This window comes from Arthrobacter sp. fls2-241-R2A-200 (assembly GCF_030209745.1).
Classification (GTDB): domain Bacteria; phylum Actinomycetota; class Actinomycetes; order Actinomycetales; family Micrococcaceae; genus Arthrobacter.
This window is the reverse complement of sequence record NZ_JARVRJ010000004.1, coordinates 229,439-281,166: the sequence shown is the minus strand read 5'-3', so window position 1 is coordinate 281,166 and position 51,728 is coordinate 229,439. Positions and strand designations below refer to the sequence as shown.

The following is a 51,728-nucleotide window of genomic DNA, read 5'->3' as shown; positions in this document are numbered from 1 at the left end:
CCGGAACCCATTGATTAAGAGTCAATTGCTCTGCCAGTTGAGCTAGAGGTGCAGCAATTGCTGGGGAATTCAAAGAATCAACATTCTTTATTGTCCCTCGCAACGACAAATAACTCTACACCACATCGCGGGAACTCCAGACCACGCTCCAGCGGGGCGGGTGAGAAATTCGAGAAGCACCTTTAGGGAAAAAGCAGCCAAAAGAAAAGGCCGTGAAGCGAATTACGCTTCACGGCCTTTTTTGGTGCACCCCCCGGGACTCGAACCCGGAACCCATTGATTAAGAGTCAATTGCTCTGCCAGTTGAGCTAGAGGTGCAGCTGTTGTTTGCAATCATTCCGGGGCTGTTATTTCTCCGGCGATCTCCGCAACGACAAGTAACTCTACACGAGTTCCAGCGAACTGTGAAATCGAGAGATGACGCTGTTCTTTGGCTGCTTCGTCAGCGCTAGCGCTTGGTCCGCCGAGGCGGCCGGAAACCCGCTGCTTCGGCGTGTGCGGCCGACTCGAACCAGACGTCGGCGGCAACGTCCGGGTAATCCGGAGCGTCGTCGTCGTGGTAGGTCATGGTGGTTGCGTTGGCTTTCACGGGATACCCGGGATCCTCGGTGCTGGAGGAGCCACCGCCATAGGGATGGGCCGCCGCCAGGTGGCCCGAACCGCCGGAATCCTCTGCTGCAGCGGTCTCAGCTCCGGGTAGCGTGGGGGAGTGGGTGCTGGTGTACTCCGAGTGATGGACAGGGGTGGCCGCATGTGCCGGATGGGTCCGTTCGATGGGCTCTCCGCTGCCGCTGGTCCATGACGATTCCCACTCTGCCTTGTCGGCTGATTCGTCCGGACGGGTAACGTCGTCGGCTGTCACGCCATCCCCGGGCTCCGTGCTGCCTGCTGTGGGCTCCCTGTTACCTGCCGTGGGCTCGCTGGTTTCCGGTGCGCTGTCTTCGCGGCCCGGCTCGCCATGGTTGTCCACGCCAGCCAGCCCCGCAACACCCATGGCGGCTGCGCCGGTATCGGGCATCGAGCCCGCATTGCTGGGTTGGGTTGCCCCGGGAGGGGTTCCGGTGGCGCGACCCGACATTGTCCCGGGACCCGAATCGCGGGCTGCTGATCCTGGAGAAACCTGCCCCTTGTTCCGCGTGGTAAACCACCAGATAACCGCAACGATCAACACGATGACAATGACCCAAATTAGCCAGTCCATGGAGATGCCCTTCTGCTCACTGGAGTGCAGTTTGTGGTGTTTCAGACGTTACGTGCCTGCTCAAAGACTGTCTAGCGATTTTGCTGCAAGGCGCGGCTAATTCTTCAGTGTCCTTAGTAACTTATTCAGCCTGCTTAGTAATACATGGTGAAAAGGGTCTGCGGGCTTGTGGTGCACATAGACTTTGGTCATGAGTGAGGCGACCCGAATTAACACTGAGAACACGCCGGACATCAAACCACGCAGCCGGGTGGTAACGGACGGTATTCATGCGGCCCCTGCGCGCGGCATGTTCCGCGCCGTCGGCATGGGAGATGATGACTTCGCGAAACCGCAAATTGGCGTCGCAAGTTCCTGGAACGAGATCACGCCCTGCAACCTTTCGCTGAACCGCCTGGCCCAAGGGGCCAAGGAAGGCGTTCATGCGGGCGGTGGCTTCCCGATGCAGTTCGGCACTATTTCCGTCTCCGACGGTATCTCCATGGGCCATGAGGGCATGCACTTCTCCCTTGTCTCCCGTGAAGTCATCGCCGACTCTGTTGAGACGGTGATGCAGGCGGAACGGATCGATGGCTCGGTATTGCTGGCCGGTTGCGACAAGTCACTCCCGGGCATGCTGATGGCCGCTGCCCGCCTGGACCTGGCATCCGTGTTCCTTTATGCCGGCTCCATCATGCCGGGCTGGGTCAAGCTTGAAGACGGCTCCGAGAAGGAAGTTACCCTCATCGACGCCTTCGAGGCCGTAGGTGCCTGTGCGGCCGGCAAGATGAGCATGGAAGACCTCACCCGGATCGAAAAGGCCATTTGTCCCGGCGAGGGCGCGTGTGGCGGCATGTACACGGCAAACACCATGGCTTGCATCGGCGAGGCCCTCGGCATGTCCCTCCCCGGTTCGGCAGCGCCGCCGTCGGCCGACCGTCGTCGTGATGACTTTGCCCGGAAGTCCGGCGAGGCAGTGGTCAACTTGCTGCGCTTGGGCATTACTGCCCGCGACATCATGACCAAGAAGGCATTTGAGAATGCGATCGCCGTGACCATGGCTTTCGGAGGATCCACGAACGCAGTCCTGCATCTGCTGGCCATAGCGCGCGAGGCCGAAGTCGAATTGACGCTCGATGACTTCAACCGCATCGGCGATAAGATCCCGCACCTGGGCGACCTCAAACCTTTTGGGCGCTATGTCATGACGGACGTGGACAAGATCGGCGGTGTGCCGGTCATCATGAAGGCATTGCTCGACGCCGGGCTGCTGCATGGCGATTGCCTCACCGTCACCGGCAAGACCCTTGCCGAGAACCTTTCCGCAATCAACCCGCCGGACCTTGACGGCAAGATCCTCCGGGCGCTGGACAACCCCATCCATAAGACCGGCGGCATCACCATCCTTCATGGATCGATGGCCCCCGAAGGGGCCGTGGTCAAGAGCGCAGGCTTCGATGCTGATGTGTTCGAGGGCACGGCACGAGTCTTCGAGCGGGAGCAGGGTGCCCTGGATGCGCTGGACAAGGGCGAGATCCATAAAGGCGACGTGGTGGTCATCAGGTATGAAGGTCCCAAGGGCGGTCCGGGCATGCGTGAAATGCTCGCCATTACCGGAGCCATCAAGGGCGCCGGCTTGGGCAAGGATGTCTTGCTGCTCACGGACGGCCGCTTCTCCGGTGGTACCACCGGATTGTGCATCGGGCACGTGGCGCCGGAAGCGGTCGACGGCGGCCCCATCGCCTTTGTGAGGAACGGTGACCGCATTCGTGTTGACATCGCAGCGCGCTCCTTCGACCTTCTCGTGGACGAGGCTGAGCTCGAAGCACGCAAGCAGGGCTGGGAGCCGTTGCCGGCCAAGTTCACCAAGGGCGTCCTTGCCAAGTACGCCAAGCTCGTCCACAGCGCCTCCACCGGCGCCTATTGCGGCTAGTTCCCACGCCGGACTTCGCCTTCGTGAGACGGCGGAGTCCGGTGGGCGGACACTGCTGTCCAAATAGTGAGATACGCGGGTGCTCAATTGACACCTATCTCACTTTGAGGGAACACTGAACGCATGATCACATTCGTTACCGTCGGCGTCGTCGTCCTTACCAAGCGCGTGGCTTAGCCCGACTGGTAACGAACCGTCACGCGCAAACCCCTCGAAGAGCCGGAAGGCTGAGGGGTTTTTTTATTTTCCTTGCACCACCACACGAAGTTCCACTGAAGATCCACTAAGGAAGAGTCCGATGAGCAAAGGATCGCCGATCAGCCCCTCGCTGATGGCTGCAAAGTCCGCTGGAGCCCAGAAAGCTCCGGAAAAGGTCGACCGTACGGCTGAGTCCGTCGCTGTCGACGCTGCTGCTGCACCTCTCTCTCCTGTCCTTGGGCCGAACAACGTTGTACCCCCAACGGTGATGACCGGCTCGCAAGCAATTGTCCGTTCGCTCGAAGAACTCGGCGTGGACGATATTTTCGGTTTGCCCGGTGGCGCGATCCTGCCCACCTACGACCCCTTGATGGCCTCCAGCATGAATCACATCCTGGTCCGTCACGAACAGGGAGCCGGCCACGCCGCGCAAGGCTACGCCATGGTTACCGGACGGGTTGGCGTTTGCATCGCCACCTCGGGCCCCGGAGCCACCAACCTCGTTACCAGCATCATGGACGCCCACATGGACTCCGTGCCGATGGTGGCCATCACCGGCCAGGTCGCCAGCGGCGTCATCGGTACCGATGCTTTCCAAGAGGCGGACATCGTGGGTATCACGATGCCCATCACCAAGCATTCGTTCCTGGTCACTGACCCCAACGACATTCCGCATGTCATGGCGGAGGCCTTCCACCTGGCTTCAACTGGCCGTCCGGGCCCTGTCCTCGTGGACATTGCCAAGGACGCCCAAGTTGGCCAGATGACCTTCTCCTGGCCTCCCAAGATAGACCTTCCCGGGTACCGTCCTGTGGTGCGGGGCCACAACAAGCAGGTGCGCGAAGCCGCGAAATTGATTGCAGCCTCCCGCAAGCCGGTTCTTTACGTGGGCGGCGGCGTCGTCAAGGCCCACGCCTCGGCCGAGCTGATGGAGCTTGCTTTGGCAACGGGCGCGCCAGTGGTCACTACGCTGATGGCACGCGGTGCTTTCCCGGATTCACACCCCCAGCATGTTGGCATGCCCGGTATGCATGGCTCGGTTTCTGCCGTCACGGCCCTTCAGCAGGCCGATCTGCTCATTACCTTGGGCGCCCGGTTTGATGACCGCGTGACAGGTGTGCTGAAGACCTTTGCTCCGTACGCCAAGGTCATCCACGCGGACATCGACCCTGCGGAAATCTCCAAGAACCGAACCGCGGACGTTCCGATCGTGGGCTCGGTCAAGGAGATCATTCCTGAACTCACCGAGGCCGTGAAGACGCAGTTCGAACAGAGCGGCACCCCGGACCTCGGATCCTGGTGGGCGTTCTTGGGAAACCTGCGCGATACCTACCCGCTGGGGTGGACCGAGCCCGAGGACGGGCTTACGGCTCCGCAGCGCGTGATCAGCCGGATCGGTGAGCTGACCGGACCTGAAGGTATCTACGTGGCAGGGGTGGGCCAGCACCAGATGTGGGCTGCCCAGTTCGTCAAGTACGAACGTCCCCACGCCTGGCTGAACTCCGGTGGTGCAGGCACCATGGGGTATGCGGTCCCGGCAGCAATGGGCGCCAAAGTCGGTGCTCCGGACCGCGTGGTGTGGGCGATCGATGGCGACGGTTGTTTCCAGATGACCAACCAGGAGTTGGCCACCTGCGCCATCAACAACATCCCTATCAAGGTTGCCATCATCAACAACTCCTCGCTGGGGATGGTCCGCCAATGGCAGACCCTCTTCTATGAAGGCCGCTACTCCAACACGGACCTGAACACCGGCCACGACACAGTCCGGATTCCGGATTTCGTCAAACTGGCGGACGCCTACGGCTGCGCCGCGCTACGGTGTGAGCGGGACGAGGACATCGACGCAACCATCCAGAAGGCACTCGAGATCAATGACCGTCCCGTGGTGATCGACTTTGTCGTCAGCCCGAACTCGATGGTGTGGCCTATGGTGCCGTCGGGGGTCAGTAATGACCAGATCCAGGTTGCACGCAACATGACGCCCGTCTGGGAAGAAGAGGACTAATCATGACCCGTCACACACTTTCCGTCCTGGTAGAAGACAAGCCCGGTGTGCTGACCCGCGTGGCGAGCCTCTTCGCGCGGCGGGCCTTCAACATCAACTCGCTCGCGGTGGGTCCCACCGAGATCCCGGGCATGTCCCGCATGACCGTCGTCGTCGACGCCGATGGCGACCTCATCGAGCAAGTTACCAAGCAGCTCAACAAACTGGTCAACGTGATCAAGATTGTGGAGCTGACTTCCGAATTTTCCGTACAACGCGACCACATCCTGGTCAAGGTACGTGCGGATGCCGCAACACGCCTGCAGGTTACCCAAGCTGCAGACCTGTTCCGTGCCGCCGTCGTCGACGTGTCTACAGACTCGTTGGTGCTGGAGGCAACCGGTACCCCCGAAAAGCTTGCCGCGCTGCTGTCAGTGCTTGAGCCATTCGGCATCCGTGAAATCGTGCAGTCCGGCACCCTGGCCGTTGGGCGGGGATCCCGCTCCATGAGTGACAGGGCGCTACGCTCCGCGTGAATGAGGCAAGCGCAGCCGCCGTTCGGTGGCTCAGTGAGCCGAGCGTTGCGTCCAGTACCGCAGCACCAATCAATAACTAAGAAATCCACTCAAGAGGAGTTACGCAAGTGACTGAAATGTTCTACGACGACGACGCAGACCTGTCGATCATCCAGGGTCGCAAGGTAGCCATCGTCGGCTACGGTTCCCAGGGCCACGCCCACGCGCTCAACCTGCGCGATTCCGGCGTCGAGGTGGTCATTGCGCTCAAGGACGGTTCCAAGTCCACCGCCAAGGCCCAGGACGCAGGCTTCACGGTCAAGAACGTTGCAGACGCCGCCGAATGGGCAGACGTCATCATGATCCTGGCTCCGGACCAGCACCAGCGCGCCATTTACAACGACTCCATCAAGGACAAGCTGACCGAGGGCAAGGCCCTTGCCTTCGCGCACGGCTTCAACATCCGCTTTGGCTACATCGAAGCTCCTGCCGGCGTCGACGTCATCCTGATCGCACCGAAGGCCCCGGGCCACACCGTGCGCCGCGAATTCGAAGCCGGCCGCGGTATCCCGGACATCATTGCCGTTGAGCAGGACGCGTCCGGCTCCGCCTGGGACCTTGCGAAGTCCTACGCCAAGGCAATCGGCGGCACCCGCGCCGGTGTCATCAAGACCACGTTTACCGAAGAGACCGAGACCGACCTCTTCGGCGAGCAGTCCGTACTCTGCGGCGGTGTTTCCCAGCTCGTCCAGTACGGCTTTGAAACCCTGACCGAAGCCGGCTACCAGCCGCAGATCGCCTACTTCGAGGTACTCCACGAGCTCAAGCTCATCGTTGACCTGATGTGGGAAGGTGGCATCGCCAAGCAGCGCTGGAGCGTTTCCGACACCGCCGAGTACGGCGACTACGTTTCGGGCCCCCGTGTTATCACCCCTGAGGTGAAGGACAACATGAAGGCTGTCCTCGCGGACATCCAGAGCGGCGCTTTCGCCAAGCGCTTCATCGACGACCAGGACAAGGGCGGCGTGGAGTTCAAGGAACTCCGTGCCAAAGCTGAGCAGCACCCGATCGAAGAGGTCGGCCGCGAACTGCGCTCCTTGTTCTCCTGGCAGCAGCAGGACGCCGACTACGTCGAAGGTTCAGCTGCACGCTGATTCCGTTCAACACAGGCACTAACCACACGCCCGCCCGGCCACCACGCCGGGCGGGCTTTGCCATTTTCCGCGCCGACCGCGGTCTGTGAAGTTGTTCACAACCGCCCGGACGGCGACGTAACATCCCGACCGGGCACCTGAATCGCAGCCCGGGTTCGATATTCTGGGCTGGTCCCGGTGCTGTGCCCGGGCCGCGCATCCGCTCCTTGTCCAGTTCCGTTTCCGTTGTCCAAAGTAAGGTGCCACCCCGTGTCAGCAACAAAACCCGTCGTCCTCCTCGCCGAGGAACTTTCGCCAGCAACCGTGGAGGCATTGGGCCCGGATTTCGAGATCCGGCAGACCGACGGGGCGGACCGCTCCAAGTTGCTGTCCGCCATCGGCGACGCTGATGCCATCCTGGTACGCTCGGCCACCCAAGTGGATGCAGAGGCCATAGCCGCGGCGAAGAACCTCAAGGTGATCGCCCGCGCCGGAGTCGGGCTGGACAACGTGGACATCAAGGCCGCCACCCAGGCAGGCATCATGGTGGTCAACGCGCCGACGTCGAACATTGTCTCTGCTGCCGAGCTGACCGTTGGCCACATCCTGAGCCTCGCCCGCCACATCCCGCAGGCAAGCTCCGCGCTGAAGAACGGCGAATGGAAGCGCTCCAAGTACACGGGCATCGAACTCTTTGAGAAGAAGATCGGCATCATTGGCTTGGGTCGCATCGGAGCCTTGGTCGCGGCCAGGCTACAGGGTTTCGACACTGAGATCCTGGCGTACGACCCCTACATCACTTCCGCCCGCGCTGCCCAGCTGGGCGTGAAGCTCGTAACTTTGGATGAATTGTTGGAGAACTCCGACTTTGTCACCATTCACATGCCGAAGACACCGGAGACCGTAGGCATGCTGGGCGCGGACGCGTTCCGGAAAATGAAGGAGACCGCCTACGTCGTCAACGTAGCCCGCGGTGGACTCGTTGACGAAGAAGCGCTCTACGTTGCCCTGAAAGAGGGGCAGATCGCCGGCGCCGGCGTTGACGTCTTCGTCAAGGAGCCGAGCACTGACCTGCCGTTCTTCGAGCTCGACAACGTTGTGGTGACCCCCCACCTGGGTGCTTCCACCGATGAAGCCCAGGAAAAGGCAGGCGTATCCGTGGCTAAGTCGGTTCGACTCGCCCTCGCCGGTGAGCTCGTCCCTGACGCTGTGAACGTCGCCGGGGGAGTCATTGCTTCCGACGTCCGCCCCGGCATTCCTTTGATTGAAAAGCTGGGCCGTATCTTCACGGCGCTGACCCACGCTTCCCTGACCCAGATCGACGTCGAAGTCGCTGGTGAAATCGCTGCCCTTGACGTCAAAGTGCTCGAGTTGGCGGCCCTGAAGGGCGTCTTCGCCGACGTCGTCACCGAGCAGGTTTCCTACGTCAACGCCCCGGTCATCGCCGAACAGCGGGGCATCAACACCCGCTTGATCACCACACCGGATGCCGAAGACTACCGCAACGTGCTGACCATCCGCGGGGCCTTGAGCGACGGGTCGCAGATTTCCGTTGCCGGCACCCTGACCGGGCCCAAGCAGGTAGAGAAGCTCGTGGGCGTCAACGGCTACGACGTCGAGATCCCCATCAGCGAACACCTTGTGGTCGTGGCATACGCGGACCGCCCCGGCGTGATCGGCACCATCGGCCACATCCTGGGCATGAACAACATCAACATCGGCGGGATGCAGGTGGCGCGCCAGACTGAGGGCGGCCAGGTCCTCGCGCTCCTGACCATCGACAGTTCCGTCCCGCAGCAGGTTTTGGAAGCGATCAAGGCAGGCATCGGCGCCGATATGGTTCGGGAAGTGGACCTGGAGGACTAGGGCTGATCCCCACCAGTCCGGATCGCGTGCCTGCGACACACCCATAGGCACATAGGAGTGGCCGGTCTGCGTACAATGGCTGGGTCCGTGATTCGGACCCGGCAGCAGGCCGGCCAAAACTTTTTTCGCACATGAGGCCCACGATTCCCACGATCTTTGACGGGAAATCGCGGACCATGTGTGCGTGCCCGCAATCAAGGTCTCAGGGAGCCCAATGAACGCCGTCCAAAGGTTCATCAGAAGCCGTGTGCTGCTGCTGACCGCGGCCATTTTGATCGTCGCAATGTGCCTGTCCGTGCTGGTTCAGAGCCAGTCGCAGGCTGCCCTGAACAGGACAGTCGATCAGAACTCCCGTGGACTCTACGACATCCTCGTCCAAGCGAAGCCGCAGGCAGCCCAAGCGAACGGCGGCCAGTCGCAGGGCGGCGACGGCGGTGCGCTGATCCAGCCGGATATCGCCAACGGCCAGGGTGGAATCAGCTTTGACCAGCTGGACAAGATTCGTGGGATGGGACAGACGGCGGTCGCAGCTCCCATCAGCATGGTGTCCCGCGTGACACAAAACCTGGAAGCGCCCAAGCTCAACGCCATGGATTACCTCGGGTACAACGCAGGCCTTGCCGGAACGGCAACAGCGGGGGACCCTTCAGCTTTGGACGCCAGCAAGTGGCCGGCCGCTGAATCGGTGTTGTCCGACACTCCGAAAAAGTATCGGCTCACGGCCTCAGCCACCAGTTCGGACGGGGTAAACACGCAGACGCTCTTTACGACCAGTGCGGAGGGGACCCTCGGCAAGGGCAAGCTGGTGCAGGAGAAGACTCCCGGTGGCACAAGCGTGCGGATCGCTGGCCCTAACGGCGAAACGGGCATCAAGTTTCCGGATCCTGCCCTGGGGTCCGAACACAACCTCTTCAACCTTTCGGTGGCCCTTCCCATGGCACCAGAGGTGACCGAGTCCGTCGTCGCGGTTGACCCCGCCTCGGAACGGGCCCTTCTTGGCTCTGCCGGTGATTTCCTCGCCCCCCTTGAGAAGGCCCCGCCTGCCGATGCCCGGAATGCCGGAGCCATTGGACGGAGCTTCGAGAACCTTTTCACCACAGGCCTCACCATGGACCAGCTCAACCAGGGCCCCGATTTCCTGGGGGTCAAGCTTAAATATTGGGCACCCCTGATGACGCAGTACCAGCAAGCAAAGCGTGACGGGCTGCTGACGGCTGACTCCCAAGCCATCCCCCTGATCGTTCGGACTGGTACGTCGTTGGACCTGCAGTACTCGGTGAAAATCGAGGAAATCGATGCCAGCGGCAAGGTGACCAAGGACGTTGGTACGGTGACCCGCTCCCTGGATAAGGACTACCTGCCCTTCGTATCCAAGGCACCGTTCGCCCTGAACTGGCCTGGGTCAACCGACCACAGCTCGCTGCTGGGCAATACGGCGTCGTTTGGGCAAGGGCTCTACGATCCCGCTACCTGGAGCACGGCTTTCGCGGCTGCGCCACAGTACAAGGACGGTAACACCGAGGCCAACGGCGCCACCGACAAGAGCGCGACGCCGGGGGACTGGGTAACAGTGAACCGCTTGCCTGAGAAGTCGGCACTGGGTACGCCTGTGGACCAAACGCAACGCAAACCCGTGGACGAACGTTCCTACCGCCAGAACCTCGCCACTGGCAAGAAGCCCGCTACTCCACTTCCGATGGTTTACGGCACCTTCGATCCAAAAGCTGTCCAGGCGGCTGCGGGCGACATCAACAAGCTGCCCCTCGGCGGCTACGATCCCACGCCCATGACGCTGAGCAAGGACGCAGCCGGGAACGCTGCCGGTAACGCGCAGCTGAAGCCATCCCTCAGCGCTACCGGACTGGTGAGCCAGTCCGCGGGTGCGATCACCGACTACTACGGACTGGCCGCGGCCCGTGGATACGACAAGAACGCCAACGTCATCGATGCCGTCCGCGTTCGAGCCAAAGCCGCCGGTAACTGGAAAACGGCGCAGCCGGATGTTGAAAACCTCGCGACGCAAATCCGTGCACTCGGCCTGGAAGCTACGGTTGTTGCCGGCTCCGCACGCGAGGACGCCAATATTTTCGTGCCCGGTTACGGCAAGGACGACGCCGGCAAGGAATCTCCGCTGGGCACGGTCCAGCAGTCCTGGGTCCGGCAGAACGCCGCGGATGCTGTTTCCGGTTCCCTGACGGGAACCAACGTCACGCTTTTGTTCCTGACGCTTTTGGGCGCAACCCTGCTCACGGGTGCTTCGACGGTCAGTTACATCCGTCAGAGACGGAGTGAAGCCGGTATCCTGCGGGCCATGGGCTGGACCCAGAAACGTATCCGGTCCTGGGTTCTTGAAGAGTTCGCCGTGGGTGCCGCCGCTTTGGCTGTTGCCGGGCTGGTGCTTAGCTTGCTGAGTTGGAACCTGGCCACGGTGATCGTGTCCGCGACCATGTTGGTCATTTACGTTGGCGCAGCCCTCTTGGCGGCCCAGCAGCTGCGTCATCGCGTGGTGGTGGACCAAGAGCCGCAGCACGATGAACGCCTGGTACTGGTGGACTCCCCGCTGACGTTTGCCAACCGGCAGCTCACCACCAACCGATTCAACTCGATCTCCTTGGCTGTGGCTGTGGGCGTGTTCGGGGCAGCAGTGGGAGCATTGATTGCCTTGCTCATCGACATTCCACGGACGGCCGGTGCCAGTGCGCTCAGCGGGCTCGCCGCTGCTACGATCTCGCTGCCAAGCCTGATCCTCGCGATCTTCGGCGTGATAGTGGGCCTGCTGCTGACACTCGTGACGGGCCGGTTCGAACTCCATGCCAAGCGTGAGTACCTCGGAACCCTCCGTGCCATGGGGTGGAACCCTGACATGTTGGGGCAGGTGCGGTTCTTTGAGAACGCGCTGGTCGGCACCGTCGCCCTTCCCCTGGGTGTCCTCGGCGCCCTTGGACTAGGCCTGCTCTTGGCCCCCTACGCGACTCTGTGGGCCGGATTAGCCGGCCTGCTGGCCGTAATTTGCTGGATTCCGATTGCAACGAAAGTAGTCAAATGACTGACACTCCCAACCCTGAGCTGACGCCCACTCCGGAATCCACGGAAGAGTCGTTGCAGACACGCGCCAACACGATCGTCAGGGCGACAGACCACGCCACCCCCTTGGAACTGAGCCGGGTCACCATCCATTATGGTGGCGACAAAGGCGGAGCCGAGGAAGTCGACGTCGTCGACGATTTCAATCTCACCCTCCACGCCGGTGAGATGCACTGCGTTGCCGGCCGAAGCGGTTCGGGCAAGACCAGCATCCTCACGGTGAGCGCAGGACTGACGCTGCCGACGTCGGGCACGGTGCTGTGGGAGGGCCAGCCGCTGGACTCCATGGGCGAGGACGAGATCGCCGATCGCCGGCGTGCACTGATCGGCTATGTGGACCAAGGCGGCGCCTTGATCGACGGCATGAGCGCTTTGGAGAACGTTTTGCTTCCGGCCGTGCCGGACGGCGAGGTGGAGCAGCGCACCGAGATGGCCAAGGACCTTTTGGACCTGGTGGGCCTGGGGCGCCGCATGCGCCACCGGCCGGCCCAGCTCTCCGGCGGTGAGCGTCAACGGGTAGCTATCGCGCGCGCCTTGATCCTTGGGACGCGGGTTCTTGTGGTTGACGAGCCGACGGCCAGCCTCGACCGCGCGGCCGCCAACCGCATTATCGGGATCCTCAAGGACACCACCAGCGATGGCATTGCTGTCCTGGTCGCTTCCCACGACCACGAGCTGGTCCGGCTCAGCGATACGCTGACCGAACTTAACTAAGCTATTTCATCCGAAAAAAAGGTAACTTTTTAGAGTGACGTCTGCAGAGAAATCCCCGTTCTACATCACCACCGCAATCAGCTACCCCAACGGCGTGCCGCACATCGGCCACGCCTACGAGGTCATTGCGACCGATGCCATGGCGCGTTTCAAGCGTCTGGATGGCCACGAAGTTTTCTTCATGACCGGAACGGACGAGCACGGACTCAAAATGCAGCAGTCTGCCGAGAAGGAGGGCATTACTGCCAAGCAGCTCGCTGATCGGAACTCCGCTGCGTTCAAGCAGATGAGCCTGGACCTGGGCATCTCCCACGATCGCTTCATCCGGACCACGGACCAGGACCACTACACTGCCTCTCAAGCCCTCTGGAAGAAGATGGAAGCTAACGGGGACATCTACCTCTCCAAGTACGAGGGTTGGTACTCGGTCCGCGACGAAGCGTATTACGTCGAGGATGACACCGTGGTCAAGGACGACGGCGCGCGGTACTCCAAGGAAACGGACACCCTCGTTACCTGGACGGCGGAGGAGAGCTACTTCTTCCGGCTCTCCAATTACCAGGACAAGCTCCTGGCCCTCTACGAGGCGCAGCCCGAATTCGGTGCGCCCCAGTCCCGCTTCAATGAAGTCATCAGCTTCGTCAAGCGCGGCCTGGAGGACCTTTCCATCAGCCGTACCACGTTCGACTGGGGTGTCCCGGTTCCGGGCGACGAGAAGCATGTGATGTATGTCTGGGTCGACGCCTTGACCAACTACCTGACAGGTGTCGGTTACCCGGACGTTGAGTCGGAAGCATTCAAGAAGTTCTGGCCGGCTGACGTTCATGTCATCGGTAAGGACATCTCGCGCTTCCACGCTATTTACTGGCCTGCTTTCCTGATGAGCGCCGGACTTGAACTGCCGCAGCGCGTGATGATCCACGGCTTCCTCACCAACAACGGGATCAAGATGTCCAAGTCCCTGGGCAACGTGGTAGCTCCCCAGGACTTCGTGGCGCAGTACGGGCTGGACCAGTGCCGGTACTTCTTCCTCCGGGAAGTTCCTTTCGGCGCGGACGGCAACTACAACCACGAGGCCATCGTGGGCCGGATGAACTCGGACCTGGCCAATAACTTCGGAAACCTGGCCCAGCGTTCACTGTCCATGGTCGCCAAGAACTGTGAGGGCAAGGTCCCTACGCCCGGGGTGTTCACCGTGGAGGACGAGGCACTCTTGGCCCAGGCCGGTGCGCTGCTGGAAACGGCACGCTCCGCCTTCGACAAGCAGGAATTCAGCCGGGCACTTGAAGCCATCTGGACGGTGCTGGGGGACACCAACGCCTACTTCGCCGAGCAGGCGCCATGGGTACTCCGGAAGACCGACGTTGAACGCATGAACACGGTTCTGTACGTCACTTTGGAGGTTGTCCGGATCGTGGCGATCCTCGCGCAGCCGGTCATGCCGTCGTCGTCCGCGAAGCTCTTGGAGGTCCTCGGCCAACCGGAAGGTGAGCCGCGGCAATTCGCCGCCATCGCCACGCCGATCGTCGCCGGCACGGAACTGCCGGCACCGATACCGGTCTTCCCGCGTTACGAAGAGCCCGCCGAGGTTTAGCCTCCTCTCGGCTGACAGCAAGATCGAGCGTTAGTTTTGTTCGACTGGTGAGACGTTTTTGACCAGCATGTGGATTTCTTGGCTAGATGGATCCATGAGTGCAACGTCGATCAATCTTGCTGTCATCCCGGGCGATGGCATCGGCCCTGAAGTTATCACCGAAGCTATCAAGGTCCTGGAAAAGGCCGTGGCCGCCGAAGGCGTCACCCTTGAGCAGACCCATTACAAGCTCGGCGCCCAGCACTGGCTTGAGACAGGTGAGACGCTGCCGGATGAAGTTCTTGCCGACCTCCGTACCCGGGATGCCATCCTCTTCGGCGCTGTTGGGGCCGCTCCCGGCGATACCCGGATTCCCTCGGGCATCATCGAACGTGAGATGTTGCTCAAACTCCGTTTCAGCCTCGACCACTACGTAAACCTGCGTCCGTCGCGCCTGTACGGTACGGTGGGCAGCCCTTTGGCCAATCCGGGCGCCATCGATTTCGTGGTGGTCCGCGAAGGCACCGAAGGTCCTTACGTCGGCAATGGTGGCACGCTGCGCGGCGGTACTCCGCATGAGGTGGCTACCGAGGTCTCGCTCAATACCGCCCACGGCGTGGAGCGGGTTGTGCGCGACGCATTCCGACGCGCCAGCGAGCGTCCCCGCAAGCACGTGACCCTTGTCCACAAACACAACGTCCTTGTTTTCGCAGGACACCTGTGGAAGCGCACCGTGGAAGCAGTGGCCACCGAATTCCCCGATGTCACGCACGACTACCTCCACATTGATGCGGCAACCATCTTCATGGTGACGAACCCGTCCCGGTTCGACGTCATCGTCACCGACAACCTCTTCGGTGACATCCTCACCGACCTCGCCGCTGCCGTCACCGGCGGCATCGGGTTGGCGGCATCGGGCAATATCAACATGGACCGCACCGCACCGTCCATGTTTGAACCCGTCCACGGTTCGGCGCCGGACATCGCCGGCCAGCAGAAGGCAGATCCCACGGCCGCTATCCTCTCGGCAGTCCTTCTCCTGGACCACCTTGGCTACACCACGGCGGCCCGCAAGATCGAAGCGGCAGTAGTGGCCGACGTCGAAAACCGCACCGGCGAACCGCGCAGCACCGCTGCGATTGGCGACGCCATTGCGGCAGCGCTTTAGGCCTGCCAGCCGGGCGTAAGCTTGTGTTGAATTATTTACCTGCTTCCCTGGTCCATCGTTGAATCAGATCCTTCGGGACAGTTCGGCGCCAGGTAGCTGACAGTGGAGGAATCATGACTCAGACTGCCCATGGCGTCGAATTCAGCCAGCAGCTTTCGGAAACCCCGAAATCTGCTGAGGAGCGTGCAGCCGTCCTGGCGAACCCGGGTTTCGGCGACTACTTCACCGACCACACCGCCGTCGTCGACTATAAGGTAGACGTCGCTGGCGAAGGCGGTTGGCAGAACGCCCGAATCGAACCCTACGGTCCCATTTCGCTGGATCCCTCGGCCGCAGTGCTGCACTACGGTCAGGAGATTTTCGAGGGCCTTAAGGCCTACCGTCACGCCGATGGTTCTGTGTGGACATTCCGGCCCGAGGCCAATGCCGCCCGCCTGAACAAGTCCGCCCGGCGCTTGGCCCTCCCGGAACTTCCCGAGGAGTACTTCATCGGAGCCATTCGCGAGCTGGTGCAGGCGGATCAGGAATGGGTTCCCTCCGGCGATGGCGAAGCCTTGTACCTTCGTCCGTTCATGATTGCCACCGAGGCGTTCCTGGGCGTCCGGGCCGCACGCGAAGTGTCTTTCAGGGTCATTGCATCCCCGGCAGGTAACTACTTCGGCGGCGAACTCAAGCCCGTTTCCATCTGGATCTCCCGTGAATTCGCGCGCGCCGGCCGTGGCGGGACCGGGGCAGCCAAGTGCGGCGGGAACTACGCCGCATCATTGATCGCACAGCAGGAAGCCGAAGCCAACGGTTGCAAGCAGGTGCTCTTCCTGGACCACTTCAATGATGACGCCGTGGAAGAGCTCGGCGGCATGAACGTCTTCTTCGTCATGAAGGACGGCTCGCTGGTGACGCCTGCCCTCAGCGGCACCATCTTGGAGGGCGTCACCCGGATGTCCGTCATCCAGGTAGCCAAGGACATGGGTCGGGAAGTTTCCGAACGCAAGATCACCTTGGATGAATGGCGCGACGGCGTCGCTTCCGGTGAGATCACTGAAGTGTTCGCTTGCGGGACCGCCGCTGTCATCACACCCATCGGCGTGCTCAAAGACGCCACCGAGTTCATCGGGTCCGAGGACGCTACGGCGGGGGAGACCACCATGGCCATCCGCGAACAGCTGTTGGGCATCCAGACCGGCAAGGTCGAAGACACCCACGGTTGGCTGACGCGCCTGGTCTAAGCACCCGCCTGGTCTAGCAAACTTCCCAGCCCAACACGCCCGTTGACGGCCCCTCTGCTCGTGTTTCGAGCGGAGGGGCCGTGCCATTATTGGGTAGTGACTTCTGAATCAACGGCGAGTTCCGGTAATACGCCGGCCGGTGACTCCTCCGGCCTGCAGCGCAGCAGTGAGCTGACCCGCTTCCGGCTTGCGCCCAACCCCGGTCCCATGAGCCTGGACGGCACGAATTCCTATGTCATCAGCGCTCCGGGCTCCAGCCGTGTGGTGATCGTGGACCCGGGACCCGCTGACGAGCACCACTTGGAGGCCTTGGCAGCATCAGGGGTGGTGGAATTGGTCCTCATCACGCACCGCCATGCGGACCACACCGAGGCGTCCGCGCGTTTCCACGAGCTGACCGGCGCCCCCGTTCGTGCCGCATCCGCCGAACATTGCCACGGCGGTGAACCTCTCACAGATGGCGAAGTCCTGGACGCTGCCGGCGTCGAGATCCGCGTTGTGGCCACACCGGGCCATACGTCGGACTCGCTCTGTTTCCACTTGCCGGGGGACGGTCACACCGGCTCCGTCCTCACGGGCGACACCATCCTGGGGCGAGGGACCACCGTTTTGGATTACCCGGATGGACAGCTGAGGGACTACCTCGCTAGTTTGCAGCGCCTCGAGGAGCTGGGCCCTGCGATCCTCCTGCCAGCCCATGGGCCCGTGCTGCCGGCGCTGGATGAGAAGTGCCGTGAGTACCGCGAGCACCGCGAGCAAAGGCTCGATCAAATCCGGGCAGCACTGCAACGGCTTGGCCAGGGCGCGTCCGTAGCTGCGGTCACCGATGCCGTGTACCCCGACGTCGACCCTTCCGTCAGGTGGGCGGCCGAGACGTCCGTAGCTGCGCAGCTGGACTACTTGCGCAACTGAGCTATCCGGCGTCACAGGACATCCGGTGGCTGGCGGTAGGCTTGAGCGCATGCGTATCGCCCGGTTTGTAGTTGATTCTGATCCCCTTTACGGCGTTGTGGAAGGCGAGCCCGGCAGTGAGGAAATCACTGTCATCAACGGCGATCCTTTCTTCAACGGCGTCGTTCCCACCCACGTGAAGCACAAGCTTGAGGATGTCCGGCTCTTGGCCCCCATCATCCCGCGCAGCAAGGTGATCGGCGTCGGGCGGAACTTCGCCGAGCACGCGGCCGAACTGGGCAACGAGGTCCCACAGCAGCCGTTGCTGTTCCTCAAGCCCAACACCTCGGTGATCGGCCCGAACGATCCCATCATCCTTCCTGAGTTCTCCGAGGAAGTTTCCTTCGAAGCTGAGCTGTGCGTGGTCATTGGCCGCATCTGCAAGGACGTTCCCGAAGACCGCGTGGACGACGTCATTTTCGGCTACACCTGCGGCAACGACCTCACGGCCCGCGACGTCCAGAAAACCGACCTGCAGTGGGCGCGTGCCAAGGGCTTCGACACCTCGGCGCCGCTGGGACCGTGGATTGAAACCGAACTGGACCACGAAGACCTGTCCATCCAAGGGCGGCTCAACGGTGAACTTCGCCAGGACGGCAGCACGAACCAGATGATCCGGGGTGTACGCGAACTCGTTTCGATCGTCTCCCACGCCTTCACCCTGCTCCCCGGCGACGTCATCATGACCGGGACCCCGGCAGGTGTCGGTTTGGTCAGTGAGGGGGACCGCTTCGAGGTGGAGATCGAGGGCATCGGCCGGCTCTCCAACCCGGTGGTCCGCCGCTAGGCTCCCAGCCCGAGGCACTAACAGCCACGCCCGACGGCGGTCCGCGCCTTTCCCCGGAAAGGCGCAGGCCGCCGTCGGGCGTTTCAAGCGGGAAACCACCGCAGTGCCAAGCGGTAAAGTTGGAACCACTATGACTACTGCTTCTGCGTCGAATACTGCCTCCAGCGCCATCCCCGCCGTCAACGCCGAGACCCCGGTCCGCGTCCGCTTCTGCCCCTCGCCCACGGGAACCCCGCACGTCGGCTTGATCCGTACTGCCCTGTTCAACTGGGCATACGCACGGCACACGGGCGGAAAGCTGATTTTCCGCATCGAGGACACTGACTCTGCCCGCGACAGCGAAGAGAGCTACCACCAGTTGCTCGACGCACTCAAGTGGCTTGGGATCAACTGGGACGAAGGTGTGGAGGTAGGCGGCCCGCACGAGCCGTACCGCCAGTCCCAGCGAGGTGACATTTACCAGGATGTCATTGCAAAGCTCAAGGCCGGTGGCCACGTCTATGAGTCCTATTCGACGCCCGAGGAGATCGAAGCACGTCACAAGGCCGCTGGCCGTGACCCGAAACTGGGTTATGACGGCTTTGACCGCCACCTGACAGAGGAGCAGCTCGCCCAGTTCAAGGCCGAGGGCCGCGAGGCCGTCCTGCGGCTGCGGATGCCGGACGAGGACCTGACATTCAACGACCTTGTTCGCGGCGAGATCACGTTCAAGGCCGGCTCCGTGCCCGACTTCGCAGTGGTCAGGGCCAACGGCGCCCCTTTGTACACGCTGGTGAACCCGGTGGACGACGCACTCATGGGCATCACCCACGTCCTCCGCGGCGAGGACCTGCTCAGCTCCACCCCCCGGCAGATCGCACTGTACCGAGCGCTTTATGCCATTGGGGTGGCAGAGTACATGCCGGAGTTCGGGCACCTTCCGTACGTCATGGGTCAGGGCAACAAGAAACTGTCCAAGCGCGACCCCGAGTCGAGCCTGTTCCTGCACCGGGAAAGGGGTTTCATTCCCGAGGGCTTGCTCAACTACTTGTCGTTGTTGGGCTGGTCCCTGAGCGCCGACGAGGACATTTTCACGGTGGAGCAGCTCGTGGCCAACTTTGATATCCACGACGTCCTGGGTAACCCGGCTCGTTTCGATATCAAGAAAGCCGAGGCGATCAACGGAACCCATGTCCGGATGCTTGCACCGGAAGACTTCAAGGAACGGCTGGTTCCCTACCTCCGGGCAGCCGGTTTTGTGGGGGAGATCCTGACGCCACGCCAAGAGGAGATCCTGGCCGAAGCAGCCCCGTTGGTTCAGGAGCGAATCACCCTCTTGGGCGAGGCCCCGGAAATGCTGGCATTCCTCTTCAAGGAAGATAGTGCCATCGATGTTGCCGACGACGCCCGCAAGGGCCTCCCGGAGAACTTGGCAGAAGTGCTTGATGCAGCGCTAGCAGCCCTGGAGCCCGTGGAGGACTGGACGGCAGAGAACATCCAGGCAGCACTCAAGCAAGCCCTGGTCGAAGATCTCGGCATCAAGCCCCGAATGGCATTCGGGCCGGTACGTACCGCCATCTCCGGCCGCCGCATCTCCCCGCCGCTCTTCGAGTCCATGGTGATCCTGGGCAAGGATTCCTCACTCGCCCGCGTGCGCGCCTTCCGGGCTTAGTAACGGCAGTCATGGCGATCGCACGTTCCTTCGGAATCATCCGCGGTGTCCTGTTCGACATCGATGACACTTTGGTGGACCTTGAGTACGCCATGACGACCGCCTTGCGCGACGTCAGCGAACATCTCCTGCCCGGCCTTGACCAAGCCGGGTGGGCGAAGTTCGGCCGAATCTTCACCCACGAAACCACCCACTTCTATGACCGCTACCTGGCTGGCGAGTTGACCTTCAACGAACAACGCCTGCTCCGCGGACGTGCGGCGCTGGGCCACTTCGGGGTGGACCTTGGCGACGACGACGAGTCCCAAGCGTGGGTGGCGGCCTACCACCAGCGCCAAACGGCCTACGTCCGGGCCTTTGACGACGTCGGCCCGGTGCTCGATGCCCTTGACGCTGCCGGAATCCCGTATGGAGCCGTCAGTAACAACGTGCACGACTACCAGCGGGCAAAGCTGGATGGGGCGGGTCTGTCAAGGATCAAGGTCTTGGTGGGGACAGACACGGTGGGCGTGCCCAAACCAGACCCCGCCATCTACCGTGAAGGGGTCCGGTTGTTGGGCACCGATGCCGCCCAGACGATGTACGTGGGAGACAACCTGCTCCTCGATGCAGAGGGCGCCACGGCGGCAGGCTTGGTGGGGGTGTGGCTGAACAGGACCTCGCAATCGGCGGAGGGTTTCAGTGGCCGGCAGGTGGAGTCCCTGCTGGGCTTGTTGACCCCCGAATCGGTAGGTTCGTCGCTGGACGTGTGACACAGGCATCTGTGACGCGGCTAACCTCGGTGCGATTTGTGCCGGTAAGAAGACTCGGGTAGAGTCATTACTCGTGCTGAGGGGCACGGAGGAAAAAGCCGCGGTAATCCGGGGCGTTGACCTCCGGTCCGGAAGTCGCCTTTGGGATATGGTGTAATTGGCAACACAACGGTTTCTGGTACCGTCATTCTAGGTTCGAGTCCTGGTATCCCAGCTCTGAAAATCCGCGCCACGGCGCCGGAAGATCAGGAAGTCCGAGTCGCCTGAGCGATTTGGACAAGGGTTGAAAGTGTGAAATACTCATTCAGCTTCTTCGCCGGAAACGGCAAGGTTAGTACAAAAACAGTGCAAGGCCCCATCGTATAGCGGCCTAGTACGCTGCCCTCTCACGGCGGTAACGCGGGTTCGAATCCCGCTGGGGTCACAAATAACCCCCGGAAACCAGCAGGTTTCCGGGGGTTTTTTCTTTGGGTAAAAATGCGGAGCCGGCTTCGTGCCTTAGCGGTTTGAGTCTGTTTCCGTTCGAGTCTGTTTGCGCGCGAGCGTCAGGACGCGGCCGCGGCGTCCCGGACCTTGATCAGGGTCCGCAGGTTCCTCGTGGTGGTGGTCGCCTTGTAACGGGCTTTCGCCGAGACCTTGCTGACAGGGCTTTCGAGGGTGCCACCGGCTGGCGCCAACCAGGCCAGGGCTTCCGGCCCGAGCCGCACTTTCTCGACGCTGCCCACAGCTTGGGCCGCATCCACCAGTTCGTCGAGCATTGCGCTGTCCGAGGCGAGGGTGATGTACGCGTGGGTCGATGGGTCGTCGGCAGGATACGGGCAGGCCTCCACGAGTTCGGCGATCCTGGACGCCGTCAACACCACCACCCAGGCATCGTAGCCAAAGGCTTCCCGCAGGCACTTCTCGAACTGGCCTTTGACGTCGGCAGCACCCAGCCCGGATTGCAACACCACATTGCCGCTGGCCAATAACGTCTTGACCTTGCTGAACGGATAACCGGCCAGTGCGTCTTTGAGGTCCGCCATCTTGATATTGATGCCGCCAACGTTGATACCCCGCAGGAAAACGGCATAGCTGGTCAAGGCCGCTCTCCGCGCGTCAGGCTTGTCAGTCATTGTTCTTCCGGAGTGCCTCGGTAAGGACCCGTGCTGCGTTGCACACAACTTCAGCGTGCAACCGGCCCGGCTGCCTGGTCAGCCGCTCGATCGGACCGGATATCGATACTGCGGCGATGACGCGACCGGACGGCCCGCGTACGGGCGCCGACACGGAGGCGACCCCGGGCTCGCGCTCCCCGAGGCTCTGTCCCCAGCCCCGGCGTCGTACACCTGCAAGGACGGTGGGCGTAAAGCGGGCGTTCTGCAGCCCTTCGAGCAGGCGGTCGTGGTCTTCCCAGGCCAGCAGCACTTGGGCGGCGGAACCTGCCTTCATGGACAGTTGGGTGCCTACCGGAATCGTGTCGCGCAGGCCGATCGGGCGCTCGGCCGATGCCACGCACACGCGCCAGTCGCCTTGGCGGCGGAAGATCTGGGCGCTCTCACCGGTGGCGTCGCGTAGTTGAATGAGGACCGGGCCGGCAGAGGCGATGAGCCTGTCTTCTCCGGCGGCCGAGGCGAGTTCCACCAAGCGGCTGCCCAGAACGAAGCGCCCTTGGATGTCACGGCTCACCAAGCGGTGATGGACCAGTGCCAAGGCCAGCCGGTGGACCGTGGGACGGGCAAGGCCGGTGGCGGCTACAAGCTGCGCGAGAGTGGTTGGTCCGGCCTCGAGGGCATCGAGCACTTGGGCCGCTTTATCGATGACGCCGACGCCACTTGAATTGTCCATGTAATGATATTGCCGTCTCAATATCTGAGATGCAAGTTCTTTCGCTGGCTTATTCCGCGATCATCCTGCTTCAGTGGATAGAGAAACAGTCCCATGCCTCTGAAATCCGGAGAGGCAGGGCACCAGCCGCAGTGAAGGGAGCATGGCCGTGGGAAAGACACTGGCCGAGAAGGTTTGGGACGCACATGTGGTGCGCAAGGGTGATGGCGAAGGAGCCAACGCACAGCCCGACCTTCTCTTCATCGACCTTCACCTTGTTCATGAAGTCACGTCGCCGCAGGCTTTTGAAGGCCTCCGCTTGACCGGCAGGAAGCTGCGCCGGCCGGATCTCACCATCGCCACGGAGGACCACAACACTCCCACGTTGGACATCGACAAGCCTATCGCGGACCTGACCAGCCGTACGCAGATCGAGACCCTGCGTGCCAACTGCAAGGAATTCGGTGTCCGGCTCCACTCCTTGGGGGACAAAGAGCAGGGAATCGTGCACGTCGTGGGTCCGCAATTGGGCCTGACCCAGCCGGGCATGACAGTTGTGTGCGGCGACTCGCACACGTCCACCCATGGCGCATTCGGTGCCTTGGCAATGGGCATCGGCACCTCCGAGGTCGAGCACGTCATGGCCACCCAGACCCTGTCCCTGAAGCCGTTCAAGACCATGGCCATCAATGTCGAAGGCACCCTTCGCCCGGGTGTCACGGCCAAGGACATCATCCTCGCCGTGATTGCCAAGATCGGGACCGGCGGCGGCCAGGGCTACGTTCTTGAATACCGTGGGTCAGCCATCCGTTCGCTGTCCATGGATGCTCGGATGACCATCTGCAACATGTCCATCGAAGCCGGAGCCCGCGCCGGGATGGTTGCACCTGACCAGACCACGTATGACTACATGCACGGCCGGCCGCACGCACCTGAGGGCGCTGAGTGGGATGCCGCCGTCGAGTATTGGAACACGCTGCACACGGACGCCGACGCCGCTTTCGACGCCGAGGTGGACCTCGACGCCGATACCTTGGAACCGTTCGTGACGTGGGGAACCAACCCCGGTCAAGGTGTTTCGCTTTCCGCCAAAGTTCCCTCGCCGGAAGATTTTGGTGACGAGAACGCCAAGGCCGCCGCCGAACGTGCCCTTCAGTACATGGGCTTGGAAGCCGGCACGCCCATGAAAGATATCCGGGTGGACACTGTCTTCCTCGGCTCATGCACCAACTCCCGCATCGAGGATCTCCGGACCGCTGCGGACATCATTCGCGGACGCCAAAAGGATCCCAACGTGCGCATGCTGGTGGTTCCGGGCTCGGCCAGGGTGCGCTTGGAGGCCGAAGCTGAGGGCTTGGACAAAGTCTTCAAGGACTTCGGTGCTGAGTGGCGCTTCGCCGGTTGCTCCATGTGCTTGGGCATGAACCCGGACCAGTTGGAGCCGGGGGAGCGCTGCGCTTCAACGTCCAACCGCAACTTCGAGGGCCGGCAGGGCAAGGGCGGGCGCACGCACCTGGTCTCCCCGGTCGTAGCTGCAGCAACAGCCATACGCGGGACACTCAGTTCACCGTCGGACCTCGAGTCTGCTTCCGCGGGCACGCTGACCGGAATCGCAGTCTAGGAGGACCCCATGGAAAAATTCACCACGCACACCGGAATCGGCGTCCCCCTGCGCCAAAGCAACGTTGACACGGACCAGATCATCCCGGCCGTCTACCTCAAGCGCATCACCCGCACTGGCTTCGAGGACGCCCTGTTTGCCGCTTGGCGGAAGGACGAATCTTTCATCCTGAACCAGGCTCCCTTCCGCTCCGGTTCGGTGTTGGTTGCCGGGCCTGATTTCGGTACCGGCTCATCCCGTGAACACGCCGTCTGGGCCTTGAAGGACTACGGGTTCAAGGCCGTCCTTTCCTCGCGCTTTGCTGATATTTTCCGCGGCAACTCAGGGAAGCAGGGGCTTCTGGCTGCCGAGGTTGCGCAGGACGATATTGAATTGATCTGGAAGGTCCTGGAGAACAATCCGGGTGCCGAGGTCAAGGTGGACCTGGTGTCCAAGACCGTGGAGTGCGGGAACGTGGTGGCCCCGTTCGAGATCGATGACTACACACGGTGGCGGTTGTTGGAAGGCTTGGACGATATTGGCTTGACCTTGCAGCACGAGGAAGACATCACGGCCTTCGAGGCCACGCGGCCGTCCTTCAAACCGAAGACGCTCCCCGCGAAGAGCTAATAAGCAGTAACCTTTGCATATTGGCCCAGGCCACTGCAGAATCGGACCGGTAGGCCCCGTTGATCGCGGGGCCGCCGGTCCCTTTTCGTAGGTGCCCCCAGCGGGTGGGGATCAGCTTCGATCACCCTCACCGGGATCGCGCCGCATTTCAGTTCGGTAACACGAGCTTCTATGCTTAGCTGGAGCCTTTGTAAGTTTGGGGTGCGAGTAGTCGTGAGGAAACCGGTATAGATGAGTAGTGTTCTGACAATCCGCGGTGGCGTCCCGTTGACCGGACAAGTAACCGTCCGCGGTGCCAAGAACCTGGTGCCCAAAGCCATGGTGGCTGCCCTGCTGGGCAGCGAACCATCGGTGCTGCGCAACGTTCCGGAGATCAAGGACGTCGAGGTAGTAACGAGCCTGCTGAAGCTTCACGGTGTCACGGTGGCCAAAGACCCGGAGACCGGCGATCTCACTTTGGATCCCAAGGACGCGAAGACCGCTTCGAGCACGGCCATCGATGCGCATGCCGGTGATTCCAGGATTCCCATCCTGCTGTGCGGGCCCTTGATCCACGCCATTGGTGAGGCCTTCATTCCCGACCTTGGCGGCTGCAAGATCGGTGACAGGCCCATCGACTACCACCTGGATGTGCTGCGCCAATTTGGTGCCGTGGTGGAAAAGCGACCCGGCGGGATCCACATCTCGGCGCCGCACGGACTGCAGGGAGCCAAGATTTCCTTGCCCTATCCCTCGGTGGGTGCCACCGAGCAGGTCCTCCTGAGCGCTACCCGCGCTGAAGGCATCACGGAGCTCAGCGGCGCAGCCACGGAACCGGAGATTGTCGACCTTATCGCCGTCCTGCAGAAGATGGGCGCCATCATCAGCGTCCAGACGGACCGCACCATCCGGATCGAAGGAGTCAAGGACCTGCGCGGTTATAACCACCGCGCCCTTGCTGACCGCAACGAATCGGCGTCGTGGGCTTCCGCTGCCCTGGTGACCCGCGGCGATATCTTCGTCCAGGGTGCCTCGCAGCGGGACATGATGACGTTCCTGAACACGTACCGCAAGGTCGGTGGCGGCATGGATATCGGCGACGACGGCATCCGCTTCTACCACCAAGGCGGCAAGCTCTCACCCTTGGTTTTGGAGACCGACGTGCACCCCGGTTTCATGACCGACTGGCAGCAGCCGTTGGTGGTCGCCTTGACCCAGGCCGACGGTGTTTCGATTGTCCACGAGACGGTCTACGAGAACCGCTTTGGTTTCACGGAGGCCCTGGCGCGTATGGGCGCCAACATCCAAGTCCACCGGGAATGCTTGGGCAGCGTCCCGTGCCGGTTCGGGCAGCGCAACTTCCTCCACTCCGCGGTGATTTCCGGATCCACACCGCTGAGGGGCACCGACATTGACATCCCCGATCTCCGGGGCGGCTTCAGCCACCTCATCGCGGCGCTGGCTGCAACGGGTACCTCCAGGGTGACCGGCATCGACATTATTAACCGCGGATACGAGCGCTTTACCGAGAAGCTGGCCGGCCTGGGCGCCGATTTCGACATCACCAGCACCAAGTAGCGGGGGATCCTTTGAAGGAATCGGCCAAGAGCCGGGCCACGTTTATTCTGCTCGCCGGGCTCGCCCGGCCGTTGATGAACGCCCTGATGGCCAAGAAGTGGGAAGGCACCGAAAAGCTTCCCCCGGGCGGGTTCATTGCCGCGCCCAACCATTGCACGGAAATTGATCCCGTGGTGATCGGCCACCTGGTCTATAACCTCAAGCGTCCACCGCACTTCCTTGCCAAGGCGGGGCTCTTCAAGGTGCCCGTCTTGGGTGCCTTGCTAAGGGCCGCACGGCAGATTCCGGTTGAACGCTCGACGGCGGGCGCGCACCGTTCCCTGCAACTGGCACGCGAAGTGGTGGACGCCGGCGGCGCCATCATCATCTACCCCGAGGGAACGCTGACCCGGGACCCGGACCTCTGGCCCATGAAGGGACACACCGGAGCCGCCCGGCTTGCCCTGCAGACCGGAGCCCCGGTGGTTCCCATGGCTCATTGGGGCGCCCAGGAAGTCTTTCCCCGGTATGCCAAGCGTTTTCATGTCTTTCCGCGGAAGACCGTCAGGGTCCTCGTAGGGGACCCTGTGGACCTGAGTGCCTTCGCCGACCGCCCACTGGACCGGACCACGCTGAATGAGGCGACCGATCTGATCATGGACGCCATCACGGAACTTTTGGCAACGCTTAGGAACGAAACTCCCCCCGCCCAGCGCTGGGACCCCGCCGTGCACCAGCAGTCCAAGCATGGACGGTTCGATGCGCCTGAATCCACCGACGTACCGGAGCAAGAGGGCGGGAAATGACGGGACCGATCACCCAGGGTGAGGGGCTGGGCGAGGGCCTGAGCGAGGGCCACGGGCTGAGCTCCATTGCAGTGCTCGGAGCGGGCTCGTGGGGGACTACCTTTGCCAAGGTCCTGGCCGATGCTGCTTCTGCCACGGGCGTGACCCGGACCATCCGCATTTGGGGACGCCGCCAAGCAGTTGTTGACCAGATCAACTCCCAGCACCGTAATGAGCAGTATCTGAACGGCATCGACCTGCCTCCAGCCATCGAGGCCTCCACGGATGTCGCGGAGGTCCTCCGCGGGGCGGGCCTCGTGGTCCTCGCTGTGCCGGCACAGTCATTGAGGCCGCAGTTGAGCCAGTGGAAGCCGTTTCTCTCACCGGACGCTGTGGTGGTATCCCTGATGAAGGGCCTTGAGCTGGGTACTGACGCCCGAATGAGCGAAGTGATCTCCCAGGAGCTTGGCCTCCCTGAGTCCCGGGTGGCTGTGGTGTCCGGGCCCAACTTGGCCATGGAAATCGCCGGTGAGCAGCCGACGGCGTCGGTGGTTGCCTGCAGTGATCCTGACACCGCCGCAGCGATTGCCCTGTGCTGCACCGCGCCCTATTTCCGGCCTTACACCAGTACCGATGTGGTCGGCGTCGAAATCGGCGGCATCGTGAAGAACGTCATTGCGCTTGCGGTCGGCATCTGCGAGGGCCGGCAAATGGGAGATAACACCAAGGCTTCCGTGATCACCCGTGGCCTCGCCGAGACATCCCGGCTGGCCTTGGCTTTGGGGGGCGAAGCACACACCATGGCCGGACTGGCTGGTCTCGGTGACCTCGTTGCTACCTGCTCGTCGGCCCTTTCACGCAATCACACGGCCGGAAGGCTCCTCGGGCAAGGGCTGAGCCTGGAGCAGGTTGCCGTGCAGATGACCCAGACCGCCGAAGGCATCAAGTCCGGTCCGGCGGTGCGAGAACTCGCTGGCAAACTGAACGTTGAAATGCCCATAACGGCCGCTGTGGTGGCCGTCCTCGAAGGCAAAATGTCCGTTGATGACCTAGGGCCGCGATTGCTGGCCCGGGCCCTGAAGTCTGAAGGCGACTACTGATGGTGACAGAAGAATCCACACCCGCACCTGGACGCCGGCTCCGCGTGGCGATCCTTTTTGGCGGCCGCTCCAGTGAACATGCGGTCAGCTGCGTCACGGCTGCTGGCGTGATGGGCGCGATTGACCAGGAAAAATACGACGTCGTCCCCATCGGCATCGCGAAGTCGGGCCAGTGGGTGTTGGCGTCCGGCGACACCAGCCAGTGGTCCCTGAGCTCCTCGGCACTTCCGGAAGTGCAACCGTCCGGCCAAACGGTGACCCTCGCCGAGGTCGGAGGTACCCATCAGCTCGTGGTGACTGAGCCGAACGCCATTCCCAAGGAACTTGGCTCCGTGGACGTCGTCTTCCCGCTCCTCCACGGCCCATGGGGTGAGGACGGGACAGTCCAAGGCCTCCTCGAGCTCTCGGATACCCGCTATGTCGGTGCCGGTGTTCTCGCTTCAGCGGTGGGGATGGACAAGCACTACATGAAGGTAGTCTTTGAAGCCGCAGGCTTGTCTGTGGGTCCCTACATTGCCGTGACCGACCGGGACTGGCTCACCGATCCCGAGGCGGTTCGGAAGCGGGTGGACAAGCTTGGTTTCCCGGTGTTCGTCAAGCCGGCCCGGGCAGGTTCGTCCATGGGTATCTCCAAGGTTGATTCGATCGAGGACTTGGACGGAGCGATTGAGGAAGCGCGCCGCCACGACTTGAAGCTCGTCATTGAAGCGGGCATCATTGGCCGGGAAATCGAATGCGCCGTCCTGCAAGGACGGGGAATAGCCGCGCCCCGCACATCGATGCCGGGTGAAATTGCCGTTGCTGAGGGTGGCCACCAGTTCTATGACTTCGCAGCCAAGTACGTCGAGGACGGCGCCGCGTCGCTGAGCTGTCCTGCCGACATTCCCGACGAAGCCATCGCCCGGGTCCGCGAACTGGCTGCGGTCGCGTTCGACGCGGTAGGGGGCGAGGGGCTGAGCCGGGTGGACTTCTTCTACACCCCCTCCGGCGAGCTCATCATCAACGAGATCAACACCATGCCCGGGTTCACGCCCAAGAGCATGTACCCGCAGATGTGGGCGGCATCGGGGATGTCCTATGCGGAGTTGATCGATGAACTCCTCCACCTTGCGCTGACGCGCAAGACCGGCCTTCGCTAGCCCCTTGAGGGCAGTGTCTGTGCCGGCTGGAAGTCTCGGGCACAGACACTGTCTTTTTTAGTTTGGTGCTTAGCCTGGTGCTTAGCTTGGTGGAGTGCTGGAACCGGAGGACGGCAGGTTTTGCAGGTCCTCTTGGCCCACGCACTTTCCGGTGGCCTTGATCTTGGACGCCGCAGCAGCCAAGTCCGCGAGGACCGTGGCTGAGCTGATCTTGTTGGGGTCCATCAATATCTCGGTGGCAGGGTTGCGCCCAAATGTCGTCAGGGTGTAGATCGGGTTACCCTCTTTGATGACCCAGTCGACGCCGTTGACGGTGACGCAACGGTCTGTGGTCGGCCCGGGGACATTGACGCCGCATCGCAGGATGACTTGCGACGGGTCTCCCCAAGCGGCAGTGGCCTGGCTGTTGGTCTTGCGCAGGGCAGAATCGCCAATCTGGTCCGGCAGTGCCACCATCATCGCAGCGCAGGCCGGGTTGGCGGCGTCGGCGGCGGCACTGACATCAACGGTGGCTGCACAGCCGGACAGGGCCAGGGCCGACGCAGCCACGAACATCGTGGTCACGGCGGACCGGCGGAGGGTCTTTTGGAGCATCCACCAAGCCTATCCCGCATGGACCTGCCTCGTGATCCTCTCCAAGCCCACCGGCCGAGCCCGGGACTATCGTGTCAGTGGATCGCGATAGCGTAGTGCCGTGCCCGAAGAACAGTTAGCCGTCAGTGACCTTTCAGAGCCCGAACTCCTTGCCCGGATTTTTCCACGGCTTAACTCCAGTTCCAGCATGTTGTTGGGTCCTGGGGACGATGCTGCACTGATCGCGGCACCGGATGGGCGTGCCTTGATCTCCATTGACACCCAAACCCAGGACCAGGATTTCAGGCTTGAGTGGAACAACGGCTACCGGACCACCGGGTTCGACGTCGGGTGGAAAGCGGCCGCCCAAAACCTCAGCGATATCAATGCCATGGGCGGCAGGGCTACCTCCCTTGTAGTGAGCCTGACCCTGCCGCCGGCCACGCCCGTTGGCTGGGTGGAGGAATTCGCTGACGGACTCACCGCGGCGATCGCGGCTTTGGGTGCCGAGGAATGCTCCGTTGCCGGCGGGGACCTTGGCCGGGGCCGCGAAATAACGGTGACTGTCGCCGTCGTCGGGACGCTTTCAGGAGGAGAACCGGTGCTGCGCTCCGGCGCTGTACCCGGCGACGTCGTAGCGGTTGCGGGGACTTTGGGCCGCGCTGCGGCCGGATGGGCGTTGCTGGAGAGCAGCGTGCCTATCGAACGGCTGACCGCAACGGAGCGGGCCTTGATTGATAGGCAGTGCAGGCCTGAGCCACCGTTGCAGGCAGGACCTTTGGCTGCCCGGACGGGCGCCACCGCCATGCTCGATATATCCGATGGGCTTCTCCGGGACGCAGGCCGGCTCGCGAAGGCTTCGAATGTTGTTCTGGATTTCGATCCGAAGGCATTGGCGCTTCATGCCCGGCCATTGGAATCGGCAGCGGTTCTTCTCGGCGTCGAGCCGATGTTTTGGGTTCTTGGCGGGGGAGAAGACCACGGACTCCTTGCCACGTTCCCAGCAGGAATTCAGCTGCCGCAAGGCTTCACTGCGATAGGCTCGGTTCAAGCCGATGTCATGCCGTCAGGCACCGGCGTCCGGATCGCCGGGCAAGCTGCCGACACCGTTGGATGGGATCACTTTGCAGACTAAGATCGCCGCGAATGCGCACGCCATGAGACGTTGGCTCGGCAAGGCGGAAGTAGTCCTTGGCAACCACAGCGACCGTCTAAACGCGATCAACATCTTTCCCGTGGCCGACGGCGATACCGGCACCAACCTGTATCTCACCGTCCGGGCAGCCGTGGCTGCCGTCGGCGGCACCGCACCGGAGACCAGCGAAACAAGCAACGACGTCGGGGCAGTACTTTCACGTGCCGGGCAGGCAGCCATGGAGCAAGCCAGGGGCAATTCGGGGACCTTGTTAGCTGTGTTCCTCTCAGCCGCCGCTGAGCCGTTGGCCGGGAAATCGAGGCTCAGTGCGCCATTGCTGGCCGCCGCACTGAACCGTGCCCAAATCCGGGCGTGGTCGGCCCTGAGCGAGCCTGTTGCCGGGACAATGCTTTCGGTCCTTGAGGCCGCTGCGAAGGCGGCTCAGGCCACGGATGCTTCCCAAAACGGTGACGACAGCAACCATGCCCTGGGCTTGGCCCTGGACGCGGTTGTTGAAGCCGCGGTCCAGGCAGTGGTGCGCACCGAGGGCGAGCTCGCGCAACTACAGGCGGCTCGTGTAGTGGACGCCGGAGGCGTGGGCATGTTGCTGGTGCTTGACTGCCTTCGCTCGGCGGTGCTCGGCGAAGAACTGCAGGATGAGCTTCTTGAGGGACTGCACGGCTATAAACTCCAAGACCCGCACATCCACGAGCAGATGCCTGCCGACGACGGCGTGGAAGTCATGTGCACCATCGATTTGTCGCCGCTCAACGCAGCCATCCTCAGGCAACGCTTGGACGAGATGGGCGATTCCGTGATCATGAGCCAAGTCGGGGCAGCTGCGGGAAACGACGACGACGATGACGACTCGGTGGTGGAAAAGAGCTACCGCTGGCGGGTCCACGTCCACGTAGCCGATCCCGGGCCGGCCGTGGCACTGATCCGTTCGCTGGGGGACCCTACGGACATAGCCGTGAGCGAGTTGGCACTTCCCCGCGACCCCGGGCAGCTCAGTACTGGTCAGGTCAGCGCCGGTCAGGGGAGCCCCGGGCAGGAGGACCTCCCGCCGCATGAATACTGAGCTCGAGCTGCCCCTTGAACGCAGAATTGGAAAACGGTCCGCCGCCGTCATCGACAAACATCTGGGCCTGAAGACTACCGGTGCACTGCTGAACTATTTTCCCCGCCGATACCTGAGGCGCGGTGAGCTTACTCCCATCAGCAACCTTCCGTTGGATGAGGAGGTGACACTGATTGCCCGTGTCCTTTCCAACAGCACACGGCAAATGCGGGCCAGGCGAGGTTCCATCACAGACGTCGTGGTCACCGATGAGACTGCCGCGAGCGGTGTTCCCGGGCAATTGAAGGTCAGCTTTTTCAACGGATTCCGGGCAAAAGCCGAATTGATGCCCGGACGCCGTGCCATGTTCTCGGGCAAGGTCAGCCGTTACGGGGGATCCTTGGGACTGACCAACCCGGACTTCCTGTTGTTGGATGAAGACCCTGATACCGAGGGTTCCATGGACCCCGAAAAGTTGGCGGCCATCCCCATCCCGGTTTATCCGGCAACCGCCAAACTGACAAGCTGGTCCATCCACAAAGTGGTCACCGCTTTGCTTCAGACCCTTGACCTGGACGCCCTGCAGGACCCGCTTCCTCCGGCGATCGCAGGACGGGACCGCCTGGTGAGCGTAGCCGATGCCTACCGGCTGATCCATTCTCCGGAGACCGATCAGGATTGGCGGAGGGCACAGGATCGCTTCCGCTACCAGGAGGCGCTGGTCCTGCAGACAGCCTTGGCCCGGCGACGGTCCCAGTTGGCAGCCGAAGAGGCGACCGCCCGCCGTCGGGTCAGCGGGGGATTGTTGGAGAAATTCGATGGCAACCTGCCGTTCACCCTCACGGCGGGACAGTCCGCTGTCGGCAAGACCCTTTCAGAAGAGCTGGCTCGGGATACACCGATGAACCGCCTACTGCAAGGTGAAGTAGGGTCCGGCAAGACCATCGTCGCCCTCCGGGCCATGCTTCAAGTGGTGGACGCAGGTGGCCAGGCTGCGTTGCTTGCGCCCACGGAGGTCCTTGCAGCCCAGCACTACGATTCCATCCGGCGGACCTTGGGCTCCCTGGCACGCGACCAGATGTTCGGCGGCGCCGGGATGCTGGGCGGGGACTCCACCCAGCAAGCGGTCCAGGTTGCCCTGCTGACCGGCTCCATGCCCACGGCTGCCCGAAAGCAGGCCATGCTGGACGCCGCGTCCGGGAACGCTGGGATCATCATCGGAACCCACGCACTGCTCAGCGATAAGACGAGCTTTCAGGATCTTGGCCTGATCGTGGTGGATGAGCAGCACCGATTTGGCGTGGAACAACGCGACGCACTGCGGGCCAAGGCGCAGCGTCCACCGCACCTGCTGGTCATGACAGCCACCCCGATTCCCCGGACAGTGGCCATGACGGTCTTCGGAGACCTGGAGACCTCGGTGCTGGACGAGCTCCCTGCGGGGCGGGCGCCCATTTCCACGCATGTGGTGGGACTGGCGGAGAATCCGGCGTGGGCAGACCGGATCTGGAAGCGTTCCCGCGAGGAAGTTGACGCGGGCCATCAGGTCTATGTGGTGTGCCCGAAGATCGGAACGGACGACGACGGCGACTTCAGCCCCGGCGAAGCGGAACCAATTGATCCACTCGGGTCCGATGGGGCCGGGGATGATGGACCGGCGAGGGAGCTCGCGTCCGTGACCGCCGTCGTCGAGAGTTTGCTGGCCGAGCCTGCCCTGGCGGGTGTCCCTGTGGCGCCCCTGCATGGCAGGCAGGACCCGCAGTTGAAGACCGAAACCATGCAGTCATTCGCGTCCAACCGAACCAAAGTCCTGGTGTCCACCACGGTCATCGAAGTGGGTGTGGATGTCCACAATGCCACGTTGATGGTGATCTTGGATGCTGATCGTTTCGGCATCTCCCAGCTCCATCAGCTCCGTGGCCGCGTGGGGCGTGGCGGGCTGCCGGGAACCTGCCTGTTGGTGACGACCTTGGAGCCGGGCCATCCGAGCCGCCGGAGGCTGGAAGCAGTGGCGTCCACCACGGATGGCTTTGAGTTGAGCCAAGAGGACCTGAAGCTTCGCCGGGAGGGTGACATCCTGGGTGCCTCGCAGTCCGGGGGACGTTCCACCCTGAAATTGCTGCGCGTTTTGGAACACGAAGATATCATCGCCCGTGCCCGCGCGGACGCCCAGGCGTTGGTGGCCGAGGACCCCACTCTGCAAAACCAGCCGGCCCTTGCCGCGGCAATCGACGAGTACTTGAATCCCGAAAAGGAGGCGTTCCTTGAACGCGGATAGGCCCATGGCAGGATCGATCACCGGGAACGGATCACACCGATGAGCCGTGTAATTGCCGGCGTGGCCGGTGGCAATCCGTTGATCAGCGTGCCGGGCACGGCCACACGGCCCACCACGGACCGTGTCAAGGAGGCCCTGTTCTCCCGGTTGGAATCCTTGGCTGTTATCGATGACGCGCGGGTGCTTGACCTCTACGCAGGCTCCGGTTCCCTGGGTGTTGAGAGCGCCAGCCGGGGCGCCCGCAGTGTGGAACTGGTGGAGTTCGACGCCAAGGCCAGCGATGTCTGCCAACGCAATGCCCATATGGTGAACCAAATCCTGGGCGCCCGGCGGGTCTCCGTCCACCGATCCAAAGTGGAATCATTCCTTGACCGTGCGGGGTTGGAGGGCAGTTGGGGCCTGGTTTTCCTCGATCCGCCGTATCCGTTGGACGAGCTGGCGCTTAGCTCGGTGCTGGCCAAGTTGGCGCCGCACTTGGACGAAGATGCCGTGGTGGTCGTGGAGAGAAGCTCACGTAGCCCGGAACCTACCTGGCCGGAGGGCCTGGAATTGTTCGCGGAGAAGAAGTATGGCGAAACGAAGCTGTGGTTCGCCGAACCGTCCTGAATGAGCTCCCTAACGAGGTGAAGGCCGGCCCGTAATCCGGTCCAAGTCCACACCGTTGAGCACGCTCGCCGGATGAGGTCCCTTCGCCAGGAGTTCGGCGGTCCATTCTTGGGGCCACGGCCCCAGTGTGCCCACCAGGATGATGTTGCCCGGATATTTTCCGGCGAACATCCCTGTCTCGGCGAACGCTGCAACGTCCGGCATGGCCTCGCGCAGGGCGGCTACCTGGCTCCGTACAAGCGATAGGGCTGGTTCGTCGCCCACATTCACGATCAGCACGCCGCTTGGATTCAGGCGTGCCGCGGCCTCCTCGTAAAAACCCCTGCAGGCTATATGTGGCGGCGCCTCAGGTCCGGAGAAGATATCGAGAATCACGACGTCGAACCGCGCCTCCGCGGGCAGGTCACTCAGCGCTGCCCGGGCGTCTCCGATGTACTGGTGCAGTGTTGTGCCTGACGGCATGGGCAGTCTTTGGAGTACAAAGTCGAGGAGTTCGCGTTCAAGTTCAACTGCGTATTGCTCCGAGCCCGGCCGCGTAGCTTGGATGTAGCGGGCGAGGGTCAGGGCACCGGCTCCCAGGTGCAGGGCTGTCACCGGCACTGAGGGCGCCGCAGCCAGGTCAACTACATGGCCGATCCTGCGCAGGTATTCGTAGAAGATTTCCGAGGGGTGGGCGATGTTGACGTGGGACTGCTCTGCCCCGCCAATGCTGAGGATGTAGCTGCCTTCAACCAAGGAATCGGCGCTGATGGTGGCGTGTTGGCCGGTGGTCCGGAGGAATCGGCTGCCCTCGTGGGGGTCCATGCCGGTGCCGCTCAGAGCCGGTCCTTGAGCTTTGCTAAGCGTCCGGCTGCTTCTTCCAGGACTTCGGTTTTCTTGCAGAAGGCGAATCTCAACAGGCTCCGTGTTCGTTTGGCTCCTTCGGCATGGCAAAAGACTGGCACCGGGATGGCAGCCACGCCGACCAGCCCGGGGAGGCGCCGCGCCAGGTCCACTGAGTCCTCGATTCCCAAGGGAGCGGTATCAACATTAATGAAGTACGTGCCGCTGGGGAGGTAGACATCGAATCCGGCGGCCCGCAGTCCGGCGGCAAGGATGTCGCGTTTGTTCCGCAAAGAGGCCGCGATACCGGCATAGAACTCATCCGGAAGTGCCAGGCCCAAGGCAATGGCGGATTGGAAAGGCGTCCCGGAGCTGTAGGTCAGGAATTGCTTGACTGTGCGGACTGCTGCGACCAGGTGCTCCGGCCCGGTAAGCCACCCGATCTTCCATCCGGTGAAGGAGAACGTTTTTCCCGCCGAGGAAATGGTCAGGGTACGTTCGGCGGCTCCGGGCAGGGAGGCGATTGGTATGTGGCGGGCATCAAACGTGAGGTGTTCGTAGACCTCGTCGCTGATGATGAGCGCGCCGTGCGCAGCGGCGAGAGCCACGATCCTTTCGAGCACCTGCCGGGGGAACACGGCACCGGTGGGGTTATGCGGGTTGTTCAAGAGAACTATCTTGGTGCGGCTGCTGAAGACGTCGGCCAAGACCTCGGGGTCCGGGAGGAAATCCGGGGCCAGCAGGGGCGCGGTCACGTGTGTTGCTCCGGACATGGCAATGATGGCGCCGTACGAGTCGTAGAAGGGCTCGAAAGTAAGCACCTCATCGCCGGGTTGGACAAAGGCCAGAAGTGCAGCAGCGATTGCCTCGGTGGCGCCCGTGGTGACCAGCACTTCGGTTTCGGGATTAACTGCCAGCCCGTAGAACCTCTCTTGGTGGGCGGACACGGCCTCGCGGAGCACGGCGATACCTTTACCGGGCGCGTACTGGTTTGCTCCCGAAGCTATGGCGGCCTGTGCTGCAGCCTTGATCTCAGCGGGGCCGTCCTCATCCGGAAATCCCTGGCCCAAGTTGATGGCACCTGTGGAGGTGGCCAAGGTGGTCATTTCCTCGAAAATGGTGACTCCCAACTGGCCGTCGGGGGACAGGAGGTTTGCGCCAAGGGCGGCTCGCTGCCAGGGTTCGCTGTTACTGCCTCGGGATGCCATGTCAGTCATGGTATCCCGGTGTTTCCATGGGGTAGGTTCGATTCATGAGACGCGCGGTATGCCCAGGATCCTTCGACCCCATTCACAACGGACACCTTGAAGTTATTGCCAGGGCGGCCGGGTTGTTTGACGAGGTCATAGTGGCCGTGTCCACCAACTACGCAAAGAAGTATCGGTTCAGCCTCGAGGACCGCATGGAGATGGCACGGGAAACCTTGGCCTCGTTGCGGGGCATCATCGTGGAACCGATGGGGGAAGGACTCCTTGCCGAGTACTGCCGGCACCGTGGAATCTCTGCCATCGTCAAAGGCCTGCGCTCATCCTCGGACTTCGATTACGAGTTGCCGATGGCCACCATGAATCGGCAGTTGGCCGGCGTCGAAACGGTTTTCCTGCCAGCTGAAGCCCACTACCTGCATCTGTCATCCACTTTGATCAAAGAGGTCAATGTGCTGGGAGGGGACATCTCCGATTTCGTCCCCAAATCAGTGCTGAAGAGGTTGCTGGCGAGCGAGCCTGCGAAGGAACCGCCGCGTAAAGGGTAGGCTTGTTCGGTACCTCGTTCATTAGTGCATCTAACAGTGCCTTTTGGCCGCCCGGAGTCAGTTTGAGTCCTCAAGCGTGATCAGGCTAAGATGGTACGTCGGTCATATGTTCTACAGGAGTTCTCATTAAGCGAGATGCAAGTTCGCCCTTGGCGTTGGTAGTCAAGGACCTTGGACGCAGTCCAGGGACCATGCGGACACTCAACGAACATGTACCTGCGCCAAGTGACCTTGGTGTGGCGCTCATTGGCGTAAAGGAAGGCTCGGACATCGAGCTCGATCTTCGTCTTGAGGCCGTACACGAAGGAATTCTGGTATCTGGAATCGTCGTCGTCGAAGTAACCGGCGAATGCGGTCGATGCCTGGATCCCCTTGCGTATGACCTTGAGGTCAATGTGCAAGAACTTTTCTTCTATGAAGGTCTTGAACTTTCAGGTGAAGAAGACGATGAAGAGCAACGTCGAGTCGAGTACGATCTGATCGATCTTGAACCGGTGTTGCGGGACGCAGTGGTTACCATGCTGCCGTTCCAGCCGGTGTGCCGGGAAGACTGCCAGGGCCTTTGTTCCGAATGCGGAGCACGCCTGGAAGACGAGCCGGGGCACCACCACGAGGTCATTGACCCTCGCTGGGCTGCCCTAGCTGATCTGGCTAAGACTGACCGGCAAACCGATTAGTAAGTGTTCGTCTAAGAGAGAAATGAGATAGCCGTGGCTGTTCCCAAGCGGAAAATGTCTCGCGCAAATACACGCGCCCGCCGTGCCCAGTGGAAGGCAACTGCCCCCAACTTGGTCAAGACCATCGAAAACGGACAGGTTACCTACAGCCTGCCCCACCAGGCAAAGGTCGTCACCGACTCCGCCGGCACCGCGCTGTTCCTTGAATACAAGGGCCGCAAGGTCGCAGACGCCTAATCTGCCGCATAGGCTGATAAGGATGTCTTCAACTGAAGAGCTTCTGAAGCGTCTCGGTGTCTCCATTGACACCGAGACGCTTCGTCTTGCCCTGACGCACCGCTCGTATGCGTACGAGAACGGCGGGATCCCCACGAATGAGAGACTCGAGTTCCTCGGCGACTCCATCTTGGGGTTTTCCGTCACTGACTCGCTCTACCGTGATAACCCGGACCTTCCCGAGGGTGAGCTGGCCAAGCGGCGTTCCGCCGTCGTCAGCACCCGCGCCCTGGCTGGAATCGGCCGGGAGATCGGCGTCGGCGAGTTCATTTACCTTGGGCAAGGCGAGAAGCTGACCAATGGCAAGAACAAGGCCTCCATCTTGGCGGACACCATGGAAGCCCTGATCGGGGCAACCTACCTGTCCAATGACATGGAGACGGCCCGCAAGTTGGTAATGCGCTTGGTCGGACCCCTGTTGAAGGACGCTGGTGCCTTGGGCGCGGGGACGGATTGGAAGACGAGCATCCAGGAGCTTGCCGCCAGCAGGCAATTGGGTGCGATCCACTACGCGGTGGAAGGTTCCGGCCCGGACCATGCCCGGACTTTCGAGGCTGTGCTGAACATTGGCGGCGTTCCCTACGGCCGTGGTGGAGGCCATTCCAAGAAAGAGGCAGAGCAGGAGGCCGCCGCGGATGCTTGGCGAGCACTCTCCGTGCCGTCCGAAGCATTGGATCAGGCCCCGGCCGGACCCACCTCCTGAGCCATGCCGGAGCTTCCTGAAGTAGAGGTGGTGCGCCGCGGGTTGGCCCGCTGGGTCCGCGGCCGCACCATCACCGGCGTCGAAGTCCTGGACGTTCGTTCCATCCGGCGCCATCTGCTGGGTACTCAGGACTTCATCGGTAACTTGGAGCAGGCCACAGTGCTGGACGTGGTCAGGCGCGGCAAGTTCCTCTGGATGCCGTTGGCAATGGAGAGCGCAGACGGCATCGGCACCACCAGTGAAGACCGGCTCCCCAGGGTAGCCCTCATGGCCCACCTTGGAATGAGCGGGCAGCTCCTCATGCAGGATCCTGACGTCCCGGATGAGAAACACCTCAAAGTCCGGCTGCGGCTCAGTCCCTCAGAGGGAATGCCGGAGCAGTTGCGGTTCGTGGACCAACGCATTTTCGGTGGCCTGTTCATCGCAACCTTGGTTCCGACCCTGGACGACGGCCCAGGCGGCTTGGGAGAAACTCCACTGCCGGAGATCGCCGCCGAAGCCGCGCACATCGCGCGCGATCCCTTGGATCCGTACTTCTCCTTCGAAGCGTTCTACCGGAAGATCAAGAGCCGGAAAACAGGCCTCAAGCGGGCCTTACTGGATCAATCGGTCATTTCGGGCATCGGAAACATCTATGCCGACGAAGCACTGTGGCGCGCCCGCATGCATTACGCCCGTGCTACCGATACTTTGCGTCGCGCGGATGCCCATCGGCTCGTGGAATCGGTGAAAGAAGTCATGGACGCGGCCCTGGCGGCGGGAGGGACGAGCTTCGACTCGCTCTACGTCAACGTCAACGGTGACTCCGGCTACTTTTCCCGTTCACTGAACGCCTATGGAAGGGCCGGCGAGTTGTGTCCCCGCTGCGAATCGCTGGGACTGCGAAGCACCATCAAGCGGGAACAGTTCATGAACCGGTCTTCCTACACCTGCCCGGCGTGCCAACCCCGGCCGCGGAATGGTCGTTGGTAGGGCGAAAACTGTTCCCCAATTCGGGCAGCGATGGCAGACTGTCCCCATGCGGAGCTTGACGGAGAGGCCATGACGGCGAGGCGGCTTGTCCTCGCGGGGATTTGCCTCGCGCTCGTGATAGTCGCCGCGGCCTTGGTACTGGACCAAATGGGCCGCTCCACACCGGTTTCTGCTCCTACCAGCCCCGGAGCTTCAGGAGCTCCCGCCAAGCAAGGGAACGCCAGTAACACGGCGTCGGGGAGCACCGCTGGTGGGAACAACCCGGGGAGCACGGGTAGCACCGCCAATCCGGGGAGCACCGCCAATCCGGGCAGCACTGCCAACCCCGCCAAGCCCTTGGAGGTGCTTCCACCTGTTGCGGCAAGTCCCACTGGCTTGCCCGCGCCGTCCGCGCCCGCCCCCCTTATCACCGGGGCCCTACCGCCAGCGGCGAAGGCAACCGGAACAGTGGTCGCAGGGTGGCCGGACGGGGTTTTGGCCCTTCCCGCCGGGACTACCATCGGCTCTACTTCGGTGTCCGGGTCCGGCACCGTTCTGCAGCTCGCCGCAGACGGAGTCCTTTCCGCATCCCAGGCGAATGTTTTGGACTCGTTCCGCCAATCGTTGGCCGCCCACGGCTTCTGGTCCGAAGATGCACCGGCCACGAACGGATCGCTGGCGGCTCGATTTGTCCGGGGCGCAGATGTGGTCACAGTGTCGGTGTCCACCACCGGAACCGGTGATTCACGGTTCGAGCTTCTGGGTAGCCTGCACACGGCGGCGGGTTAGGGGAACGCATGAACGGGGTGGCGTGAGGGGAAACGGGACACCAAGCGGCGGGAAGCTGCGATGGGGCATTCTCCTTGTGGTCACCGCATTGGCTCTGGTGGGTGCGGGCGCCTATGGAGTTGGTGCCTACCAGCGATTTGAAGAAAGCCGAACAGCAACATCATCGGGCGGCGCCACCACCGCACAGCACCTTCCTAACGTGCCGTTCGTGTTGTTCCGGAACACCGCCTCTGGCGCAGGATACGGTGACGCGGCAACCGTTCCCTTGTCAAATCCGGGCGGCGCCCGTGACTTGAGCGGTCAGTCCTGCGATCGGGTGTACGGAACCAGGACCAGTGTTGTGTGCCTCAGGACGGACCGGGGGGTACAGACATCGTTTCAAGCGGTCACCTTCAATGGCCAGTGGGAGCAACAGCGCTCGTGGCCGCTCCCTGGAATTCCCAGCCGGACGCGGATCAGCCCGGATGGATCCATGGTTGCGACGACGGTTTTCGTCACGGGCCATTCGTATGGATCCACCGGCTTCTCCACCACAACCGAGATCACGGTCCCGTCCGGAAGCACAGGAAACCTTGAAGATTTTGCGCTCCTCGTCAACGGCTCACGGCTCCAACCCGAGGACAGGAACATCTGGGGTGTGACGTTCGTGCCTGGCCAGGCTGACACTTTCTACGCCACGGCTGCATCCGAGGGCCGCATCTGGCTGGTTCGGGGCAGCCTGTCCGGAAGGACCCTCACGGCCGTCCACGACAACGTGGAGTGCCCCTCGATCTCACCTGACGGCACCCGTATCGCGTATAAGAAGAACGTTGGCGGGAGCCAAACCCCGCACTGGAATGTCGCGGTGCTGGAGTTGGCTACGGGAAAAGAAACCGTACTTTCCGAGAAACACAGCGTGGACGACCAAATCGAGTGGCTCGACAACCAGAACCTTCTCTACGGCTTGCCCGACGCGACCAACGAGGGCGACAGCAACATTTGGAAGCTGGGGACGGATCCAACGTCCCAGCCGAGCGAATTCATCGCCCACGCCTGGTCGCCCGCCGTCGTTCGCTAGCCGGAGAGCCTGGGTTAGTGTGTCGGCGTCGGCGAGGCAGTATCCGTGGGCGAGGCGCTGGGCGCAGCAGTGTCGGTGGGGGATGGGGAGGCCGACGCCGGTGCTGACGCCGGTGCGGACGGAGACGCGAGCGGCTGGGCCTGCGCCTGGCTGGTTGTCGAGTAGACCACATCCACGAAGTAGTTGGTCGCGTTCCAGGAATTCGCGGGCACCACGCCGCCGGAGCCGTACTGGTACAGGCCATTATTTGGCCCGCTTGCCGTGAATACTCCGCTCGTCCAGGTCTGGTTGAAGAAGGCCGAGGTGTAGGCGTAGTTCCCGTTCGGCGCCAGATAGGAGACCACGTATGTCTGTCCAGTAGCCAGGGCAACGGGAGCGGACAGGGTGGCAGTTTGCCATCCGGTGGCCGTCTCATTGGTGAAGGTCACCTGTGCCAGCCGTGTCCCGGAGGAGTCCCAGAGCGATCCGACGTGTGTTCCTGTGTTCCCCGTGCCCTTGTAGAAGCGGATCCCCGTGACGTTGCCGGCCTGGGAAACGCTAAAGGCTGTGCCGAGCTCCACGGAGCTTCCATCGGCGGCTGATGCCACCTGTGGCGCAGTAGATCCGAAGATTGTCGACAGTTGCGCCGAGGCGTCGGCCGTGGTGAATTGCCAGGTGGTGGCCGGGAAGCTTTGGCCTTGGGCGGACACCACGTTCGACACGTTTGCTGTCACTACGGTGCTGTTGGGGAGTGCCGCCGTCGGAGTGAAGGTCACCGTCTTGTGGTCAGCTGACAGTGCCGCGGTCCCCGCAACCTGGGCGCCGTTCGCCGTGAGGGTGAACGAAGCGCCACTGTTGATGGCCGACGAGAAAGTCAGGGATGGAGCGACGTCGGTGGGTATGCCAGTGGCGCCCGGCGCAGGTACCTGGCTTGTAATTGCCAACGGGGGAGTGGTTACCGCGAAGAGCAGATCAACCATGTAGTTGGCGCTGGAGGAAGCACTGGGGAAGTCACTGTTGTAGGCGAAAGCCCCTGAATCCGAGGCTGTGCGCAGCGGTCCGCTGGTCAAGCCGGAGCCGAATCCACCGGCGGTGTAGGAGTAACTACCTGTGGGTGACTTGTACGCCACCACATATTCCGTGTTGGCGGTGATGGATACCGGCTGGCTGAACATGGCTGTCTGCCACCCTGAGCTGGACTCATTGGCGAAGGTGACAGTTGCCAGCAGTTGGCCGGATGTGGTGTACAGCGAGCCTGTGTGCGTGCCCGTGTTCCCTGCTGCCTTGTAGAACCGGACACCGGTGACTTGGCCTGCCGTGTCGCTGGCGAACCGGACTCCCAAGGACAGCGGGATACCGTCGGTGGCGTCCGGCGTCGAAGGCGTTACGGTGTCCTGGAACAGCGTGCAAGGACACGTTCCCGGAGTCCTGGGCGCGGGAACCGTGGTGAACGCCCAGGTGCCGCCGCTGGACATCGGCTGTCCTGACACAGCGGTGGCGGTCACCGTGGCCGTGTAGGAAGTCCCGGCGGCCAACGGGGCTGATGGTGTGAACGTGACTTTCCGGGCCGTCTGGTCATAGCTGGTGGTCCCGGCTACCGAAGCGCCGTTAGTGACCTTGAGGTCCAGGGAAACGCTTGACGCTACCGCAGCCTCTGAGAGTACTGCGCTGACGGCCGTATCCAGCGGGACGCTCGATGAGCTGGGAAGCGGTGCCTGCGATCCAACGGTGAATGGTGGATTGGGAACGGTGACGATGACGTCCACCAGATAGCTCGCGGTCGAATGTGAGGCGGGGAAGGTGCCGCTGTAGGTGTAGGCACCCGCGTCCGAGGCAGCCCGCAGCGGGCCAACGCTCATGCCCGACCCGAATCCATTGCTCGTGGCCGAGTAGGTACCCGTGAGTGACTTGTAAGCGACGATGTAGTCAGTATTTGCGGCCATCTGCACGGGCTGGCTGAACATGGCAGTCTGCCAACCGGAGGAGCTCTCATTGGTGAAAGTCACAGTGGCCAACTGCTGGCCCGCGGCGGTGTAGAGGGCTCCATTATGGACGTCCGTGTTGCCCGTGGACTTGTAGAACCGCATACCGGTTATCTGACCGGCAGAGACACTGGAGAACCGCACGCCCAAAGTCAGTGGAACTCCCTCCCGCAATTCGGCGATGCCAGGTGTCACGGAATCGTCAAAAAGGCTGCATGGGCACGCGCCCGGAACCGGAAGCGTCGCCGCCGTCGTAAAGGACCATGTACCGCCGGAGGTCACAGGGCCGCCGATCGCATCGGTGCCGCTCAACGTCGCGGTGAACTGCGTGCTGAAAGCAAGATCGTTCGACGGCGTGAACGTCGCCCGCCGCGTAGTGGGGTCGTAAGCCGTTGTTCCGGCCACAGGTCCGGATGCGGACTGCAGGCTCAGCTGGACACTGGAGGCTGTGACCGGCTTGGAGAACACGGCGCTCACCGTCGTCTTGACGGAAACGCTCGACGACGACGGGAACGGGGTTTGACTCGTGGCTGTCATGGGCGTGGTGTCCACCGTGCTGAAGATAGCGTCGGCGAAGTAGTTGGCGCCATTGAAGCTGGACGTGGGGAACCCGGCAGAGGTGTTGTAAACACCCGCTGGCTCAGCCCCGAAACCGCCAGCCACGGTCAGCGGGGTATCGCTGGATCCGAAAATGGCCCACTGGTAGTCCTTACTTGCGTAGTGCCCGTTGGGCGCCCAATAGGACACGGTATATTTCTGGCCGGTTGAGACCGGGACTGCCTGGCTGAACAGCGCTGATTGCCAGCCCGAAGCCGTCTCATTGGTGAAGGTCACCTGGGCCAAGCGCTCGCCGGTGGAGCTCCACAACGAGCCGATGTGCGTTCCAGTGTTGGCCGCGCTCTTGTAAAAGCGGACACCGGTAATGAAGCCGTCCGCTGCGGCGGTGAAGCGCAAGCCCATCTCATAGGCGCCGCCGTCGCCGGAATCGGCGAGTGCTGGAACCGTTTGTCCGAAGACGCTGTAGGGGCCGTTCACGGTCAGGTTCACTGTTGAGGCCGTTCCGATGTTGGCACTGTCGTCAATGGCCCGGACCATGATGGTTGCTGTGGATATGCCCTTCTGTATGTAGGTGTAGCTCCACGTTTGGCGGCCCTGGGCGGGGTGCCACGTTTTTCCGCCGTCGGTTGAGGCCTCGACCCCGGCAACCATGCCGCCGACGTCGGCTGCCGTGCCCGTGACTGTGACGCTACTGCCTTGTGCCAAAGTCGAAGGGTTGGCCGGAGCGTTGATGGTCACTGTTGGTGCGGTCTTATCGCTGCTGGCTGTCGCGGCGACGAGGCCAGCGGCCAGGGTAGCTGGTTGTGCCCCCATGTCTGCCAGGAGATTGACCTGGGCTTGGCGCATTCGGGGATCGCCCGGGGCGCCGTTGCCGTCATGGTCCTGGTCCAGTCCCCACGTCCATTGAACGCTTCCAGCGGAGAAGACCAAGGCGCCGCTAGCGGCTTTGTAGAGGGTGGTGTGGTGGGTCGTGTTGCCCGGAGCCACTGTGTTGCCAAAGTCCTGTAGGTATTCGGGAACGCTGCCCACCGTGGTGGATAGGTCAATCAATCCGGCAGGGCGGAAGCCGTTGTCCAGGTCCTCGTCAGATTCGTAGCCGACAGTGTGGGGGGCCAGGGCCGCGGTGGTGCCGGCGGCAAGCGTGGTCAGGGAGGTGTTGCGCCAGAGCCGGTTCTTGCCCTCGTCGGAAGAGACGGTGACGGCCAGGTCCGAGTGGTTGGACATGTACAGCGTGCCCGTCACTGCATTCTCGGGGAGTCCTGCGCCATTCGCTTGGGAGGCGAAGCGGGGATCACGCCACGTGCCTGTCCACGTCGTGCTGGGATCGATCTTGGCATTGGCCCACGTTTCTTTGTAACAGGTCAAGGTACGGTTTGCTGTTCCGTCCACGGAGGATGGTTCAAACCGGGTGTGCCAGTACATCTCATTGCCGGAAAGGAACTGCAGGTTCACTCCGGCGTCACGGGCTGCCGTGACATTGGCCCGTTGCGGTCCTGACCAGTATTCATCGTGGCCCACGGACAGGTACACCTTGTGGTTGAGCAACTCCGCACCATTGCGGTCGGCATCGAGCCCGCTGATGTAGCTGACGTCGTAGCCGTTTTGCTCGAGGAAACGCACCATCGGGTACTCATTGGAGAAATAGAAATCCCTGCCTCCGACCCCGTCCCTCGTGGTAACGGGACGGTTGTAGCTGGCCTTGTAGGAGCGCCCGTTTGCTGCGCCCTGGTAGAAGTCCGAGCCGCCGTAGGTGTTGTAGGCCTGCCACGATTCGTCTGCGGTTTGGAAAACCACAGCTGAGTGGTTGCCGTCGTTGCGCACGATGAAGGTGATGTGGCTCTTTGCACCGGTATCCGGACGGGTGAGAAGCGCGATGTAGACCCCGGAGACCGCGGTGGCGGGAACCTGCCAGGTGGCAGATACTGCCCACGTGCCACAGTCGTAGAGTTCGGTGGTGACATCGGTGCGGCATGCCGGTTGCCTCTGGCGCAGGACCGTGGGCGTGACATCCGCTATTTTGCGGGCGCCGTTTCCGCCGTACCACCCGGTGCGGTAGATACCGATGGTGTACGTTGCCGCGGTGGTATCGATCTTGAAGTCGAGGGGTTGGCCTGCGTTAACGCTGATGTCCGTGGAGAAGCCTTGGATGGTGTCGTCCCCGGCGCCGTTGATGTCCCATTCCGACGCCGGATTGCCCGGCTTGGAGTTCTCGCACGCAATGGGATTTACCACCGGAGCGCACGGCCCCGCTGCCAAGGCCGGGGGTGCTGTGAGGGGCAGCATGGCAATGACCGTGGCGATCACCGCGGGCATAAGGAAGCCCTTGATGATTGGCCGGGGTCGGACAGCTGAAGAACCGTGCATCAGAACTCCTGGGGTGGTACGCCAATTGCGAATACGGGTCCGCGTTTTTGACGCACGGTCCCTGCTTGCCGCTCCCCAGCCAGGGTCAAACCAAGATCTTCAGTTATGGAACCAAGGGCACTTTTCCTGGTTTGTCGTTCCGAAGATCTGGACCGTATCCGGCGAGGGACCGACTGTCATTTCGAAGCCGACGCCGGATTACCGGAACGCATCCGCCAAGTAACCCTTGGCAGGAGTGTAGGTGGGGCGCCCTCCCAGCCGCAAGACCTTCCGGCAACGGATCCGCGGTTATCACCCAAACAGCAGTAGATTTAGGGGATACACACACCCGGGCCAGCCAGGAGATCCGAAGCGCCTTGCATTTGAAAAGTTTGACCGTCCGCGGATTCAAGTCCTTTGCGTCGGCTACGACGTTCGACTTTGAACCCGGCGTCACAGCGGTGGTGGGTCCCAACGGCTCGGGCAAATCCAACGTCGTGGATGCCCTTGCCTGGGTCATGGGGGAGCAGGGTGCCAAGACCTTGCGCGGCGGCAAGATGGAAGACGTCATTTTCGCCGGCACATCCGGCAGGCCGCCCCTGGGCCGGGCGCATGTCTCCTTGACCATCGACAACGCCGATAACGCACTGCCCATCGAGTACAGCGAAGTCACGATCGCCCGGACCCTGTTCCGCACAGGCGGCTCCGAATACGCCATCAACGGTGCACCCTGCAGGCTCTTGGACATCCAGGAGCTCCTCTCCGATTCGGGCTTGGGCCGGGAAATGCACGTCATCGTCGGACAGGGCCAGCTTGATCGCGTATTGCACGCCACCCCCGAAGACCGCCGCGGATTCATCGAAGAAGCGGCCGGAATCCTCAAACATCGCCGCCGCAAGGAAAAGACGGTCCGCAAGCTCGAAGCCATGCAGGCCAACTTGGCCCGGCTCGGGGACCTCACCGCGGAAATCCGGCGCCAACTGACGCCCTTGGGCAAGCAGGCGGAGATCGCCAGGCGCGCGCAAACGGTTCAGTTCGATGTCAGGGACGCCCGCGCCCGTCTCCTCGCCGACGACCTGGTTCAGTTGCGAACCACCTTGGAACGGGACGTTGCCGATGAAACGGCGCTCAAGGAACGCCGCGGGGTCGTTGAAGAGCAACTCGCCGTGGGCCGGCACAGGCAAGCTGCCCTGGAGCTTCGGGCTGCGGAGGCAACGCCACGCCTTAACGCCGCCCGGGACCACTGGTACCAGCTCTCAGCAGCAAGGGAACGGCTCCGATCGCTGGGATCCCTGGCGACAGAACGCCGTCGTCTCTTGGGCTCCTCCGATTCCGCGCCGGATCCAGGGAGGGACCCGGAACAGCTCGAACACCAGGCAGCGCGGGTCCGCGCAGAACAAGCCGCACTTGAGCTGGACATCCAAACCAAGCAGGCAGCACTTCTTGAAGCAACCGTGGCCAAGGACGCAGCCGAAGCGCTCGCCGCGGCCGAAGACAAACGGCTCACAGCAATGTTGCGGGCCGCTGCTGATCGCCGGGAGGGCCTGGCCAGGCTTGCCGGTCAGGTTGCCGCAGCCAGGTCCCGCGCGGAGGCGGCGGAGGCTGAACTCGGACGTTTACGGGAATCGCTCACGCAAGGCGACCAACGCCGTCGTAAGGCCCAGAGCGAATTCACGGCCCTCGAGTCGCAAGTGGCCGGGGCAGAGGATGGCGAAGAGGGCTTGGACGCGGAGTACGAGGACGCCAATGCGGCCCTCGACGCGGTGCTCGCCGAAATCGAGGAACTCAAAGCAGCCGAACGGGACGCAGTCCGTGAGCGCGATGCCCTCGCTGCGCGGCGGGATGCACTGGAACTTGGAATGAGCCGCAAGGACGGTTCCCAGCACCTGCTGTCCGCCGGCAGCCGAGCGATCCTCGGGGCGCTCGCAGGGCAAGTAGCGATTGAACCGGGGTACGAGGCGGCCATAGCGGCCGCGCTTGGCAGCGCATCGGATGCTTTGATGGTGGCGGACCTGGACGGCGCTGTTGCAGCCCTGAGGATCTTGAAAGACGACGACGCCGGACGCGCGGCGCTGCTGCTCGCCAGCAATCCGAATCCCGAAGTCCGGGAACAAGGGAGCGCCCTGCAAGCGAGCCCGCTTCCTGCCGGGTGCCGGTGGGCCGCCGACGTCGTCACCATTGCGGATCCGGCCGCTCACGGTGCGCTGGAGCTCCTTGCCCGGACGGTCGTCGTCGAGGACGTGGCCGTGGCTGCTGAGGTGGTGCGCGAGCAGCCGCACCTCATCGCTGCCACGCGCGAAGGGGATATCTTCACCGCTTTGACGGTCACCGGAGGTTCGGCAACCGCGCCTTCCTTGCTGGAGATCCAGGCGGCAATGGACGACGCCGCTGCCCGCCTTCAAGAGGTCACGGCACGTCTGGAACGGGGTCGTTTCGCCTTGGCAGGTGCGCAGTCGCGCCGCGCCGAAGCGCAGGAGCGGGCTGATGCGGCGCTGGAACGGCTGCACGAATCCGACGCCCGCCTCGCTGCCGTTGCTGAACGCCTGGGCCACCTGAACTCGGTCCTTCGCAGCGCCGTTGGCGAAAGTGAGAGGCTTGCTGCTTCCATGGCCAAGGCCGAGGAGAACATTGCTACGGCCCAACTGGACCTGGAAGTCGCAGCCGAGCGCCTGGCTGCGGCCCAGGAAGCCCCGGAGGAGGAGCCGTCCACCGATCAGCGCGACGAGCTCGCAGCGCAGGCACGGGTTGCGCGCTCCCGGGAAACAGAAGCCCGCCTGACTCTTCGTACCGCCGAAGAGCAAGTAAGCGCCTTGGTGAATCGGGCCACATCCCTTGAACGGGCCGCAGCCACCGAACGCCGTGCCCGTGAAGAAGCGGCGAGGCGGGCCCAGCGACGCCGGGCCCAAGCCCAACGCGCAGCTGCGGTGGCAGCCGCGGTGGAGCGGACGCTCCTTTTCGCGGACATTTCCTTGGCAGAGGCCGGACGTGAACGCGACCTCGCCGAGGAACGGCGCGAACTGGTGGACAAGGAGCTGACCGAGGTTCGGGCGGGAAACGAGGCCTTGGCCAGTGAGCTTGCCCGGTTGACCGATTCGGTGCACCGGGATGAGATGGCCCGGACCCAACAGCGCCTGCGCATCGAGGCCTTGGAAAGCAGATCCATCGAAGAATTGGGGCTTTCCGCCGAGCAACTCGTCGCCGATTACGGTCCTGACCTGCCCGTGCCTGCACTGCCGGTTTCGACCCCCGACAAATGGGCGGAACTCCGGGTCTCCGTCGATGAGCACGGCGAAGCAGTGGCGGAGGGAGTTCCGTTCGTGCGGGCGGAACAGGAGAAACGCCTGAAGAAAGCTGAACGGGAATTGGCTGCCTTGGGGAAAGTCAATCCATTGGCCTTGGAGGAGTTCGCGGCCCTTGAGGAAAGACATCAGTTCCTCAGCTCCCAGCTCGAAGATCTCAAAGCGAGCCGAAAGGACTTGCTGGACATCATCAAAGAGGTCGACAACCGCGTCGAACAGGTTTTCAGGGAGGCATTTGCCGATACGGCGGCACAGTTCGACCACGTTTTCGCCAGGCTTTTCCCGGGTGGAGAAGGACGGCTGGTGCTCACGGACCCCGATGACATGCTGACCACCGGCATCGAGGTTGAGGCCAGGCCCGCAGGGAAAAAGATCAAGAGGCTTTCACTCCTGTCAGGGGGTGAGCGTTCCCTGACAGCCGTGGCTTTGCTGGTGGCAATCTTCAAGGCCCGCCCGTCGCCCTTCTACGTCATGGACGAGGTTGAAGCCGCGCTGGATGACACCAACCTTGGCAGGCTGATCACCATCTTCGAAGAACTCCGTGAATCCAGCCAGTTGATCGTCATTACCCACCAGAAACGGACCATGGAAGTCGCTGACGCGCTGTACGGGGTGACCATGCGGGGCGACGGCGTGTCCACCGTGATCAGCCAAAGGCTCGGTGCCGGCGCATAGCTTTATGAGAGGGTAGTGGGGTGAACGATTTCCTACCCATAATTCTGTCCATTGTCGCTGCGCTCGTGGTGGTCGGCGGACTCGTGCCGGTCCTGGTGAAGGCCCGGAAGTCCGGGGCCACGTACTCCGGAACGCGTGATTCCAACGATCCCGTCCAGTCGTCGGCAGCAGGCGGCGGAACCCTTGTGGAGGACCGCCCCGATTCGGTGACCGCCCCCGCTCCCACCTTCGATGGCGCCACCGAGGGCGTCGACGTTCCCGATGACGCCGCCGGCTTGGAGACCATACCCAGGGATACTCCGGCACCAGTGGATGGCAGGCTCACCCGCCTCCGTGCCCGGCTGGTCAAGTCCAACAACATCCTGGGCAAAGGCCTCCTGGCCCTCCTGTCCGGTGACAAGATCGACGAGAACGTCTGGGACGAGGTGGAGGAGACCCTCCTGATGGCCGACCTCGGCACCGAGCCCACCATGGAACTTGTGGACGCGCTGCGTGAAAGGGTCAAGGTCCTCGGCACCCGCAGCCCCGAACATGTCAAGGCGATGCTGCGCGAAGAGCTGGTCAAGCTCGTGGATCCGGACATGGACCGCTCCCTTAACGTGACCCGCAAGGCCGACCGTCCCGCCGTCGTGCTTGTTGTTGGAGTTAACGGCGTTGGCAAGACCACCACGGTGGGCAAGCTCGCGCGCGTCCTCGTAGCCGAAGACAAAGATGTGTTGCTTGGTGCCGCCGATACTTTCCGTGCAGCCGCTGCCGAGCAGTTGGCTACCTGGGGCCAGCGCGTGGGCGTCCCGACCGTGAAGTCCGACGTCGACGGCGCCGACCCTGCCTCTGTGGCTTACGAGGCCGTCAAGGCGGGCATCGACCAGGAAGTGGACGTAGTGATGGTCGATACCGC

General features: G+C 62.6%; 40 protein-coding genes and 3 tRNA genes (1 of these 43 cut by a window edge). 35 read left to right on the top strand and 8 right to left on the bottom strand.

The annotated features are described in order from the left end of the window. Positions 1-242: 242 nt before the first annotated feature. Positions 243-318: transfer RNA gene (locus QRN42_RS05570), tRNA-Lys, on the bottom strand. 130 nt (positions 319-448) lie between these two features. Continuing rightward, on the bottom strand, positions 449-1,201 hold the full coding sequence (locus tag QRN42_RS05565; protein ID WP_284978298.1) for a sunset domain-containing protein: 753 nt from the start codon (positions 1,199-1,201) through the stop codon (positions 449-451). 190 nt (positions 1,202-1,391) lie between these two features. Between QRN42_RS05565 and ilvD the strand changes: the two genes are divergently transcribed. From ilvD to QRN42_RS05485, 16 genes are all read left to right on the top strand, one after another. Next, positions 1,392-3,113 carry a dihydroxy-acid dehydratase gene (gene ilvD, locus QRN42_RS05560; RefSeq protein WP_284978297.1) on the top strand — a complete coding sequence of 574 codons (1,722 nt, stop codon included), beginning with the start codon at positions 1,392-1,394 and terminating at the stop codon, positions 3,111-3,113. Between the two features lie 298 nt (positions 3,114-3,411). After that, on the top strand, positions 3,412-5,319 hold the full coding sequence (locus QRN42_RS05555) for an acetolactate synthase large subunit (RefSeq protein ID WP_284978296.1): 1,908 nt from the start codon (positions 3,412-3,414) through the stop codon (positions 5,317-5,319). A 2-nt stretch (positions 5,320-5,321) separates the two neighbouring features. Next, complete coding sequence (gene ilvN, locus QRN42_RS05550) at positions 5,322-5,834, top strand: acetolactate synthase small subunit (protein ID WP_284978295.1); 513 nt, start codon at positions 5,322-5,324, stop codon at positions 5,832-5,834. 107 nt (positions 5,835-5,941) lie between these two features. After that, on the top strand, positions 5,942-6,967 hold the full coding sequence (gene ilvC, locus QRN42_RS05545; RefSeq protein ID WP_284975199.1) for a ketol-acid reductoisomerase: 1,026 nt from the start codon (positions 5,942-5,944) through the stop codon (positions 6,965-6,967). 249 nt (positions 6,968-7,216) lie between these two features. Next, positions 7,217-8,812, top strand: a complete 1,596-nt coding sequence (serA, locus tag QRN42_RS05540; RefSeq protein WP_284978294.1) for a phosphoglycerate dehydrogenase — start codon at positions 7,217-7,219, stop codon at positions 8,810-8,812. Positions 8,813-9,026: 214 nt separating this feature from the next. After that, positions 9,027-11,858, top strand: coding sequence for an ABC transporter permease (locus QRN42_RS05535; protein WP_284978293.1), 2,832 nt, complete (start codon positions 9,027-9,029; stop codon positions 11,856-11,858). Further along, complete coding sequence (locus QRN42_RS05530) at positions 11,855-12,610, top strand: ABC transporter ATP-binding protein (RefSeq protein WP_284978292.1); 756 nt, start codon at positions 11,855-11,857, stop codon at positions 12,608-12,610. The genes QRN42_RS05535 and QRN42_RS05530 overlap by 4 nt, the downstream gene beginning before the upstream one ends. Positions 12,611-12,644: 34 nt before the next feature. Further along, a complete protein-coding gene (metG, locus tag QRN42_RS05525) occupies positions 12,645-14,204 on the top strand; it encodes a methionine--tRNA ligase (protein WP_284978291.1) in 1,560 nt (519 codons plus the stop codon). Between the two features lie 94 nt (positions 14,205-14,298). Beyond that, a complete protein-coding gene (locus tag QRN42_RS05520; RefSeq protein WP_284978290.1) occupies positions 14,299-15,351 on the top strand; it encodes a 3-isopropylmalate dehydrogenase in 1,053 nt (350 codons plus the stop codon). Between the two features lie 113 nt (positions 15,352-15,464). Further along, complete coding sequence (locus tag QRN42_RS05515) at positions 15,465-16,577, top strand: branched-chain amino acid aminotransferase (protein WP_284978289.1); 1,113 nt, start codon at positions 15,465-15,467, stop codon at positions 16,575-16,577. 96 nt (positions 16,578-16,673) lie between these two features. Then, on the top strand, positions 16,674-17,489 hold the full coding sequence (locus QRN42_RS05510; RefSeq protein ID WP_284978288.1) for an MBL fold metallo-hydrolase: 816 nt from the start codon (positions 16,674-16,676) through the stop codon (positions 17,487-17,489). A 49-nt stretch (positions 17,490-17,538) separates the two neighbouring features. Further along, a complete protein-coding gene (locus QRN42_RS05505) occupies positions 17,539-18,315 on the top strand; it encodes a fumarylacetoacetate hydrolase family protein (protein WP_284975207.1) in 777 nt (258 codons plus the stop codon). A gap of 130 nt (positions 18,316-18,445) precedes the next feature. After that, entirely contained in the window at positions 18,446-19,966 is a 1,521-nt protein-coding gene (gltX, locus tag QRN42_RS05500; protein WP_284978287.1) for a glutamate--tRNA ligase, read from the top strand. Positions 19,967-19,977: 11 nt separating this feature from the next. Further along, on the top strand, positions 19,978-20,718 hold the full coding sequence (locus QRN42_RS05495; RefSeq protein ID WP_284978286.1) for an HAD family hydrolase: 741 nt from the start codon (positions 19,978-19,980) through the stop codon (positions 20,716-20,718). Between the two features lie 142 nt (positions 20,719-20,860). Continuing rightward, positions 20,861-20,932: transfer RNA gene (locus QRN42_RS05490), tRNA-Gln, on the top strand. A gap of 137 nt (positions 20,933-21,069) precedes the next feature. Next, positions 21,070-21,142: transfer RNA gene (locus QRN42_RS05485), tRNA-Glu, on the top strand. 121 nt (positions 21,143-21,263) lie between these two features. On the opposite strand, the gene QRN42_RS05480 is transcribed toward QRN42_RS05485, so the two are convergent. Continuing rightward, on the bottom strand, positions 21,264-21,800 hold the full coding sequence (locus QRN42_RS05480) for a DUF1697 domain-containing protein (protein ID WP_284978299.1): 537 nt from the start codon (positions 21,798-21,800) through the stop codon (positions 21,264-21,266). Positions 21,801-21,825: 25 nt separating this feature from the next. After that, complete coding sequence (locus QRN42_RS05475; protein WP_014922101.1) at positions 21,826-22,545, bottom strand: IclR family transcriptional regulator; 720 nt, start codon at positions 22,543-22,545, stop codon at positions 21,826-21,828. Positions 22,546-22,693: 148 nt separating this feature from the next. Between QRN42_RS05475 and leuC the strand changes: the two genes are divergently transcribed. The 6 genes from leuC (at position 22,694) to QRN42_RS05445 (ending at position 29,314) form a co-directional block, all read left to right on the top strand. Continuing rightward, on the top strand, positions 22,694-24,145 hold the full coding sequence (leuC, locus tag QRN42_RS05470) for a 3-isopropylmalate dehydratase large subunit (protein WP_284975210.1): 1,452 nt from the start codon (positions 22,694-22,696) through the stop codon (positions 24,143-24,145). Between the two features lie 9 nt (positions 24,146-24,154). Continuing rightward, the gene (leuD, locus tag QRN42_RS05465) at positions 24,155-24,754 is read left to right on the top strand and encodes a 3-isopropylmalate dehydratase small subunit (protein WP_284978285.1); all 600 of its coding nucleotides are present in this window, start codon (positions 24,155-24,157) and stop codon (positions 24,752-24,754) included. A 231-nt stretch (positions 24,755-24,985) separates the two neighbouring features. After that, a complete protein-coding gene (murA, locus tag QRN42_RS05460; RefSeq protein WP_284975212.1) occupies positions 24,986-26,311 on the top strand; it encodes a UDP-N-acetylglucosamine 1-carboxyvinyltransferase in 1,326 nt (441 codons plus the stop codon). Positions 26,312-26,322: 11 nt separating this feature from the next. Next, positions 26,323-27,096, top strand: coding sequence for a lysophospholipid acyltransferase family protein (locus tag QRN42_RS05455; protein WP_284978284.1), 774 nt, complete (start codon positions 26,323-26,325; stop codon positions 27,094-27,096). Further along, positions 27,093-28,175, top strand: coding sequence for an NAD(P)H-dependent glycerol-3-phosphate dehydrogenase (locus QRN42_RS05450; protein ID WP_284978283.1), 1,083 nt, complete (start codon positions 27,093-27,095; stop codon positions 28,173-28,175). Before QRN42_RS05455 ends, QRN42_RS05450 begins: the two co-directional genes overlap by 4 nt. Further along, on the top strand, positions 28,175-29,314 hold the full coding sequence (locus QRN42_RS05445) for a D-alanine--D-alanine ligase family protein (protein WP_284978282.1): 1,140 nt from the start codon (positions 28,175-28,177) through the stop codon (positions 29,312-29,314). Before QRN42_RS05450 ends, QRN42_RS05445 begins: the two co-directional genes overlap by 1 nt. A gap of 81 nt (positions 29,315-29,395) precedes the next feature. Here the strand turns inward: QRN42_RS05445 and QRN42_RS05440 are convergent, their stop codons facing one another. Continuing rightward, a complete protein-coding gene (locus QRN42_RS05440; protein WP_284978281.1) occupies positions 29,396-29,908 on the bottom strand; it encodes a DUF3515 family protein in 513 nt (170 codons plus the stop codon). Positions 29,909-30,008: 100 nt separating this feature from the next. Between QRN42_RS05440 and QRN42_RS05435 the strand changes: the two genes are divergently transcribed. The 4 genes from QRN42_RS05435 to rsmD are packed head-to-tail and all read left to right on the top strand — an operon-like array spanning position 30,009 to position 34,966. Further along, on the top strand, positions 30,009-31,022 hold the full coding sequence (locus QRN42_RS05435; protein ID WP_284978280.1) for a thiamine-phosphate kinase: 1,014 nt from the start codon (positions 30,009-30,011) through the stop codon (positions 31,020-31,022). Positions 31,023-31,044: 22 nt separating this feature from the next. After that, entirely contained in the window at positions 31,045-32,103 is a 1,059-nt protein-coding gene (locus QRN42_RS05430) for a DAK2 domain-containing protein (RefSeq protein WP_284978279.1), read from the top strand. After that, positions 32,093-34,360, top strand: coding sequence for an ATP-dependent DNA helicase RecG (locus tag QRN42_RS05425; protein WP_284978278.1), 2,268 nt, complete (start codon positions 32,093-32,095; stop codon positions 34,358-34,360). Before QRN42_RS05430 ends, QRN42_RS05425 begins: the two co-directional genes overlap by 11 nt. Before the next feature lie 39 nt (positions 34,361-34,399). Beyond that, on the top strand, positions 34,400-34,966 hold the full coding sequence (gene rsmD, locus QRN42_RS05420) for a 16S rRNA (guanine(966)-N(2))-methyltransferase RsmD (protein WP_284978277.1): 567 nt from the start codon (positions 34,400-34,402) through the stop codon (positions 34,964-34,966). Positions 34,967-34,975: 9 nt separating this feature from the next. On the opposite strand, the gene QRN42_RS05415 is transcribed toward rsmD, so the two are convergent. After that, positions 34,976-35,770 (bottom strand): spermidine synthase, encoded by a 795-nt coding sequence (locus QRN42_RS05415; RefSeq protein ID WP_284978276.1) that lies wholly within the window; start codon positions 35,768-35,770, stop codon positions 34,976-34,978. A gap of 11 nt (positions 35,771-35,781) precedes the next feature. Continuing rightward, positions 35,782-37,005, bottom strand: coding sequence for an aminotransferase class I/II-fold pyridoxal phosphate-dependent enzyme (locus QRN42_RS05410; protein WP_284978275.1), 1,224 nt, complete (start codon positions 37,003-37,005; stop codon positions 35,782-35,784). A 35-nt stretch (positions 37,006-37,040) separates the two neighbouring features. Between QRN42_RS05410 and coaD the strand changes: the two genes are divergently transcribed. The 7 genes from coaD to QRN42_RS05375 all read left to right on the top strand — a co-directional run bounded on the left by coaD (position 37,041) and on the right by QRN42_RS05375 (position 41,994). Further along, positions 37,041-37,541 (top strand): pantetheine-phosphate adenylyltransferase, encoded by a 501-nt coding sequence (gene coaD, locus QRN42_RS05405; protein ID WP_284975223.1) that lies wholly within the window; start codon positions 37,041-37,043, stop codon positions 37,539-37,541. 149 nt (positions 37,542-37,690) lie between these two features. Beyond that, the gene (locus tag QRN42_RS05400) at positions 37,691-38,218 is read left to right on the top strand and encodes a YceD family protein (protein WP_284978274.1); all 528 of its coding nucleotides are present in this window, start codon (positions 37,691-37,693) and stop codon (positions 38,216-38,218) included. A gap of 33 nt (positions 38,219-38,251) precedes the next feature. After that, positions 38,252-38,455 carry a 50S ribosomal protein L32 gene (gene rpmF / locus QRN42_RS05395; RefSeq protein ID WP_011775139.1) on the top strand — a complete coding sequence of 68 codons (204 nt, stop codon included), beginning with the start codon at positions 38,252-38,254 and terminating at the stop codon, positions 38,453-38,455. A 22-nt stretch (positions 38,456-38,477) separates the two neighbouring features. Further along, positions 38,478-39,197, top strand: a complete 720-nt coding sequence (rnc, locus tag QRN42_RS05390; protein ID WP_284975225.1) for a ribonuclease III — start codon at positions 38,478-38,480, stop codon at positions 39,195-39,197. 3 nt (positions 39,198-39,200) lie between these two features. Continuing rightward, on the top strand, positions 39,201-40,169 hold the full coding sequence (mutM, locus tag QRN42_RS05385) for a bifunctional DNA-formamidopyrimidine glycosylase/DNA-(apurinic or apyrimidinic site) lyase (RefSeq protein ID WP_284978273.1): 969 nt from the start codon (positions 39,201-39,203) through the stop codon (positions 40,167-40,169). Positions 40,170-40,238: 69 nt separating this feature from the next. Beyond that, complete coding sequence (locus QRN42_RS05380) at positions 40,239-40,937, top strand: hypothetical protein (RefSeq protein ID WP_284978272.1); 699 nt, start codon at positions 40,239-40,241, stop codon at positions 40,935-40,937. 22 nt (positions 40,938-40,959) lie between these two features. Next, entirely contained in the window at positions 40,960-41,994 is a 1,035-nt protein-coding gene (locus QRN42_RS05375; protein WP_284978271.1) for a TolB-like translocation protein, read from the top strand. 14 nt (positions 41,995-42,008) lie between these two features. Here QRN42_RS05375 and QRN42_RS05370 read toward each other — a convergent pair whose 3' ends face one another. Further along, the gene (locus QRN42_RS05370) at positions 42,009-46,877 is read right to left on the bottom strand and encodes a DUF4082 domain-containing protein (protein WP_284978270.1); all 4,869 of its coding nucleotides are present in this window, start codon (positions 46,875-46,877) and stop codon (positions 42,009-42,011) included. Positions 46,878-47,233: 356 nt separating this feature from the next. Between QRN42_RS05370 and smc the strand changes: the two genes are divergently transcribed. Together smc and ftsY are read left to right on the top strand one after the other, a co-directional pair. Next, the gene (smc, locus tag QRN42_RS05365) at positions 47,234-50,830 is read left to right on the top strand and encodes a chromosome segregation protein SMC (RefSeq protein WP_284978269.1); all 3,597 of its coding nucleotides are present in this window, start codon (positions 47,234-47,236) and stop codon (positions 50,828-50,830) included. A 20-nt stretch (positions 50,831-50,850) separates the two neighbouring features. Then, positions 50,851-51,728, top strand: partial view of a signal recognition particle-docking protein FtsY gene (gene ftsY / locus QRN42_RS05360; RefSeq protein ID WP_284978268.1) — the 5' portion only. It continues 328 nt past the right edge of the window; only the first 878 of its 1,206 coding nucleotides appear in the window; its start codon is at positions 50,851-50,853; the stop codon falls past the right edge of the window.

Coding starts and splice junctions, on each gene's coding strand:
- QRN42_RS05565 (WP_284978298.1), bottom strand. CDS start 1,201: ATGGACTGGCTAATTTGGGTCATTGTCATCGTGTTGATCGTTGCGGTT.
- ilvD (WP_284978297.1), top strand. CDS start 1,392: ATGAGTGAGGCGACCCGAATTAACACTGAGAACACGCCGGACATCAAA.
- QRN42_RS05555 (WP_284978296.1), top strand. CDS start 3,412: ATGAGCAAAGGATCGCCGATCAGCCCCTCGCTGATGGCTGCAAAGTCC.
- ilvN (WP_284978295.1), top strand. CDS start 5,322: ATGACCCGTCACACACTTTCCGTCCTGGTAGAAGACAAGCCCGGTGTG.
- QRN42_RS05535 (WP_284978293.1), top strand. CDS start 9,027: ATGAACGCCGTCCAAAGGTTCATCAGAAGCCGTGTGCTGCTGCTGACC.
- QRN42_RS05530 (WP_284978292.1), top strand. CDS start 11,855: ATGACTGACACTCCCAACCCTGAGCTGACGCCCACTCCGGAATCCACG.
- QRN42_RS05520 (WP_284978290.1), top strand. CDS start 14,299: ATGAGTGCAACGTCGATCAATCTTGCTGTCATCCCGGGCGATGGCATC.
- QRN42_RS05515 (WP_284978289.1), top strand. CDS start 15,465: ATGACTCAGACTGCCCATGGCGTCGAATTCAGCCAGCAGCTTTCGGAA.
- QRN42_RS05505 (WP_284975207.1), top strand. CDS start 17,539: ATGCGTATCGCCCGGTTTGTAGTTGATTCTGATCCCCTTTACGGCGTT.
- gltX (WP_284978287.1), top strand. CDS start 18,446: ATGACTACTGCTTCTGCGTCGAATACTGCCTCCAGCGCCATCCCCGCC.
- QRN42_RS05495 (WP_284978286.1), top strand. CDS start 19,978: ATGGCGATCGCACGTTCCTTCGGAATCATCCGCGGTGTCCTGTTCGAC.
- QRN42_RS05475 (WP_014922101.1), bottom strand. CDS start 22,545: ATGGACAATTCAAGTGGCGTCGGCGTCATCGATAAAGCGGCCCAAGTG.
- leuD (WP_284978285.1), top strand. CDS start 24,155: ATGGAAAAATTCACCACGCACACCGGAATCGGCGTCCCCCTGCGCCAA.
- murA (WP_284975212.1), top strand. CDS start 24,986: ATGAGTAGTGTTCTGACAATCCGCGGTGGCGTCCCGTTGACCGGACAA.
- QRN42_RS05450 (WP_284978283.1), top strand. CDS start 27,093: ATGACGGGACCGATCACCCAGGGTGAGGGGCTGGGCGAGGGCCTGAGC.
- QRN42_RS05445 (WP_284978282.1), top strand. CDS start 28,175: ATGGTGACAGAAGAATCCACACCCGCACCTGGACGCCGGCTCCGCGTG.
- QRN42_RS05440 (WP_284978281.1), bottom strand. CDS start 29,908: ATGCTCCAAAAGACCCTCCGCCGGTCCGCCGTGACCACGATGTTCGTG.
- QRN42_RS05430 (WP_284978279.1), top strand. CDS start 31,045: ATGAGACGTTGGCTCGGCAAGGCGGAAGTAGTCCTTGGCAACCACAGC.
- QRN42_RS05425 (WP_284978278.1), top strand. CDS start 32,093: ATGAATACTGAGCTCGAGCTGCCCCTTGAACGCAGAATTGGAAAACGG.
- rsmD (WP_284978277.1), top strand. CDS start 34,400: ATGAGCCGTGTAATTGCCGGCGTGGCCGGTGGCAATCCGTTGATCAGC.
- QRN42_RS05415 (WP_284978276.1), bottom strand. CDS start 35,770: ATGGACCCCCACGAGGGCAGCCGATTCCTCCGGACCACCGGCCAACAC.
- QRN42_RS05410 (WP_284978275.1), bottom strand. CDS start 37,005: ATGACTGACATGGCATCCCGAGGCAGTAACAGCGAACCCTGGCAGCGA.
- coaD (WP_284975223.1), top strand. CDS start 37,041: ATGAGACGCGCGGTATGCCCAGGATCCTTCGACCCCATTCACAACGGA.
- rnc (WP_284975225.1), top strand. CDS start 38,478: ATGTCTTCAACTGAAGAGCTTCTGAAGCGTCTCGGTGTCTCCATTGAC.
- mutM (WP_284978273.1), top strand. CDS start 39,201: ATGCCGGAGCTTCCTGAAGTAGAGGTGGTGCGCCGCGGGTTGGCCCGC.
- QRN42_RS05380 (WP_284978272.1), top strand. CDS start 40,239: ATGACGGCGAGGCGGCTTGTCCTCGCGGGGATTTGCCTCGCGCTCGTG.
- QRN42_RS05370 (WP_284978270.1), bottom strand. CDS start 46,877: ATGCACGGTTCTTCAGCTGTCCGACCCCGGCCAATCATCAAGGGCTTC.